This window comes from Mycobacterium sp. IS-836 (genome assembly GCF_001954275.1).
Classification (GTDB): Bacteria; Actinomycetota; Actinomycetes; order Mycobacteriales; family Mycobacteriaceae; genus Mycobacterium.
The window spans coordinates 1-57,671 of sequence record NZ_MBEU01000021.1; the positions used below are offsets into that span (position 1 = coordinate 1).

Here is a 57,671-nt window from a genome sequence, read left to right on the forward strand (position 1 = left end):
CCACGGCCAGAAGGTGCAGACCGCCGGCAGCAACATGGCCAGCACCGACAGCGCCGTTGGGTCCAGCTGGGCCTAACCCCAACTTCAGGCGCGGCAGCACACCGATTATGTGGTGTGCTGCCGCGTCCTGCGGTTATCCGAGCACGTCGACTTTCGAGGTATTGATGGACTCACAGACCACGCGCACTGACATCACCGTCAACGTCGACGGCTTCTGGATGCTGCAGGCGCTGCTGGACATTCGGCATGTCGCGCCGGAACTGCGGTGCCGGCCGTACGTCTCCACCGACTCGAACGACTGGCTCAACGAACACCCCGGCATGGCGGTGATGCGCGAGCAGGGCATCGTCGTCGGCGAACTGAACGAGGTGCAGGAGCAGGTGGCCGCCCGGATGCGGGTGCTGGCCGCACCCGACCTCGAGGTCATCGCCCTGCTGTCGCGGGGCAAGCTGCTCTACGGCGTGGTCGACGACGAGAACCAAGCGCCCGGCTCCCGCGATATCCCCGACAACGAGTTCCGCGTGGTGCTGGCCCGGCGCGGTCAGCACTGGGTATCGGCGGTTCGGGTGGGCAACGACATCACGGTCGACGACGTCGCCGTCGCGGACAGCGCCTCGATCGCGTCACTCGTCCTGGACGGCCTCGAGTCGATTCATCATGCGGAGCCCGCGGCGATCAACGCGGTCAACGTGCCGCTGGAGGAGATGCTGGAAGTAACGAAGTCATGGCAGGAGTCGGGCTTCAACGTGTTCTCCGGCGGAGATCTCCGGCGAATGGGCATCAGCGCCGCCACGGTGGCCGCGCTGGGGCAGGCGCTGTCGGACCCGGCGGCCGAGGTCGCGGTCTACGCCCGCCAATACCGGGACGACGCCAAGGGCCCGAGCGCCTCGGTGCTTTCGCTCAAAGACGGTTCGGGCGGCCGGATCGCGCTTTATCAACAGGCCCGAACCGCGGGTTCGGGGGAGGCGTGGTTGGCCATCTGCCCAGCGACCCCGCAATTGGTCCAGGTCGGTATAAAAACCGTCCTGGATACGTTGCCGTACGGCGAGTGGAAAACCCACCGCAGGGTGTGAACCCGCTTGCGAAACATAGTGTTTACCAACGGCTTTGCCCAGAACGTGCGGCCGAGAGGCAAACACGGCATACTTCTCTAGAATCATTAACGATGATTCGCCAGCAAAGCCACAACAACTAATATCGCGAGGGCGAGACAGATGAAATCCGAATTGTTCGGGCTGCACATCCTCCGGCGCCACGGCGCCGCGGTGAGCAGGTCGGCAGCAGCCCCCGCGCGGCCACATGCACGGGTTAACTCACACACCACGCTAGGGGGTGCGCAGCGATGACTGCGATAACTTCGGTAGTTGAAGCGCCACAGCCCGACATCGAGGGAATCTCGCAGCCCCGGGCCGTCGTGGTCGGCATCATGGCCGGCGAGGGCGTCCAGATCGGCGTCCTGCTCGATGCCAATGCCCCCGTCTCGGTGATGACCGACCCGCTGCTGAAGGTGGTCAACAGCCGCCTGCGCGAACTCGGCGAGACACCGTTGGAAGCCAAGGGCCGCGGCAAATGGGCGCTGTGCCTGGTCGACGGCACGCCGCTGCGGGCCACGCAATCGCTCACCGAGCAAGACATCTACGACGGCGACCGCCTCTGGATCCGGTTCATCGTCGACACCGAGAAGCGATCGCAAGTCGTCGAACACATCTCCACTGCCGTTTCGCAGAACCTCAGCAAGAGGTTCGCGGCGATCGATCCGGTCATCGCCGTCCAGGTCGGTGCCTCGATGGTGGCCACCGGCGTAATCGCCGCGACGGCCCTGCTGGGCTGGTGGCGCTTCCACCACAACTCGTGGCTGACCACCATCTACTCCGCGGTGATCGCCGTGGTCGTCCTGGGCGTGTCGATGCTGCTGCTGGCACGGGCCCAAACCGACGCGGATCGGCGCGTCGGCGACATCATGCTGTTGAGTGGCCTGGCACCCCTGGCAGTCGCCGCGGCAGCCGCACCGCCCGGCGGGGTGGGTTCCCCCCATGCGGTGTTGGGCTTCGGGGTGCTGACCATCGAGACCATGTTGGCCCTGCGTTTCACCGGCCGCCGGCTCGGCACCTACACCGCGATCATCACCGTCGGCGCGGTCGCGGCGCTTGCCGCCCTGGCGCGGATGGTCGCGAATAGCAGTGCCGTGACGCTGCTCAGCTGCGTGGTCCTGGCCTGCGTGCTGGCCTACCACGCCGCCCCGGCGATGTCCCGTCGGCTGGCCGGCATCCGGCTGCCGGTGTTCCCGTCGGCCACCAGCCGCTGGGTGTTCGAGGCTCGACCCGACCTGCCGACCACCGTTGTGCGTTCCGACGGCGGCCCGCCGGTGTTGGAAGGGCCCGCGTCGGTGCGCGACGTGCTGCTGCAGGCGGAACGGGCCCGGTCGTTCCTGACCGGGCTGCTGATCGGGCTGGGCGTGCTGATGGTGGTGTCGCTGGCCGCACTGGCCGATCCGCACACCGGCCAACGGTGGCTGCCCCTGCTGCTCGCCGGTTTCAGCGCCGGATTCCTGATGCTGCGCGGGCGTTCCTACGTCGACCGCTGGCAGGCGATCACCCTGGCCGCGACGTCGGTGCTGATCGTCGGCACGGTGGTAGTGCGCTACGCGCTGGTGCTGCACTCGCCGCTCTCGGTCGCGATCTGCACGGGGATCCTGGTTCTGCTGCCGGCGGCGGGTCTGACGGCCGCGGCGGTTGTGCCCAACACGATCTACAGTCCGCTGTTCCGCAAGTTCGTGGAATGGATCGAATACCTCTGCCTGATGCCGATCTTCCCGTTGGCATTGTGGTTGATGAATGTCTATGCGGCGATTCGGTACCGCTAGCAACAAGGTGTGGCGTGGGCGCGCGTCCCGCGCGACCGTCGCTGCCCTTCTGCTCACGTCGGGCGCGTTAGCCGGCTTGCCGCCGGCGTACGCGATCTCGCCTCCGACGGTCGACCCCGCCGCCGTTCCGCCCGACGGTCCGCCCGGACCGCCGGCGCCGATGAAGCAGAATTCGTACTGCACCGAGGTCGGCGTGCTGCCGGGCACCGATTTTCGGTTGCAGCCCAAGTACATGGACATGCTGAACTTGCAGGAGGCCTGGCAGTTCGGCCGTGGTGCGGGGGTGAAAGTCGCCGTCATCGACACGGGCGTGACCCCACACCCCCGTTTCCAGCACCTCATCCCCGGCGGCGACTACGTCATGGGCGGCGACGGATTGTCCGACTGCGACGCCCACGGAACGATCGTGGCGTCGATGATCGGCGCGGCCCCCGCCAGCGGCGCAACACCGCCGCCCGCGGGACCGCGCAAGCCCGTCACCATTCCGACCACCGAACCGCCCCCGAAAGCGCCGCCGCCGCAGACGGTTACGTTGTCGCCGCTGCCGCAGACGGTGACGATGGTTCCGCCGCCGCCGCAGTCGGAAGCTCCCCCCGCCGCGCCGGGACCCTTCCAGATACCGGGGTTCCCGGCAGCGCCGCAGCCGGCGGCACCGCCGGCACCGGCTCAGGGGGGCCCGGCCGCGGGACCGGGCCAGGCCCCGTCGGGCAATCGCGGCGGGTCCGGCACGGTGACCATCCCCAGCTACTCCGGTGGCAAGCGCATCGTCGGCGTCGACAACCCGGTCGACCCGCGCCCGCTCGACCCGCCGAAGCCGCCACCGCCGCCCCCGCCACCCGCGGGGCAGGCGCCCGACGCCTTCAGCGGGGTCGCCCCCGAAGTCGACATCATTGCGATCCGCCAGTCCAGCCAGGCGTTCGGCCTCAAGGATGCCTACACCGGTGACGAGGATCCGCAGACCCGGGCGAAGGTCGACAACGTCGAGACGATGGCACGGGCGATCGTGCATGCCGCCAACCTCGGTGCCCAGATCATCAACATCTCCGACGTGACATGCATGAGTGCGCGCAACATCATCGACCAGCGCTCGCTGGGTGCGGCGGTCCGCTACGCGGCGGTCGACAAGAACGCCGTCATCGTCGCCGCGGCCGGGGACAGCAGCAAGAAAGACTGCAAGCAAAACCCGATCTTCGATCCGTTGCAGCCCAAAGATCCCCGCAACTGGAACGCGGTCACCACCGTCGTCACGCCGTCGTGGTTCAGCGACTACGTGCTGACGGTCGGCGCGGTGGACCCGGACGGTCGTCCGCTTACCCAAGGGGGTCAGGGCCAGGGCGCATCGAGCATCGCCGGACCGTGGGTGGGCATCGCCGCACCCGGAACCGACGTCATCGGGCTCTCGCCCCGCGACGACGGCCTGATCAACGCGATCGACGGACCGGACAACACGCTGCTGGTCCCGGCCGGCACCAGCTTCTCGGCGGCGATCGTGTCCGGGGTGGCCGCGCTCGTGCGCGCCAAGTTCCCCCAGCTGTCCGCTTACCAGGTCATCAACCGGTTGACCCGCACGGCCAGGGCACCCGCGCGCGGCGTGGATAACCAGATCGGGTACGGCGTCGTCGACCCCGTGGCGGCGCTGACGTGGGATGTGCCCGAAGGCCCGGCGAAGCCGCCGCAGCAATTGTCGGCGCCGCTGACAGTGCCTAAACCGGCCCCGCGCCGCGATATGGTGCCAGTGTGGGTGGCCGCCGGCGGACTGACCGGGGCATTACTCATCGGCGGCGCAATATTCGGTGTGGCAACAATGATGAAGCGACGGAAGCAGCAATGAGGGCGGAGCGACGATAGTAATGAATCCTCAACGCAGATTCGGGTTGTCGTTGTCATGGCTGCGAGTCACCGCGGTGTTCTTGGTCGACGTCGTGATCTTGCTGGTGGCCAGCCACTGCCCAGACTCGTGGCAGGGGGAGCACCGCATCGCCTTTTGGGTCGGGGTCGGCCTGGCGGTGATCGTCACGCTGCTGTCGTTGGTCACCCACCACGGCCTCACGCTCACCTCGGGGTTGGCCACGTGGCTGTGGGATTGGTCCGCCGATCCGGGCACCGCGCTGGCCGCCGGCTGCACGCCCGCCGTCGATTACCAGCGTAAATACGGACGCGACACGGTCGGGGTACGCGAGTACGCGGGCCGTCTGGTTTCAGTGATCGCGGTCGACGGCGGTGAGGAGGACGCTCCCGGGCGCCACCGCCACCATCGCACGACGGCGTCGGCCCCCACCCTGCTGGTGCAGGCGGTCGCTGAGGGGCTGCACCAATTCGACATCCACCTCGACGGAATAGACGTTGTCTCGGTGAAGATCCGCCGCGGCGGCAACGCCGCCGAGCTGTCCAAGCTCGACGACTGGGGGCCCGAGGAGTGGGAGGTGGTCGGCGACCAGCCCGCCTCGTATGTGCGCCGCACCTGGCTGGTGCTGCGGATGAATCCCCAGCGCAACGTCGCCGCCGTCGCGGCCCGCGATTCGCTGGCGTCGACGTTGGTCGCGGCCACCGAACGCCTCGCCCAAGACCTCGATGGCCACGGCTGCGCGGCCCGGCCGCTGACGGCCGACGAACTCGCCGAGGTCGACAAGGCCGTGCTGGCCGACCTCGAACCGACCTGGAGCCGCCCCGGCTGGCGCTACCTCAAGCATTTCAACGGCTTTGCGACCAGTTTTTGGTTGACGCCGTCGGACATCACCACGGAGGCGGTCGACGACCTGTGGCAGCCCGACACCGAGGCGACCGTGGTGACCATCCGCCTCACCACGTCGGGAGGCCGGCCGCTGGTCTCCGCCTGGGTGCGCTACCACAGCGACAAGCGGACCCCCAAGGGGTTGCCGCACGGACTCAACCGGCTCACCGGCCGCCAACTAGCAGCGGTGCGCGCGAGCCTGCCCGCCCCGACCACTCGGCCCTTACTGGTGGTGCCCACCCGGGACCTGCTGGAGGGCGATGAGTTGGTGCTGCCGGTCGCTCAGGTGCGGGATAACGCTGCGGCCTTGCCAGCAGCGCAATGAGTCGTCCGCAATCAACCCCCGAGGACGCCCGTAACGCGATGGTCGCCGGCCTGTTGGCGTCCGGCATCTCGGTCAACGGGCTGCAGCCCAGCCACAACCCGCAGGTGGCATCGCAGATGTTCACCATGGCGTCGACCATCGACCCCGACATGTGCGACGCATGGCTGGCGCGGGTGCTCGCCGGTGACCAGAGCCTCGAGGTGCTCGCCGGCGCGTGGGCATCGATCAGGACGTTCGGGTGGGAGATCCGCCGTCTCGGGGTCACCGAATTGCAGTTCCGGCCCGAAGTGTCCGACGGGTTGTTCCTGCGGCTGGCGGTCACCAGTGGGGAGTCGCTCGCCTGCGCGTACGCCGCGGCGCTCGCCGAGGCGAAACACTATGAGGAAGCCGCGAAACTGCTCGACGGCGTCGAGCCCCGGCATCCATTCGACGAAGAGCTGGTCACCTACGTGCGCGGCGTGCTGTACTTCCGCACCGGGCGGTGGCCGGACGTGCTCTTGCAGTTCCCCGAGGGGAAGGTCTGGCGCAACCCCGAGCTCAAAGCCGCGGGTGCGGCGATGGCCACCACGGCCCTGGCGTCGCTCGGGGTGTTCGAGGAGGCCGTCCGGCGCGGCCAGGCGGCCATCGAGGCGGACCGGGTGCCGGGCGCGGCCAACGTCGCGCTCTATACCCAAGGCATGTGCTTGCGCCACCTTGGACGCGAGGAGGAGGCCGCCGAGCTGTTACGCCGGGTGTATTCGCGCGATCCCAAATTCACCCCGGCCCGGGAAGCGTTGGACAACAACGATTATCGGCTGATATTGACCGACCCCGAGACGATCGAGGCCCGCACGGACCCGTGGGACCCGGACAGTGCGCCGACCCGCGCGCAGACGGAGGCCGCCCGCCACGCCGAGGAAGCCGCCAAATATCTGGCCGAAGGCGACGCCGAGCTCAACGCGATGCTCGGCATGGAAAAAGCCAAACGCGAAATCAAACTCATCAAATCGACGACCAAGGTGAACCTGGCCCGAGCCAAGATGGGGCTGCCGGTGCCGGTGACGTCGCGCCACACCTTGTTGCTCGGGCCGCCGGGAACCGGGAAGACGTCGGTGGCGCGGGCTTTCACCAAGCAACTGTGCGGGCTCACCGTGCTGCGCAAGCCGCTCGTGGTGGAGACCAGCCGCACGAAGCTACTGGGCCGTTACATGGCCGACGCGGAGAAGAACACCGAGGAGATGCTCGAGGGCGCCTTGGGCGGGGCCGTCTTCTTCGACGAGATGCATACCCTGCACGAGCGCGGCTATCACCAGGGTGACCCCTACGGCAACGCGATCATCAATACGCTGCTGCTGTACATGGAGAATCATCGCGACGAGCTCGTTGTCTTCGGTGCGGGCTACGCCAAGGCGATGGACAAGATGCTCGAGGTGAATCAGGGTCTGCGACGGCGCTTTTCGACCGTGATCGAGTTCTTCAGCTATACCCCGGACGAACTTGTCGCGCTGACCCAACTGATGGGGCGGGAAAACGAGGACGTGATCACCGACGAATCGGCCCAGGCGTTACTGCCGTCGTACACGAAGTTCTACCTCGACGAAAGCTACTCCGAAGACGGGGATCTGATCCGCGGCATCGATACGCTCGGCAACGCCGGCTTCGTGCGCAATGTGGTGGAAAAGGCCCGCGACCACCGAAGCTTCCGCCTGGACGATGAGGACCTCGACGCCGTACTGTCTAGCGACACAACCGAATTCAGCGAGCGCGACCTGCTGCGGTTCAAGGAGCTCACCAGCGACGACCTGGCCGAGGGGCTGAGCGCGGCGGTGGCCGAGAAGAAGTCGACCTAGCGCGCCTTCTCGCGGCACCGCAAATCGGCCGGCAGCAAGTTGACTCGTGCCGGTCCAAATGCCACCATGGCTTTCGTATGCACCTCGCTAGGTGAGGCGTCTACACGGATATAGGCCACTGACCTCGAACGTCGAGAGACGCCCAGGGTCAGGACAGCTCTTCCCGGCTTAAGGGTTGAGCCCAAGTGGCTTCCGGTTCGATCCGGATACGCCGTGTGGTGCCAAAGCTCTGACGAGAGGGGTGCTGCGTCCGGGTCGTTTCTCGGGCGCTCCTCCCCGACGTGCGATGCAGTCGGCACCCCCGTGTGCCCTGGCCGTGAGGAGGTGAGAGCGAAATGAGTCCCGACGATATTCCGTCTTCCAGAACGACGATCATTTCGTTACGACCGACCCCGGCCTCACTTGTTCGGTCCTGATCGTGCTTGGCCCGGTAAACCCGGGCTGCCTGGTCGGCCCATAATGAAAACGATTATCGTTTCGGTGTAGTGTCTTGCTCGGCCTCGCCGCGGCGTGCGCGACGGCGCCAGCAATCCACCTGCAAGTCATGCGAGGAGGGGCTGATGTCGCTTGCAATTCGGCATCCGGAAGCGGTGACGACGGCTGGCGGTCACCTGAATGGTGTTGGATTCGCCTTGACCGCAACACAATTCACGCCAGATGGCAGCCGGTGGGGCAGCAGTGAGCGTCCAAGCGATGGCAGTGCCCGGCACGACGCGCGGGATGCGGGACTCGTGGCGTGATTAGATCTATTTAGCTTAGCCTTGCCTAAACAGGACCAGGCCTTTCCAACCACGCGGTCGCAACTAGTAAGAGAGGGGCGCGAACGGTGACGCTGGATTTTGCGATGCTTTCCCCGGAGGTCAACTCGGCTCGGATGTATACGGGCGCGGGTTCGGCCTCGATGCTGGCGGCTGCGTCGGCGTGGAAGGGCCTGGCCGCGGAATTACGATCCACGGCGCTGTCGTATGGTGCGGTGCTTTCGGCGCTGACCGACGAGGAATGGCATGGCCCGGCATCGGCGGCGATGGCGTCCGCGGCCGCACCCTACGTGGAGTGGATGAACACCACCGCGGTGCAAGCCGAGGAGACCGCCGCCCAGGCTGAGGCCGCCGCGGCTGCCTACGAGACCGCTTTCGCGGCCACGGTTCCCCCGGCAGAGATCGCGGCCAACCGCGCCCAGCTGGCGTCGCTGGTCTCGACCAACTTCCTGGGCCTCAACACCCCCGCGATCGCGGCCACCGAGGCCCAATACGGGGAGATGTGGGGCCAAGACGCCGCCGCGATGTACGGCTATGCCGGGTCGTCGGCCGCGGCGAGCAGGCTGACCGAGTTTGACCCACCCCAACCGATCGTCAACCCCGCCGCGACCCCGGCTCAGTCGGCAGCGGTGACCCAGGCCGCGGCCACCTCGGCGGGCACCGGGCAAAGCACGCTGTCAAAGCTGATGACGTCGGTCCCGGGCACTCTGCAGAGCATGGCCTCCCCAGCGGCCTCGACGGCGTCCGCCCCGGCCAGCCTGGACGATCTGCTGAATTCCTCGATCTGGAACAACTTTGGACCCAACGCCAATATCTGGAACACCATCTTCTCGTCCGGGTTCTATATGCCGGGCAACTACCTGGGCACCGCGTCCAACTTCATGACCCAAGGCGCGGGCGACGCGGCCGCCGGCGCGGCCGGCGCCGCGGCGGACGGAACGGCAGCCTTCGGCCTAGCGCAGGCGGTCGCTCCGGCGGGCGGCCTCGGCGCCGTGGGCAACACCGTGTCGGCGGGGCTGGGCGCGGCACCCCAGGTCGGAGGGCTGACGGTACCTGCGAGCTGGACGGGGGCCGCGCCCCAGCTGTCTTCCGCAATCAATGCCACACCGATGGTGGCGCCACCGCCGGCGGTGGCAGCAGGCATGCCCGGAGTGCCACTCGGTGGCAGCCGGGGCTTCGGCCGCCACATGCCCCCGCAATACGGCTTCAAACCTTCGTTCGTCACACGCCCGCCCTCTGCGGGATAACTCACGGCGGAACTTCACACAATTGCCCCTTTTGCGCGCCAGCGCCCACGGGGCCATCTGAGACCGCTTGGCAAAAAGGGGAGGAGGCTAACGAATGTTCGCGGTAGTGGATTTCGCCATGCTTCCTCCCGAAATCAACTCGGGCCGTATGTATTCGGGGGTCGGTGCCGGCCCGCTGTTGGCCGCCGCTTCGGCCTGGTCTGGACTGGCCGCGGAGCTGCGGGCCACCGCGCAAGGCTACGACTCCGTGCTTTCGGAGTTGACCAGCCAGGCGTGGTACGGCCCGGCGTCGGCGTCGATGGCGGCCGCGGCCGCGCCGTATGTGGCATGGATGAACACCACCGCGGCGCAGGCGGAGGAAACCGCCGTCCAGGCCGAGGCAGCCGTCGCGGCCTACGAGGCCGCGTTTGCCGCCACGGTGCCGCCGCCCGTGATCGCGGCCAACCGCAGCCTGCTCGCGGCACTGATCGCCACCAACTTCTTCGGCCAGAACACCCCCGCGATCGCGGCCACCGAGGCTCAGTACATCGAAATGTGGGCCCAGGACGCCGCGGCCATGTACAGCTATGCGGGCGCCTCGGCCGTCGCCAGCCAGCTGACCCCGTTCGACCCGCCCACGGAGACCACCGACTCTGCCGCGTTGCCGGCGCAGTCGGCCGCGGTAGGCCAGGCTGCGGCCACGTCCGCGGGCACCGGGCAAAGCACGGTTTCCCAGCTGATGTCCGCGGTGCCCGGCAGCTTGCAGAGTCTGGCCTCCCCGGCCACTACGACAGCGTCTGCCCCCGCAAGCCTGGACGATCTCCTGAATTCCGCGATCTGGAACAACTTTGGACCCAACGCCAATATCTGGAACACCATCTTTGCGTCCGGCTTCTACATGCCGGCCAGATACCTTGGCGTTGCCTCCGACTTCATGTCGATGAATCAAGCCGCCGGCGGCGCTGCCGACGCAGCGGAGGGCGCGGCCAGCGCAACAGCGGCCGGCGCGCTGGAGAGTCCGCCCGGCGGCGCGACGCTGGTGAACTCGGTCACGGCCTCCATGGGCAGGGGAGGTCTCGTCGGCCCACTGTCAGTGCCACAAGGCTGGGCGACGCCCGCACCCGCGCACAGTCCGCTGGCCTCGACGCTCGTCAGCGCCACGGAGGAGGGACCGGCCCCGCCCGTCTCGGCGAGCACGCCCTCAGTACCGGTGGGGGGACATACGGGCGCCAGGGGTGAGGGGCGCGCGGTGCCTCAATATGGCTTCCGTGTGGCCTTTGTGGCTCGCCCGCCGGCCGCGGGATAGTAGGCCGTCCCGCACTATCTCACAAGCGCCACATCATTCACGTGAGCGTTCGGCAACTGAATGGGCGCATTCCCGGGCACCTGGGGCGAGTTGAACTATGCCATTTAGCACCGCCGATGGCGGCTTTCGACCTCACAGGCAACCGGCAGCAGCTAATCAGCGTTGTGGCAGTGAGCCAGGTTTACTCTTGGTGAAATTCAGGGGAGGGAGGCATGACAATCAACCATCAATTCGGCGCTGCCGATGCGCGGCACCGCCGCGATCCCCACGGCGCGGCGCCGCGAGGTGGGGACTACCGTGCCAGACTGCGGCTACCAGGTGGTACATAAGCTGGCGAATCGTAGAATTTGCGCACGTCCGAGGGACATACGTTCATCATCGATGCTCATGTTTCGCTCAACACATGTGCGATCGATGTGCAATTACAATGCGCTTTGCATTCCATCGCGATAAAGGGCTTTCGCCAATATCATTCGCTGCCCATGATGCAATAGGGCGGTGTAAAATTTGCGAACAAAGAACTAATTACTAACGTTAATCGCAGTTAACGCGATCACCGGCGCGGCTGAAATGTGATCGGTGACACCAAATAGCAGACTCGCTGCGCGGGCATCGGGCCTGCTGTTTGACGTGCAAATATGCGTGCTGAGCAGGCCTTTCAGCGTTGCACTGCGTTAACTGTGAAACAGAGTTCTCACAACCGTACCCGGGAAACGTGACATTAATCTTTTACATTCTGATTACTCATCGGGAACGCATAGTGAATACGTTTCGATCAGCATGATTCCTAGCTCAGGCGGTGCACGGGCAGAGCGGCCCGATGCATCCTGTGAAATTCACAGCTAAGGGAGGGTAGGGGTCCGACTGTCTCCGGCGAGTGCAAATCAAACTCATGCACTCCGCGGCGAAATCAATGGATTCCATTAGAGCCACACGCGTTTGCTGGCTCGACGGTTAATGACGCCTACCATGGCGGCCGAATAGGGGACGGGAGGTAATAGATGTTGGATTTCGGGGCGCTGCCGCCGGAGGTCAACTCCGGCCGGATGTACGTCGGGGCAGGGGCGGGGCCGTTGCTGGCCGCCGCCGCGGCATGGGATGAGCTGGCCGCCGAGTTGCAGTCCACCGCGGCGTCCTACGGGTCGACCATTGAGGGCCTGACCGTCGGGCCGTGGACGGGTCCATCCTCGATCGCGATGGCGGCGGCCGCGGCCCCGTATGTGGCGTGGATGAATGCCACCGGGGCTCAGGCCGAGCAGGCGGCCACACAGGCCAAACTGGCCGCGGGCGCCTACGAGACCGCGTTTGCGGCCACGGTGCCACCGCCGGTGATCGCGGCCAACCGCGCGCTGCTCGCGGCGCTGATCGCCACGAACTTCTTGGGCCAGAACACCCCCGCCATCGCCGCGACCGAGGCGCACTACATGGAGATGTGGGCACAGGATGCCGCCGCCATGTATGCCTATGCGGGTGCGTCGGCGGCGGCGTCGCAGCTGACCCCGTTCGTCCAGCCGCCGAAGACCACCAATGACACGGGCGGAGCAACGCAAGCGGCCGCGGTCGCGCAGTCCAGCACCGTGTCCGGCTCGAACACGGCGTCGCAGCTGTCCCAACTGGTCACCGCGACACCGAGTGCGCTACAGAGCCTGGCAACGGGTAACGCAACGACCAACGCGACGTCGACCGCGGCCGCGACGGGAGTCGGTTTGCCGCCGGTCCCGCAGAGCCTGACGGACTGGAACACCATCTGGTCGACCCTGACCGGGCCGTACTCGCTGCAAGGGTTGACCGCCATACCCGGCGGTCCGTTCCTCTCGTTCGGGCAGGCGTACGCGTGGGGCCAAAACGGGCAGGGCGCCGCCGCCATGTTGTCGGGCCCGAAAGCCATCAACGGTGCGTTGGCGCCGCTGACCGGGGGCGCCAGCGCCGTCAAGCCCATGCTGAGCTCCGCTGCCGGCCCGGTATCGGGGTCGATGGGCAAAGCGCCTCTGGTGGGAAGCATGTCGGTGCCGCAGGGGTGGACCGAAGCCGCCCCGGCAATCCGGACGCTCGCCTCGGTGCTGCCGGCGAATCTCGCGGCCGCGCCGGAGGCCGCACTCGCCGGCGAGGGCGGAGCCTTCAGCCAGATGGCCCTCTCGAGCCTCGCGGGACGAGCCCTGGCCGCCAGCGCCACGTACTCCGGCGGTGGGGCGGCGGCCAAGGCGCTGGGCGGCGTGGTCGCCGAGGCCGACCCCGCCGCGGCCACCATCATCGTGATCCCGGCGCTCGAGGACTGAAAAGGGGTTTAGCCATGTTCTACGGAGCCTTTCCGCCGGAGTTCAACTCGGGCCGGATGTATGCCGGCCCGGGAGCCGAGTCGCTGCTGGCCGCCGCGGTGGCGTGGGATGACCTGGCCACCGAACTGCAGTCCACCGCGTCCTCCTACTCGTCGGTGGTCGCCAGCCTGACCGGCGGACCCTGGACAGGGCCGTCGTCGCTGTCCATGGCGGCCGCGGCCGCCCCCTATATCGCCTGGATGCAAAGCACCGCGGTCCAGGCCCACGAAGCTGCCTCCCAGGCGACCGCGGCCGCAAGCGCCTACGAGACGGCGTTCGCCGCACATGTGCCCCCGCCAGTGATCGCGGAAAACCGCACCCTGCTCGCGCAGCTGGTGGCGACCAACGTGTTCGGGCAGAACACCGCAGCGATCGCGGCCACCGAGACCGAGTACTCCGAAATGTGGGCCCAGGACGCGCTGGCGATGGAGACCTACTTCACCTCGTCGGCCGCCGCATCCCGGCTGACGCCCTTTACCGAGCCGCCACAGACCACCAGCGCGTCGGGCACGGCGACGCAAGCGGCTGCGGTGACCGCGGCCGCCGCCACCCCGGCGGGCAATGCGGCGTCAGCCGCCGGCTCGGCCAGCTCGTTCATTACGAACAACCCCATACTGTCGTTTCTCGCGGGGCTCGCCACCAACTACAACTCGACGATGGCGGGCCTGCTCAACACGGTGCCCAACGGCAGCGCCTGGTACACAGCCCTATACAACGCCGTCAAGGTTCCGCTCGGCTTCACCACCGGGTTCAACGACATCGGGTTGCTGATCAACTTTCCCCTGTCGCAGTGGCTGAAGTTCGCCCCACCCGCGGGCTATGGCGCGCTGCCGAAAGACGCGCTGGGCGCCGGGCTCGGGGCGTTGGGCTTCGGCCGGGGCACCCTGTACAGCGCGGTATCGGCGAGCATGGGAAATGCCGGCACGTTAGTCGGAAAGCTGTCGATTCCGCCGAGCTGGGCCACGGCCACCCCGGCGATCAGGACGGTCGCCGCCGCCCTGTCGGCCGCCGGGCCGGATGCGGTGCCCGCGGCCTCCCTGGGCGAGGGTCTGCTCAGCTCGATGTCGATGGCGGGAATGCTCGGCAGCGCGATGGGCGCCGGGGGCCCCACCGTCGTGAACGCCGGTGTCCGCGGCCGTCTCAACAAGATCAAAGACCTCAAAGACAAGCAATCGCCGGAGCAGCTCAAGCGTCTGGTCGCGCAGATATCGGAAAAGCCCGAAAGCGTGCAGCACCACAACGTCGACCAAGAAGGCCTGGACGCCCTGCTCGAGCAACTCTCGAAGAAACCAGGCATCCACGCGGTGCACCTCTCCAAGGGAGACAAGCCCAAGGTCGTGCCGTCGGAAGCCCAATTGGGCTAGCGCACAACATAATTGGAAAGTTGGTGAGTCATGAGAACGCTACTGACATTGCTCGGCGTTTCCGCGATGATCGGTTTCGCCGCGCCGGCCCATGCCGCTCCGCCTCCGGAGCCCGACGGGGACGACGCGGGCTTCATCGCCGCACTGCACCAGGCCGGCTTCAGCTTTTCGAGCCCGAGCGCGGCCGTTGGCGCCGGCCGAGCGGTGTGTTCGTGCTTGAACAACGGCGAGTCGGGCCTGGAGCTGGTCCACGACGTGAAAATGCACAACCCGGGAATGGACATGGAGATGGCATCCAATTTCGCCTTGCTCTCCGCCAAGTACTACTGCCCCCATCAGCTATCCAAGGCCTGACCACCGGCGCGGCGTCATGAGACTGCTCCTGGCACTGCTGGGCGTCACCACCGTGATCGGGCTTGCGGCGCCCGCTTCAGGTGATCCGGGCGGGGTCGACGACGTCTCCTTCCTGGCGACGGTGCGTGGCGCGGGCATCAACTACACCAGCCCGGAACAAGCGATCGCTTCCGCCAAAGCGGCATGTGCGTGGATAGGCACCGGCAAATCCGGCCCTGAGCTGGTCGGCGACCTGCAGAGAAGCAATCCCGCGTTGACCACCGCCCACGCAACGGCGTTCCTGGCCATCGCCGCGAAGTATTACTGCCCCCAACAACTCAGTCAGCGGGCCGCCACGCCGTAGTTGCAGCACACCCGTAGCCACCTGCCGTTCACCTGGATGTGGCTAGATGGGTGAGCCGCCGGCCAACGCGGCAGGGGATTGATCCGGGGTAAGGAGTGCGGCATGCAGACGCTGAGCGTCGCCGATTTCGCGCTCCGGCTTGCGGTCGGGGTGGGGTGCGGCGCCCTCATCGGCCTGGAGCGGCAATGGCGTGCACGGTTGGCCGGTCTGCGCACCAACGCGCTTGTCGCCGGCGGCGCAACTTTGTTCGTGCTGTACGCGGTCGCCACCGAGGACAGCAGCCCCACCCGTGTCGCGTCATATGTGGTGTCGGGCATCGGCTTTCTCGGCGGAGGGGTGATCCTGCGCGAGGGATTCAACGTCAGGGGCCTCAACACCGCGGCCACCCTGTGGTGCTCCGCGGCGGTGGGCGTGCTGGCCGCGTCCGGTCATCTGGCCTTCACGGCGATCGGCACCGGAACCGTCGTCGCCATCCACCTGTTTGGGCGCCCGCTGGGCCGGCTGATCGACCACGACAACGGTGTCGAGGAAGACGAAAGCCTGCAGCCCTATCTGGTGCAGGTGGTATGCCGGCCCAAATCCGAGAAGTACGCCCGCGCCCAGATCGTGCAACACGCGAGCAGCCACGACATCACGCTGCGTGGCATCCACACCGGCCACGCCGACGACGACGAAATCACCTTGAGCGCACACGTACTCATGGACGGCCATACGCCGACGAGGCTCGAGCGGCTGGTGGCCGAACTGTCGCTGCAACCCGGGGTTCGCGCGGTGCAGTGGTACGCGGGCGACAAAGCCCAGCAATCGGACTAGCGCCGCGCGACTACGGTCTCGTCTGCAATTCCGGTGCGGCCGCGGCCAGCAGGTCGGCGCGGGCTCGGGTCAGCGGCGGATAGATCCGCCGGGTATTGATCGTCCGCTTGGTGGCCTTCGCCTGCGCGCCATTCGAAACCACCACGCGATCCCATCCCTCGGTGTAGACGGCGCCGGCCGGTCCGAGATCGAGAACCGTTACGTACCAAGGGATCCGAAGGGGAAGCATGGGCTCACCGAACAGGTCGCTGATCACGTTGAAGCCGGCGTACCGTCCCATCGGCCGGCCGTGCTGACACGACATCACCGACAAGTGCTCGTCGTCCATCCGAGCCGCCGCGACATCACCCGCCGCGAACACCCCCGGCACCCCGATCACGCGCAGGTAATCGTCGACGGGCACCCGGCCCAGCCGGTCCGGGGCCACGCCCAGCTGCTCGGTCAGTGGGCTCGCTCGCATGCCCGCGCACCACACCACCGTGGCCGCCTCGAGTCGCTCGCCCGTCGACAGCGACACGCCATCCTTGTCCACCGCCGCGACCCTGACCCCGGTTCTGGTCTCGATGCCGTTGTCCGACAGGGCCTGTTCGATCACCGGCAGTGCCGAGGAGCCCATATCGGAGCCGACGGCGTTGTGGTCGACCAGGATCACCCGAGGCGTGACCGAACCCTGGCGGAACAACACGCGCAGCCGCTTCGGCAGCTCGCAGGCCGTCTCGATACCGGTCAGCCCGGCACCGACCACGACGACGGTCGCGGCTCCTGCAGTCCGCGGATGGTCGGCAAGACCGCGCAGGTGGCGCTGCAGCGCAAGCGCGTCGTCATGAGTGTCGACGTCAAAACCGAACTCCCGCAGCCCCGGTATGGCGGGTTTGACCACCTGACTGCCCGACGCCAACACCAGCCGGTCGTAGCCGTACGTCGCGCCGCCGGATGTCGTGATGACGCGGGCGGCGGCGTCGATCGCGGTTACCTCCGCGGCGACGTGCGTGACCCCCGCGGGGTCGAGCAGATCGGCGAGCGGGATGCGGCAGCCGCTCAGATCGGCCTCATAGTTGCGGACGCGGATGTCGTGAAACGGTTTGGCGCTCAACACGGTGATGTCAACGGTGCCCGGCGCAACGGCGAGTTCGTCGAGTCGCCGGGCCGCACCGAGCGCCGCCCATAGCCCCGCGAACCCCGAGCCGATGACGATCACTGCGGTCACGCGCTCACCATCTCCTCCATCCGGCCCGCGCCGATGGTCGTAATCTATCGGTGTGCACGCCTTGACCGGGTTCTGGTTCGCGCTGCCCTCGCAGATGCGGGACCCGGTGCTGTTCGCCATCCCCTTCTTTTTGCTGCTGTTGATTCTCGAATGGACGGCGGCCCGCAAGCTGGAGTCCCTCGAGGCGGCCGGCGCCGAGACACCACGACCGGCCTCCGGCGCGTACCTGACCCGCGACTCGATGGCGAGCATTTCGATGGGGCTGGTGTCGATAGCCACCACCGCCGCCTGGAAGACCCTGGCGCTGCTCGGCTACGCGGCGATCTACGCCTATGTCGCACCGTGGCACCTGTCGGTGACCAAGTGGTACACGTGGGTGATCGCGATCCTCGGCGTGGACCTGCTGTACTACGCCTATCACCGCATCGCGCACCGGGTCCGGCTGATCTGGGCCACCCATCAGGCCCATCACTCCAGCGAGTACTTCAACTTCGCCACCGCGCTGCGCCAGAAGTGGAACAACAGCGGCGAGATCCTGATGTGGATTCCGTTGCCGCTGTTGGGACTTCCCCCGTGGATGGTCTTCTTCAGCTGGTCGCTGAACCTCATCTACCAGTTCTGGGTGCACACGGAACGGATCGACAAACTGCCGCGGCCGTTCGAATTCGTCTTCAACACACCGTCGCACCACCGGGTGCATCACGGCATGGACAAGATGTATCTCGACAAGAACTACGGCGGCATCTTCATCATCTGGGACCGGTTGTTCGGCAGCTTCCAGGCGGAGATGTTCCGCCCGCACTACGGCCTGACCAAGCAGGTGGACACGTTCAACATCTGGAACCTGCAGATCCGCGAATACGTCGCAATCGCCCGCGATTGGCGATCGGCGAGCCGCCTACGCGATCGCCTTGGCTACGTGTTCGGCCCGCCGGGCTGGGTGCCGCGCGGGGCAGGTCAAAGCGACGGCGCGGTGCCGCTGGCCACGTCACGGTAACGTCAAGACCAGGTCACGCGAAAGACTCAACGTCGGCGAGATGTGCGCCGTAATCTCAACCCGTGGCCGGTGCGCACGCCGGCCCCGACGGAACGGAGTCCATGGTGCGCTGCCTGGCAATTCGCGCTCTTGTCGCCTCCGTCACCGTCGCGGCGCTGGTGCCCGGGCTGCGGGCCGCGCCGGCCGCGGCGGACCCCATCGTGGTCTTCCCCGGCATGGAGATCCACCAGGACAGCCACCTGTGCACCCTGGGTTACGTCGACCCGGGCCTGAAGATCGCGTTCACCGCCGGGCACTGCCGGGGCGGGGGGGTCGTCACCGACAAGGACCGCCACGTCATCGGGCATCTGGCGACGTTCCGGGATAACACTCCCAGCGGCTCGACCGTGGCCACCGACCAGGTGATTAACGACTACGAGGCGATCGTGCTCGACAACGTGCCGGCGAACAACATCCTGCCGGGCGGGCGCGCACTGGTCTCGACCCCGGGTCTGACCGTCCAGCCGGGGCAGGCGGTCTGCCATTTCGGTGTCGCCACCGGCGAGACGTGCGGGACGGTGGAAGCCGTCAACAACGGGTGGTTCACCATGTCCCACGGCGTCCAGAGCCACCAGGGGGATTCGGGTGGGCCCGTGTACCTCGCCCCCGACGGGGGACCGGGGCAGATCGTGGGCATCTTCAACAGCATGTGGGGCGATTTCCCGGCGGCGGTGTCCTGGCGGTCCACCTCCGAACAGGTCCGCGAGGACCTGGGGATGCGCACCAGCGCGAGTTAGCCGCCCGCGGCCAGCACGAAGACCGGGATGGATGGCGCCGCGGCGCGCAGCTCCTCATCGCTGGATTCCGGGGTCAGCCCGGCGACATATCCCTTGACCTGCCAGTACCACCGGGCCAAATAGCGTTGCAACACCTCTGCTTTGTCCCCATCGCCCAGCTCGGTGGCCAGCAGGCGTCTCCTGCGCCAGCGCGGCCCCACCTCGACGACGCCCGCCGCGCGCACGTTGCGCGCCCACTGGGTGTCGCCGCGCGGTGAGACCAGATAGTCCACTCCGTCAACGGTCAGCAGGTTGATCACCACTGCGCGCTGTTTTCCGCTCTTGCGGCCACGCACACGCAGGGCCCGTGTTCCGGCGATGCTGATACCCAACTCGGCGAGCCAGCGGATCGCCCTGTTCGCGGCCCGCGCGGCCCGGTTCGGTTCTTCGTATCGGGTGGGCATCGTGCGTCCTCTCGGGTGGTCGTATCCGGTGAGCGGAATGAGAGCGGTGCTCTCGGTAATAGACACGGTGACACAGCGCCTAGCGAAAAGCAAGAGCGGTGATCTCGTTTGTGTCAGACTGGTCACGTGGGCAAACGCCAGGAATCGCGGGAGCAGATCGAGGCACGCATCGTCGAGCTGGGCCGCGTCCACCTGGTCGACCGGGGCGCGGCCGGGTTGTCGCTGCGTGCGATCGCCCGCGACCTGGGCATGGTGTCCTCGGCGGTCTACCGCTACGTGTCCAGCCGCGACGAGCTGCTGACCCTGCTGCTGATCGACGCCTATTCCGACCTGGCCGACGCGGTGGACCGGGCCCGCGACACCGCGGACGAGGTGTGGAGCGACGACGTCATCGCGATCGCGCGGGCGGCGCGGCGCTGGGCCGTGGCGCATCCCGCTCAGTGGGCCCTGCTCTACGGCAGCCCCGTGCCCGGATATCACGCGCCCCCGGAGCGCACCGTCGGAGTCGGCACCCGCGTGGTGGGCGCCATCTTCGACGCCATCGCGGCGGGGATCGCGACCGGAGACATCAGATTGACCGATACCGTTGCGCCGCAACCGATGTCGTCGGACTTCGAGCGGATCCGTCACGAATTCGGCTTTCCCGGCGACGATTCCGTCATCGCCAAGTGCTTCTTGTTCTGGGCCGGCGTGCTGGGTGCGATCAACCTCGAGGTATTCGGGCAGTACGGCGCGGACACCCTGACCGATCCCGAGGCGATCTTCGACACCCAGCTTCGGCTGCTGGTGGACCTATTGGCCCAGCATTGAGCCGACACCGACACAGCGCATGAATTAGAACGTGTTCACCCGGCGTTTCCGGGCGGCGGCCGCCCGAGCACGGCAAAGTCTTTCCGGCCCTTTCTGCCGGCCGGCAGACTGGGCTATCCTGCCAAACGATGACCCCTCCCACTCAACCGCCGACGCAGATCGCATGGGTTACCCGAGACCTCGACGCCACTGAAAAGGCCCTCACCGGCCTTTTAGGCGTCCGCAAGTGGGTGCGGATACCCGACGTGCACTTTGCTCCCGATGCGTGCAGCTATCTTGGCAAGCCCGCCGACTTCGTCGCCGGCATCTCGCTGAGCTATCTCGGTGACATGCAGTTGGAGCTGATCTGCCCGGTCCGCGGGCAGAGTATCTATAGTGACTTTTTGCGTGACTCGGGCCCGGGTTTGCATCACATCTGCGTCGAGGCCGAGAGCCCCGAGAAATTCGACACGGCGCTGGCCGACGCCGCCGACCACGGCGCGCCCGTCGTGCAGCAGGGCGTGATGCCGGGCGGAATCCAGTTCGCCTACGTGTCGGCTCCGCAGGCGGGTGTGCCGTTCGTGGAGATCGCTTACGTGTCGCCCGAAATGCGGGCGTTTTACGACTACATCAAACAGGAGCAACGGTGAGCACCGAGATACCAGCAACCGTCGACGCGGGCACGGTCACGTCGTGGTCGGATGACGTCGACGTGGTCGTGATCGGTTTCGGTATCGGCGGTGGGTGCGCCGCGGTGAGCGCGGCGGCTGCCGGCGCGCGGGTGCTGGTGCTCGAACGGGCCGCCGTGGCGGGCGGCACCACTTCGCTTGCGGGGGGCCACTTTTACCTCGGCGGCGGAACCGCGGTCCAGCAGGCGACCGGCAATCCCGACTCGCCCGAGGAGATGTACAAATACCTCGTCGCGGTGTCCCGGCAACCCGACCACGACAAGATCCGTGCGTACTGCGAAGGCAGCGTCGAGCATTTCAATTGGCTAGAAGACCTGGGCTTCCAGTTCGAGCGCAGCTACTTTCCGGGGAAGGCGGTGATCCAGCCCAACACCGAGGGGTTGATGTTCACCGGCAACGAGAAGGTGTGGCCGTTCCTCGAGCAGGCGGTGCCGGCGCCGCGCGGCCACAAGGTGCCCGTGCCCGGCGACACCGGGGGCGCGAGCATGGTGATCGACCTGCTGCTCAAACGGGCCGCGAGCCTGGGCGTGCAAGTCCGGTACGAGACGGGCGCCACAGATCTCATCGTCGACGGCTCGGGTGCGGTGACCGGCGTGACGTGGAAGCGGTTCACCGAAACCGGTGCGATCAAGGCAAAGTCGGTCATCATCGCTGCCGGGGGCTTCGTGATGAACCCCGACATGGTAGCCAAGTACACGCCGAAACTGGCCGAGAAACCGTTCGTGCTGGGCAACACCTATGACGACGGCCTGGGCATCCGGCTGGGCGTATCGGCCGGCGGGGCCACCCAACACATGGATCAGATCTTCATCACCGCGCCGCCGTACCCGCCGTCGATCCTGCTTACCGGGATCATCGTCAACAAGCTGGGGCAGCGGTTCGTCGCCGAGGATTCCTACCATTCCAGGACTTCGGGTTTCATCATGGATCAGCCCGACAGCGCGGCGTACCTGATCGTCGACGAGGCACACCTGGAACACCCCAAGATGCCGCTGGTCCCGCTCATCGACGGGTGGGAGAGCGTCGCGGAGATGGAAGCCGCGCTCGGGATCCCCGAGGGCAACCTGGTCGCGACGCTGGACCGCTACAACACCCACGCCGCGCGCGGCGAGGATCCCGACTTTCACAAGCAGCCGGAATTCCTTGCGCCACAAGACAAAGGGCCGTGGGGCGCGTTCGACATGTCGCTGGGCAAGGCCATGTACGCCGGATTCACCGTGGGCGGGCTGGCCGTGTCCGTGGACGGGCAGGTACTGCGCGACGACGGCACCGTGGTGCCGGGCCTGTATGCGGTGGGCGCGTGTGCGTCGAACATCGCCCAGGACGGCAAGGGCTACGCGAGCGGCACGCAGCTGGGCGAAGGCTCGTTCTTCGGCCGCCGGGCGGGAGCCCACGCGGCGCAGAGCCGCTAGACAAGCGTCGAGACTGTAATTTCGCAGGAAAAGTGCGAGTGAACCCCTCCAGAATTACAGCCTCGGCGCGAGACGGCCTCGCCGGGCCGGAGCCCACGCGGCGACGCGCTAGACCGGCGCCGGCTCCTTTTCCACCGGCCCGAGTCGCCACTGCCCATCGCCGAGCAGCTGGAGCTGTTTTTCGTGGTGCTGCTCCACGGTGTGCCGGTGGCTGACGCTGACCACGACGCAGTCCGGCAGCTCGCTTCGAAGTAACTGGTAGAGCGCGAATTCCAGGCCCTCGTCCAGCGCCGAGGTGGCCTCGTCGAGAAATACCGCCCGCGGCCTGGTGAGCAAGATGCGCGCGAACGCGACGCGCTGCTGCTCGCCGGGGGAGAGCACCTTCGCCCAATCCTGCTCCTCGTCGAGCCGGTCATAGAGCGGGGCCAACGCGACCTTGTTCAGCACATCGCGCAGGACGCCGTCCGCGATGTCGTCGGGAGAATTCGGATAGCACACGACGGTGCGCAGCGAGCCCAGGGGCACATACGGCAACTGCGACAAGAACATCGTCGCGTTGTCACCCTCCGGGCGGCACAGCGTCCCGGAGGCGTACGGCCACAGCTCGGCCAGGCTGCGCAGCAGCGTGGTCTTGCCGGCGCCGGAACGGCCGGTGATCACCAGCGCCTCCCCGCTATCCAGTTGCACGTCAAGCGAATCGATCAACTGATCGCCGGCCGGTGTGCGCACTTCGACGCCGGCGAGCTCGACGGCGACCTCTTGACTCGGCTTGACTAGCACCGCCGGCAGTTCGCGCCCTTGCGCGTTGGCGTCGACGAGCCCGTGCAACCGGATGATCGCCGCCCGGAACGCCGCGAACGCGTCGTAGTTGTTGCGGAAGAACGACAGCGAGTCGTGAATCTCGCCGAATGAGGTCGCCGTCTGGCCGACGTCGCCGAAGGCGATCTGGCCGGCGAACAGTCGCGGCGCCTGAATTATCCACGGCAGCGGCACGATTGCCTGCGACATCGACCAGTTCCATCCGTTGAAAATGATGGTCCGGCGGACGAACCTGCGGTAGTTGGTGATGACCGGGGTAAAGCGCCCCATCAGTTGCGTTCGCTCCACTCGCTCGCCGCGATAGAAGCCCACCGCCTCGGCGGCATCGCGCAACCGCACCAGCGCGTACCGGAATGCCGCGTTGAGCTTCTCGTTGTTGAAGCTGAGCCAGATCAGCGGACGCCCCAGCCAGAACGCGACGACGGTCGCGATGAAGACGTAGACCACGACGACCCAGAACATCGCGCGCGGCAGCGTGAAGCCGAAAATGTTCAGGCCGCCCGAGAGGTTCCAGAGGATCGCCGCGAACGAAATCACCGAAGCCACCGCACGCACGGCGCCGAACAACAAGGTGTTCTGCGTCTCGTTGGACGGGATGTTGGGGGTCGGACCGACCCCGGCCGTGAAGATGTCGACGTCTTGTTGGATCCGCTGATCCGGGTTGTCGATGGTGTTGTCGATGAACAGATCCCGGTAGTAGGCCCTGCCGTCGAGCCAGTCGTCGGTGAGGTGGGCGGTCAGCCAGACACGCCACGCGATAATGAAGCGCTGCGTCAGATAGATGTCGACCAGGATGCGGGCGATGAAGATGGTTGCCAACACACTGAAATGCCACAGCGACATCCAAAAGCCGTGAATGCCAGAGTTTTTCACCCTGGCGTCGCCCGCCGCGATGCCTTCGAACGCGGTCTGCAGGGATGTGAACAGATCGTTGCTCTGGTAACTCAGCAGCACGGCGAGGCGCACGGACAGCAGGACCAACAGCAGCAGCACGCCCAGCATCAGCCAGACCTTGACGGCCTGCGGACCGACGAAGTAACCCCTGGTGATCCGCCAATACTGGCGGCCCCAGACGGTCACATACCTGATCACGACCAGCACGACGATCAGGCACACGGCACTGATCGCCCAGGCTTCGCCCAGCCATCGCAGGGAGTCATGGAGCGCAGCCGACCAGTTGATGGATTCCTTGAACGGCTTGGGGTCCAACTTCGACGTCTCCTTGCTACCGAGGCATCCGGCGGAGCCTCATGGTGGACACTTCCCCGCGAAATTACCCGAGGCGGTGTGGATAGGCTGCCTGGATGAGCATCGACGCTCCGTCCAGCCAGACCGTGCATGCCGGCCGGCTCATCGCACGCCGGCTCAAAGCCAGCGGAATCGATACCATTTTCACGTTGTCCGGCGGCCACCTGTTTTCCATCTACGACGGCTGCCGTGACGAGGGTATCCGGCTGATCGACACCCGGCACGAGCAGACGGCGACATTTGCCGCTGAGGGCTGGTCGAAGGTGACCAGGGTCCCCGGCGTGGCCGCGCTCACCGCCGGTCCGGGCGTCACCAACGGCATGAGCGCGATGGCAGCCGCGCAGCAGAACCAGTCACCGCTGGTGGTGCTCGGCGGCCGCGCCCCCGCCGGACGCTGGGGCATGGGTTCGCTGCAGGAGATCGACCACGTGCCGTTCGTGGCGCCGCTGGCTCGTTTCGCGGCCACCGCGCAATCCGCCGAGGCTGCGGGCCTGCTCGTCGACCAAGCGTTGCGCGCGGCCGTCGGTGCCCCCTCGGGCGTGGGATTCGTCGACTTCCCGATGGACCACGTGTTTGCCGTATCCCAGGACGCCGGCCGACCCGGCGCTCTGGCCGATGCGCCGCCGGGCCCGGCTCCCGACGGCGCGGCGCTCGAACGCGCCGCGGACCTGCTCGCCACGGCACACCGGCCGGTGATCATGGCCGGCACCAACGTGTGGTGGGGGCACGCGGAGGCGGCGCTGCTGCGTCTCGCCGAAGAGCGGCAGATCCCGGTGCTGATGAACGGGATGGCCCGCGGCGTGGTGCCGGCCGACCACCCGTTGGCGTTCTCGCGGGCCCGGGCCAAAGCGCTTGGCGAGGCGGACGTGGCGCTGGTCGTCGGCGTGCCCATGGATTTCCGGCTGGGATTCGGCAAGGTGTTCGGGCCGCAGACCCAGCTCGTCGTGGCGGATCGTGCCGAACCGGCCCGCGACCATCCGCGGCCCGTCGCGGCCGGTCTCTACGGCGACCTCACGTCGATCCTCTCGGCGCTGGCCGGACCGGGGGAGCATCGGGACTGGATCGCCGAGCTGCGCACGGCCGAAACCGCGGCGCGACGCTCCGAAACAGCCGAACGGGGCGACGACCGCACGCCGCTGCACCCGATGCGGGTGTACGCCGAGCTGGCCCCCCTGCTGGACCGCGACGCCATCGTGGTCATCGACGCCGGCGATTTCGGGTCCTATGCGGGCCGCGTGATCGACAGCTACCTGCCGGGGTGCTGGCTGGACAGCGGACCCTTCGGCTGCCTGGGTTCCGGCCCCGGCTACGCCCTGGCCGCCAAGCTGGCCCACCCCGACCGCCAGGTCGTCCTGCTGCAGGGTGACGGCGCTTTCGGGTTCAGCGGCATGGAGTGGGACACCCTGGTCCGGCACCACGTGCCCGTCGTGTCGGTGATCGGCAACAACGGGATCTGGGCCCTCGAAAAGCACCCGATGGAGGCGATTTACGGCTATTCGGTGGTGGCGGAGTTGCGTCCGGGCACGCGCTACGACGAGGTCGTCCGCGCGCTGGGCGGCCATGGTGAGCTGGTGTCCGCGCCCGCCGAGCTGCGGCCCGCGCTGGAGCGTGCCTTCGGCAGTGGCATGCCCGCCGTCGTCAACGTGCTTACCGATCCGAGCATCGCCTACCCACGCCGGTCCAACCTGGCATAGCTCGCCCACCGCGTACCGTTGACCTGTGCCAAAGACCACCCGCGCTGAACCTGGCCGGCTGAGCAGCCGATTTTGGCGGCTGCTGGGCGCCAGCACTGAAAAGGACCGAAGCCGTTCGCTGGCTCAGGTGACCGCCTCGTCGGAGTACGACGAGGAGGCCGCCGGCCTCACCGACGAGCAGCTGCGCAAGGCGGCGGGGCTGCTCAACCTCGACGACCTCGCCGACTCCGACGACATCGCGCAGTTCCTCGCGATCGCCCGGGAAGCCGCCGAACGGTCAACGACGTTGCGCCCGTTCGATGTTCAGCTGCTTGGCGCGCTGCGCATGCTTGACGGCGACGTGATCGAGATGGCCACCGGTGAGGGTAAGACGCTGGCCGGGGCCATCGCGGCGGCCGGGTACGCGATCGCGGGCCGGCACGTGCACGTGGTGACCATCAACGACTACCTGGCGCGCCGCGACGCCGAGTGGATGGGGCCGCTGCTGGAGGCGATGGGCCTGACGGTCGGCTGGATCACCGCGGAGTCGACCAGCGAGCAACGCAGGGCCGCCTACGACTGCGATGTCACCTATGCCTCGGTCAATGAGATCGGCTTCGACGTGCTGCGGGACCAGCTGGTGACCGACGTTGCCGACCTGGTGTCGCCGAATCCCGATGTGGCCCTTATCGATGAGGCCGACTCGGTTCTGGTCGACGAGGCGCTGGTGCCGCTGGTGCTGGCCGGCACGACGCACCGGGAGACCCCGCGGCTGGAGATCATCAAATTGGTCGGCGAGCTCGTCGCCGAAACCGACTACGACACCGACGCCGACAGCCGCAACGTGCACCTGACCGAGGTCGGCGCGCGCAAAGTGGAGAAGGCGCTCGGCGGCATCGACCTCTACTCCGAGGAACACGTCGGCACCACGCTCACCGAGGTCAACGTGGCGCTGCACGCCCATGTGTTGCTGCAGCGCGACGTGCACTACATCGTTCGAGACGACGCCGTGCACCTGATCAACGCCGCGCGCGGCCGCATCGCGCAGCTGCAGCGCTGGCCCGACGGCCTGCAGGCCGCCGTCGAGGCGAAGGAGGGCATCGAGACCACCGAGACCGGCGAGGTGCTCGACACCATCACGGTGCAGGCGCTGATCAACCGCTACACCACGGTGTGCGGCATGACCGGCACCGCGCTGGCCGCCGGTGAGCAGCTGCGCCAGTTCTACAAGCTCGGAGTGTCACCGATTCCGCCCAATGAGCCCAACATTCGCGAAGACGAGTCCGACCGGGTCTACATCACCGCCGCCGCCAAGAACGACGCGATCGTCGCGCACATCGCCGAGGTGCACGAAACCGGCCAGCCGATGCTGGTCGGCACCCGCGATGTCGCCGAATCCGAGGACCTGCACGAGCGGCTGCTGCGCCGCGGCGTGCCCGCGGTGGTGCTCAACGCCAAGAACGACGCCGAGGAAGCGCAGGTTATCGCCGAGGCCGGCAAATTCGAGTCGGTCACGGTCTCCACGCAGATGGCGGGGCGCGGTACCGATATCCGGCTGGGCGGATCCGACGAAGCCGACCACGACAGGGTCGCCGACCTGGGCGGGCTGCACGTCGTCGGCACCGGCCGGCATCACACCGAGCGGCTGGACAACCAGCTGCGCGGGCGTGCCGGACGGCAGGGCGACCCCGGCTCGTCGGTGTTCTTCTCCAGTTGGGAAGACGACGTCGTGGTGGCCAACCTCGACCAGAACAAGCTGCCCATGGAAACCGACGAGGACGGCCGGATCGTCAGCCCCAAGGCGGCCGGGCTGCTCGATCACGCCCAGCGCGTCGCGGAGGGCCGGATGCTCGACGTGCACGCCAACACCTGGCGCTACAACCAGCTGATCGCCCAACAGCGCGCCATCATCGTCGACCGGCGAAACACGTTGCTGCGCACCACAACCGCGCGCGACGAGCTCGCCGAGCTCGCGCCCAAACGGTATGAAGAGCTCGCCAAGGCGATGCCCGAGGACGAGGCCGACGAACGCCTCGAGACGATCTGCCGGCTGATCATGCTGTATCACCTCGACCGCGGCTGGGCCGACCATCTGGCGTACCTGGCCGACATCCGCGAGAGCATTCACCTGCGCGCGTTGGGCCGGCAAAATCCGCTGGACGAGTTTCACCGGTTGGCCGTCGACGCGTTCGCCTCGCTGGCCGCGGATGCGATCGAAGCGGCGCAGCAGACGTTCGAAACGGCAAACGTGCTCGAAGAGGAGCCCGGGCTGGATCTGTCGAAGCTGGCCCGGCCGACGTCGACGTGGACCTACATGGTCAACGACAACCCGCTCTCGGATGACACGCTCGCGACCCTGAGCCTGCCCGGGGTATTCCGCTAGGCCGACGGCCCAGGCCCCCAACGTGCGTCCAGCCGCACGCTGGTGCCCGTGTGTGCGGCCAGCCGCACGCTCGCCAGGCGTGGTCCGCGCTGCGGACCACATCGTCTCCCGGCTAAGGTCACGGCTCATGGAGCACGTGCCTCCGCCCGACCGGGTACTGACCGTGCCCAACTTGCTCAGCGCCATCCGCCTGGCGCTCATCCCGGTGTTCGTCTACGCGCTGGTGTTCGCGCATGCCGACGGTTGGGCGGTGGCCATCCTGATGTTCAGCGGCGCCTCCGACTGGGCCGACGGCAAGATCGCGCGGGCGCTGAACCAGTCGTCGCGGCTGGGTGTCCTGCTGGACCCGGCGGTCGATCGTCTCTACATGGTGACCGTGCCCGTCGTCATGGCGATCGGCGGAGTCCTGCCGTGGTGGTTCGTCGTCACGCTGCTGGTGCGCGACGGGCTGCTGGCCGCGAGCCTGCCGCTGCTGCGAAGCCGCGGGCTGTCGGCGCTGCCGGTGACGTACGTCGGCAAGGCCGCCACCTTCGCCCTCATGTCCGGTTTCCCGCTCGTCCTGCTGGGCACCTGGGACGCGTTGTGGAGCCGCGTGATCGGCGCCATCGGATGGGCCTTTTTGATCTGGGGCATCTACACCTACCTGTGGGCGTTCGTGCTGTACGTGGTGCAGCTGACGTTGGTCGTGCGCCGGATGCCCACGCTCAAAGCGGGTGCGCATGGCTGAACCCGACCGCCTGCTCGGCGGCTACGACCCCAACGCCGGCCGCAGCGCCCACGAGGCGGCCCGCCCGACGCTGATCCCGGTGCCGTCGCTGCTGCGCGCCCTGCTGTCGGAACATCTGGATCCCGGGTATGCCGCCGCGGCCGAAAAATGTAGTCGCACTGCCACACCCCGGACCGCGCGGGCGCGCGTCTTCGGTTGGCTCTGGCAGGCGCTCGCGGCGATGCTGGTCGCCACCGTGTTCGCCGCGGCGGTCGCGCAGGCCCGCTCGGTCGAACCCGGTGTGCGCTCCGCCCAACAGCTGCTGGTGCGCAGCGTCCGCTCGACCGAAGACACCGCGGCCCGGCTGTCCAAGCGGCGCACCGCGCTCTCGGCTCAGGTCGACGATGTGCAGCGACACGCGCTGGCCGACAACGCCGAGGGACAGCGGCTGCTCACCCGTCTGGACGCGCTCAGCCTGGCCGCGGCCAGCACGCCGATCATCGGCCCCGGCCTGACCATCACCGTGACCGAGCCCGGTGCCAGCCCGAATCTTTCCGACGTGTCCAAGCAGCGAGTGACCGGCAGCCGGCAGATCATCCTCGACCGCGACCTCCAGCTCGTCGTCAACTCGTTGTGGGCCAGCGGCGCCGAAGCCATTTCGGTCGGCGGGGTTCGGATCGGGCCGAACGTAACGATCCGGCAGGCCGGGGGAGCGATCCTCGTCGACAACAACCCCACCGGCAGCCCGTACACCATCCTCGCGGTCGGGCCGCCGCGCTCGATGCGCGACGTCTTCGACGGCAGTCCGGGCCGACAGCGTCTTAGGCTGCTGGAGATCTCCTACGGCGTCGGCGTCACCGTGAACGTCTCCGACGGTCTGTCGCTGCCTGCCGGGTCGGTCCGGGAAGTCAAGTTCGCCAAACAGATTGGGCCCTAGTGAGAAAAGTCCTCGCATGATCGGTATCGCGGCGCTGGCGCTCGGCATCGTGCTGGGTTTGGTCTTCCATCCCGCCGTGCCCGAGGTCGTCCAACCGTATCTGCCCATCGCGGTGGTCGCCGCGCTCGACGCGGTGTTCGGCGGGCTGCGCGCCTACCTCGAGCGGATCTTCGACCCGAAGGTTTTCGTGGTGTCGTTCGTCTTCAACGTCTTCGTGGCGGCGCTGATCGTCTACGTCGGCGATCAACTGGGTGTCGGCACGCAGTTGTCCACGGCCATCATCGTCGTGTTGGGTATCCGCATTTTCGGCAACGCGGCCGCGCTGCGGCGACGGCTGTTCGGGGCGTGACGACTGTGAGGTCAGCGTGAGCCAGGAGCCGCCAGAGGACGCCCGCGACGAAAGTCGTGACGCGCCAACCCGGCACGGCCTCTCCGAAGGTGAGCACAAGGCCGACGACGCCCAGCGCGGCCGCCACGAATTGCCGTCGGATCGCCCGCGCCCCGAGATCGGGTCGGTGCAGCGGACCGGATGGTCCGGGCTGCTGCGGGCCGGGCGCTCCCGGCTCTTGTTCGGAATACTGGCGGCCCTGCTGTGCCTTGTTCTGGGGCTCGCCATCATCACCCAGGTCCGCCAGACGAAATCGGGTGACTCGCTGGACACGGCGCGCCCCGCGGACCTGTTGGTGCTGCTGGATTCGTTGCGGCAGCGCGAGGCCACGCTGAACACCGAAGTTGCCGAACTGCAGAACACACTGAATCAACTGCAGGCGTCGGGCAACACCGACCAGGCCGCCATCCAAAGCGCTCAGGCCCGGCTGGCCGCGCTGTCCATTCTGGTCGGCTCCGTCGGCGCCACCGGGCCTGGCGTCACCGTCACGATCGACGACCCCGGCCCCGGGGTGTCACCCGAGGCCATGCTCGACGTGATCAACGAGTTGCGGGCCGCCGGCGCCGAGGCGGTCGAGACCAACGATGCCCATCAGTCGGTACGGGTGGGCGTCGACACCTGGGTGGTGGGCACGCCCGGCTCGTTGATGATCGACGGCAAGACACTGTCGCCGCCGTATTCGATTCTGGCGATTGGCGATCCGCCGACGCTGGCCGCCGCGATGAACATTCCGGGCGGCGCGGAGGACAGCATCAAGCGCGTCGGTGCGCGGATGTCGGTGCAGCAGGCCGACCGGGTCGACGTGACAACCTTGCGACAACCAAAACCGCACCAATACGCTCAGCCCGTCAAGTGAGCACCCCGACCAGAACAGGAACACCGTGAGCGATATCCCGGCCGAGCTGCACTACACCGCCGAACACGAGTGGGTTCGCCGCAGCGCGGACGACACCGCGCGGATCGGGATCACCGACTTCGCCCAGTCGGCACTCGGCGACGTCGTCTTCGTTCAGCTGCCCGACGTCGGCACCGAGCTGGTCGCCGGCGAATCGTTCGGCGAGGTGGAATCGACGAAATCGGTGTCGGACCTCTACGCGCCGGTGTCGGGGACGGTCACCGCCGTCAACTCCGATCTGGACGGCAGTCCGCAACTGGTCAACTCCGACCCGTATGGCGCCGGCTGGCTGGTGGATGTGCAGGTTTCCGACGCCGCCGGGCTCGAGTCGGCCATCGCCACACTGCTTGACGCCGAGGCCTACCGCGGGACACTAACCGAATGACGATTGCTAATGTCCCTGCAGCCTGTCGATCGCGCAGTGGTGGGGACATCGCCGACCGGTGCGCGGTACGGTCAAACGGATCACAATGAGAACGCAGTTATCGGCAGTACGAGGCAAAGCGCCTAGTGGGGAGCCGGCCGAGCGGCCCGGTCAGACAACGCCACAGCGGCCAGTGAGGAGCAGCGCGTGACGGACATGGACTCAGGGAAAGAGCAGGACCAGAACGCTGACGAAGTCACCGTGGAGACGACTTCCGTTTTCCGTGCCGACTTCCTCAACGAACTGGACGCTCCCGCGCAAGCGGGAACCGAGAGCGCGGTATCCGGCGTCGAAGGCCTGCCCGCGGGTTCGGCTCTGCTGGTCGTCAAACGGGGACCGAACGCCGGCTCACGCTTCCTGCTCGACCAGGCCATCACGTCAGCCGGCCGGCACCCTGACAGCGACATCTTCCTCGATGACGTCACCGTGAGCCGCCGCCACGCCGAATTCAGGTTGGAAGGCAACGACTTCCAGGTCGTCGATGTTGGTAGCCTCAACGGCACCTACGTCAACCGCGAGCCGGTGGATTCGGCGGTGCTGGCGAACGGTGACGAGGTGCAGATCGGAAAGTTTCGTCTGGTGTTTTTGACCGGACCCAAGCAGGGTGACGACGAGGGAGGATCTTCAGGCTAGTGAGCGCGCCCGATAGCCCGGCGCTGGCCGGGATGTCGATCGGGGCGGTCCTCGAACTGTTGAGGCCGGATTTCCCCGATGTCACGATCTCCAAGATTCGCTTCTTGGAGGCCGAGGGACTGGTGACGCCGCAACGTGCTGCCTCCGGATACCGCAGGTTCACCGCGTACGACTGCGCCCGGCTGCGCTTCATCCTTACCGCTCAGCGCGATCATTACCTGCCGCTGAAGGTGATCCGGTCACAGCTGGACGCGCAGCCCGACGGCGAGCTGCCGCCGTTCGGATCGCCTTACGGTGTACCGCGATTGGTGTCGGTCGCCGGCAGCGATGCCGCATCCGCCGGCGGCGAGGCCGGCTCCGATCCGGCCGCGGTGGCGCCCACGCGCATCCGGTTGAGTCGCGAAGAGCTGCTGGAGCGCTCCGGTGTGGACGAGGGGCTGCTGACCGCGCTGCTCAAGGCCGGGGTGATCACCACCGGTCCGGGCGGGCTGTTCGACGAACACGCTGTGGTGATCCTGCAGTGCGCACGCGCCCTGGCCGACTACGGCGTCGAGCCGCGGCATCTGCGCGCCTTCCGGTCGGCGGCCGACCGGCAGTCCGATCTGATCGCCCAAATCGCCGGGCCGGTAGTCAAAGCCGGCAAGGCCGGCGCTCTCGATCGCGCGGACGACCTGGCGCGTGAGGTCGCGGCACTCGCTATCACTTTGCATACCTCGCTGATCAAGTCTGCCGTTCGCGACGTTCTGCATCGCTGAGGACTAGACTTTCGTTCGATAGCTTGGCGTTCGGGTGCATGTGCGGAGGGCAGACACAGATGGGCGAAGTTCGTGTTGTCGGCATTCGCGTGGAGCAGCCGCAGAACCAGCCGGTGCTCTTGCTGCGCGAGGCCAACGGTGACCGCTATCTGCCGATCTGGATCGGCCAGTCCGAGGCGGCCGCCATTGCGCTCGAGCAACAAGGCGTGGAACCACCCCGGCCGCTGACGCACGATCTCATCAGGGATCTCATTGCAGCGCTTGGGCATTCGCTGAAAGAGGTGCGGATCGTCGATCTGCAGGAGGGCACTTTCTACGCTGACCTGGTCTTCGACCGCAACATCACGGTGTCGGCGCGCCCCTCGGATTCGGTGGCCATCGCGCTGCGGGTCGGCGTCCCGATCTACGTCGAGGAGGCGGTACTCGCCCAGGCCGGTCTGCTGATCCCCGACGAGAGCGACGAGGAATCCAACACCGCCGTCCGCGAAGACGAGGTGGAGAAATTCAAGGAGTTCCTCGACAGCGTGTCGCCCGACGATTTCAAGGCCACATAACCTGGCTATCCCATCGGGTTTGGGAAGCCGCAGGTAGCGGCGTCCCGCCGGTGGCCCGGGCAATCGGCGCGGGCGGCCACTAAGGTGGACAGCGACATCACGGATGCATCTCATCTGGGCCCGCGATGTCGACACGCCTGGCGGATAGCGCGCCGACTCACCCCTGCGGCGGCCATACTTTGATGACGACTAAGGCGCGGCGGCTGTCGGAAAGCGTAAGCTCTCTAGCACTCGGGCCTGAGCAAACATGGCTGCCGAGGCAGCCTGCGAACGCAGCTAGTTAACGAGCGCGATCGGCGAGAGGAACGAACCGTGAGCGAGCAGCCACGTCAAGAGCAGCTGGACCTAGCCGACCACGCGGACGCCACGACCGACCGCAGCGCCACCGCGCCGAGCGTGGCCGTGCAGCCCGGACTGTTCCCCGACGATTCCGTGCCCGACGAGCTGGTCGGCTACCGGGGGCCGAGCGCATGCCAGATCGCCGGAATCACCTACCGCCAGCTGGACTACTGGGCGCGCACCTCGCTGGTCGTTCCGTCGATCCGCAGCGCGGCGGGGTCCGGCAGCCAGCGGCTCTACTCCTTCAAGGACATCCTGGTTCTCAAGATCGTCAAGCGCTTGCTCGACACCGGGATCTCGCTGCACAACATCCGCGTCGCGGTCGACCATCTGCGCCAGCGCGGCGTCCAGGATCTGGCCAACATCACCCTGTTCTCCGACGGCACCACGGTTTACGAGTGCACCTCGGCCGAAGAGGTCGTCGACCTGCTGCAGGGCGGCCAGGGCGTGTTCGGCATCGCGGTGTCCGGCGCGATGCGCGAGCTGACCGGCGTCATCGCGGACTTCCCCGGCGAGCGTGCCGACGGCGGCGAATCGATCGACGCCCCGGAAGACGAGCTGGCGTCCCGGCGCAAGCACCGCGACCGCAAGATCGGCTAACCCCGCGCGATCGCGGACATCTGGGGGCGGCCGAGTAAGCTGGGGCACGCATCGCCCTCGCGCGGGAGAGTTCCGTGATTGCCAGTCACGGACGCCGAAGGAGCAACACCTCTCCGTCAACCTCTCAGGCACCCGGACCGCGCAAGACAACGATGCCTCTGGAAAGCGGTGTGACCGGCAGCGGTCGCACCCGCCGATGGGGAAAGGCGCCGCCGAGTTCAGCGGCGCCGAATCTCTCAGGCACCCGGCGACCGGGTGAAGACAGAGGGAGAGGGCCGCTCGTCCCTCTGCCCTGTCAGGAGTTCGCCAGTGTCCGACCAGTCAACTTTCGCCGCCCGGCACATCGGCCCCGATAGCCCGGCTGTCGCGGCCATGCTCGCCGTCATCGGCGTCGACTCGCTCGACGCGCTGGCGGCCAAGGCGGTCCCGACCGGCATTCTCGACAAGCTCGCCGACGGCGCCGCGCCGGGTCTGGACGCGTTGCCGTCGGCCGCGAGCGAGGCCGAGGCGCTGAGCGAGCTGCGGGCGCTGGCCGACGCCAACACCATCGCGGTGTCGATGATCGGGCAGGGCTACTACGACACGCTCACGCCGCCGGTGCTGTTGCGCAACATCATGGAAAACCCGGCCTGGTATACGGCCTACACGCCGTATCAGCCCGAGATCAGCCAGGGCCGGCTCGAAGCGCTGCTGAACTTCCAGACCATGGTCGCCGACCTCACCGGCCTCGAGGTTGCCAACGCGTCGATGCTCGACGAGGGCACCGCGGCCGCCGAGGCGATGACGTTGATGCACCGGGCCGCTCGTGGCGCGGCCAACCGGCTGGCCGTCGACGTCGACGTCTTCGCGCAGACCGCCGCGGTGCTGAGCACCCGAGCCAAGCCGCTGGGCATCGACATCGTGACCGCCGACCTGCGCGATGGCCTGCCCGACGGCGAATTCTTCGGTGTGATCGCCCAGCTGCCCGGTGCCAGCGGCCGGATCACGGACTGGTCGGCCTTGGTCCAGGAGGCGCACGACCGCGGCGCGCTGGTCGCCGTTGGCGCCGACCTGTTGGCCCTCACGTTGATCAAGCCGCCCGGCGAGATCGGTGCCGACGTCGCGTTCGGCACCACCCAAAGATTCGGTGTACCAATGGGATTCGGCGGCCCGCACGCCGGATACCTGGCTGTGCACGCCAAGCACGCCCGTCAGCTGCCGGGCCGGCTCGTCGGGGTGTCCGTGGACGCCGACGGATCCCCGGCCTACCGGCTCGCGCTGCAGACCCGCGAGCAGCACATCCGCCGCGACAAGGCGACCAGCAACATCTGCACCGCGCAGGTGCTGCTGGCGGTGATGGCCGCCATGTACGCCAGCTACCACGGCGCCGACGGCCTGACCGAGATCGCGCGGCGGGTGCATGGCCACGCCGAGGCGATCGCCGCCGGGTTGGGCTCGGCGGCCGACGCAGCGCTGGTGCACGACAAGTACTTCGACACCGTGCTGGCGCGCGTCCCGGGGCGCGCCGACGCGGTGATCGCCGCGGCCAAAGCCAAGGGCATCAACCTGTGGCGCGTCGACGCCGACCACGTGTCGGTGGCCTGCGACGAGGCCACGACCGCAGAGCACGTCGCGATTGTGCTGGGCGCGTTCGAAGTTCAGGCCGCCGAACCTGCCCGCGCCGACATCGCGACCCGCACATCGGAGTTCCTGACGCATCCCGCGTTCACGCAATACCGCACCGAGACCGCCATGATGCGCTATTTGCGCACTCTGGCCGACAAGGATATTGCGTTGGACCGCAGCATGATTCCGCTCGGATCCTGCACGATGAAACTCAACGCCGCCGCCGAGATGGAGCCGGTCACCTGGCCGGAATTCGCTCGCCTGCATCCGTTCGCCCCGGCATCCGACAGCGCGGGATTGCGGCGGCTCATCGCCGACCTGGAGAGTTGGCTGGTCCAGATCACCGGTTACGACGCGGTCTCGCTGCAGCCCAACGCCGGCTCGCAGGGCGAGTACGCGGGCCTGTTGGCGATTCACGACTACCACGCCGACCGCGGCGAGCCGCACCGCGACATCTGCCTGATCCCGTCCAGTGCCCACGGCACCAACGCCGCATCGGCGGCGTTGGCCGGGCTGCGGGTGGCGGTGGTGGCCTGCCGCGACAACGGCGACGTCGACCTCGACGACCTGCGCGCCAAGGTCGCCGAGCACGCGGACCGGCTGGCGGCGCTGATGATCACCTACCCGTCGACCCACGGCGTGTACGAGCACGACATCGCGGACATCTGCGCGGCCGTGCACGACGCCGGCGGCCAGGTCTACATCGACGGCGCCAACCTCAACGCGCTGGTCGGCCTGGCGCGGCCGGGCAAATTCGGCGGCGACATCAGCCACCTGAACCTGCACAAGACGTTCTGCATCCCGCACGGCGGCGGCGGACCCGGCGTCGGGCCGGTGGCGGCGCGCTCGCACCTGGCCAAATACCTGCCGGGTCACCCCTACGCGCCCGAGTTGCCCGGCGGTCGGCCGGTGTCGTCGGCGCCCTACGGGTCGGCCTCGATCCTGCCGATCACGTGGGCCTACATCCGGATGATGGGCGCCGACGGATTGCGGGCGGCATCACTGACGGCGATCGCCTCGGCCAACTACATCGCCCGGCGCCTCGACGAATACTTCCCGGTGCTCTACACCGGCGAGAACGGCATGGTCGCCCACGAATGCATCCTGGACCTGCGCGGCATCACCAAGTCGACCGGCGTCACCGTCGACGATGTCGCAAAACGGTTGGCGGACTACGGTTTCCACGCGCCGACCATGAGCTTCCCGGTGGCCGGGACGCTGATGGTGGAGCCCACCGAGAGTGAGAGCCTGACCGAAGTCGACGCCTTCTGCGAGGCCATGATCGCCATCCGCCGCGAGATCGACCGGGTCGGCAAGGGGGAGTGGCCCGTCGACGACAACCCGTTGCGGGGCGCCCCCCATACCGCCGAGTGCCTGGTGGTCTCGGACTGGGATCATCCGTATACCCGCGAACAGGCCGCCTACCCGCTCGGCAAGGCGTTCCGTCCCAAGGTGTGGCCGCCGGTGCGTCGCATCGACGGCGCCTACGGGGACCGCAACCTGGTCTGCTCCTGCCCGCCGGTGGAGGCCTTCGTCTAACCGAAGCGGTCGGCGATCGCCGCGGCGATCTGCTCGGGGGCGTCCTCCTGGATGTAATGCTTGGCCTCGGGCAGCTCGACGACGACATGGTCGGGGAACGTCGCGCGCATCCGCGGAAGGTTCGGGCCCGGCGGAAAGGCGACGTCCTTCATGCCCCACACCAGCAGCGCGGGCTTAGCGCCCAGCTTGGCCGGCACCTCCGCGGCAAGCCGTCCAAGCAGCGGGTGGGCGGCCAGGATCTGCTTGGGCATCTCGGCCACGCCTTTTCGCGCCTCGGAGCTGGGCTGCACACCGCGGTAGTGCGCCATCACCGCGGCGCTGGGCCGTCGCGCCGTTCCCGCCGGGATCAGCCGTTCGACGAAGAAGTTGTGCCGCAGGATCGCGTACTGCATCGGTGGACTGCCCATGACCCGGCTGAACGCCTTCGTCGCGAAAGTGTCCGCCGGCCAGAACCAGGTGTTGCCCAGCACGACTCCGCGCACCCGGTCGGCGCGCTCGACCGCGACGGCCATGCTGATCGGCCCGCCCCAGTCCTGGCCCATGCTCACGTAACCGTCCAGGCCGAGGTGGTCGAGGAACTCGCCGACGACCCTTGCGTGCTCGTCGATTTTGTAGCCGAATCCCTCCGGCCGATCCGAGAGCCCGAAACCGAGGTAATCCGGTGCGATGCAACGGAAGCGGTCGCGCAGCGCGACGATGATGTCGCGGTACAAAAAGCTCCAGGTCGGGTTGCCGTGGCAGAACAGGATCGGTGGCCCGGCCCCCTCGTCCACGTAGTGCATGCGGCCGCGCGAGCTGTCGAACCAGCGCGACTCGAACGGGTACAGCTGTGGGTCGGGAGTGAAATCGATGCGCATTACCCCTCCTCGGATGGCGCTCCCGATGGTATGCCCACGGTGTGACATCTCCGAGTCGGAGATTCGCCGAGCGCTAGCCCAGATATTGAGCGATCGCCGTGCCGAGGTCGGGGGAGGTCGACGTCGAAAGGTTCTGGTAGCTGCCGCCGCTGAGCTGGGCGACGGCTTCCCACGTCGCACGGTCGGGGTCCGCGCCGAAGTCGATGACGTTGACCACGATCGGTTTGGCCGGGTCGGCGCCGGTGCGGATGAAATTCTGCAACCCCGCGCCGTCCAGGGTTTGGTCGGTGTGCGGCCCCGCCGTGATCACTAGTATCGAATTAGGTTGTCCGGCAACATATTTGGCCTGCATCTCCTGGTAGAGCATGCGCAGCGTGGTGAACGACACCGCACCCCCGGCCGATGCGGATTGCTTGTCCAGCGCCGCGGTCAGCGCCGCCGAGCGGGGCTGGCCGTTGACGGGGTCGGACAGCGGACCCGCGGCAACCTCCGATCGGCCCTCGCGCCCGTCGAACGTCCACAACCCCACGACGGCGGTGGGCGGCAGCGCCTTGATCCGGTCGCTCAGCGCACCAACCACGTTGGCCAGCCGCGACTTTCCGCCCTCCTCGCTGGGCATCGACTGGTCGAGCATGATCGTCGCGGCCAACCCGCTTGACGGCGCGGACATGGCGTCGGCGAGTGTCGCGCGCATCGCGTCATCGCCGACCGACAGCGTGGAGGGCAGCGCGGGAAAACCGGTCACCGCGCTGGCCGGCGGCTTGACACCGTTGACCCGGAAGCCGGCCTTGGCCAGCTTCGCGAGCTGCTCGGGCCTGCGCATGAAGTGGGTGAACTCGCTGGCCGCCGAGCTCTGTTCGTGCGTGAGCCATGAGCCGCCGAGCAACACGGTGGGGTAGTCGGCGACGGCCGCGGGCCCGGGCGGTAGCCAGGAACCCAGCGTGTTCTTGGCGTCCGGCAGCGATTGGCCACGCTGGAACAGCTGCTGCTCGGTGGTGACGACGGCGTGCACCGGCGCGGATGCCGCGTCACCGGGCTTGAGGAGCGTGTTCATCGCCTCCGTCAGCGAATTGTCCGCCAATTTCGGTTGGGCGCTGGTCAAGCTGCGCAGGGCGGCAGTGCCCTGGGTCGCGGGCGCGCCGGCCGGCGCCGACGCGGCCGCCACCGCCTCGCCGGCAAGGTAGGCGGCGTCGCTGTTGCCGTTGGTCGGCAGTGCCAGCCGTAGCGATCCCCACGCGGGCAGGTTCAAGCCGGCCAATGCGTTCGGGTTGGTTTGCAGGCCGGGCAGCGTCGCCCAGCTCTGATTGGCCAGAGCCGGCTGGAGCTCGGGCCGCACGGCGAGCATCACCGGCGAGCTGACCAGCGACCGGCTGTCGCTGATCGTTTTCTGGCCCGCGGCCGCGGAGAGCCGCGCCGCCGACACGGAGCTGGCCGGAATCCACAACGCCGGCTGGCCGCCCAGTTCGGCGGGCCACTTGCCGATGAAACCGGCGACGACGGCGTCGGTGCCGGCCGGTTTGACACTGACCTGCATGCAGTGGTCGCCGACCGGACCCGCCGTCGAGTTGTAGCTTTCCGCGAACTGCTGCACCGGATCGGCCAGCGACGGGTCGACGACGACCGGGACCGTCTCTTTGCCTCCGACGCAGCGTGCGGCGGCCGTGTGCGAGCGGTTGGACAACACGTCGCCGAAGAAGCTCCACAGGATCACGGTGCCCACCACCACCACGACGGCGACGAGGGCGACGATGACGCCGATGCTGACCCCACGCCGTCCGCCGGCGCTGCGGTGACCGCCCCGCCAGTCGCCGAGTCCCCGATGGCCGCCGGTCGGCGGGTCCGATCGCTCCGCGCTCGCCGTGCTCGCCGTTCGGGGCGGAAATTCCGGATACTCGCCGGCGGCATCGACCGCGAAGGCGTCGTCCGCCGGGTAGGCATCCGCGTCGTCCGCCGGGTAGGCATCCGCGTCGTCCGCGAATTCCTCGTCGGCGTAGTCGTCCTCGGCGGCGCCGAAGTACTCCTCGTCGGCGTAGTGACCCGCGTCCCGGTAGCGGCGGTAGTCGCTGAAGCTGCCCGGCGTGTCGGTTTCCTGACCGGCGCTCAGATGACGGCCGCTGTCCTCGCCGGCGTATAGATCATCGGCGTACGGATCGTCGGCAACGTAATCGTCAACGGGCTCGTCGCCGGAGTCTTCGGGGTCGGGCAAACTGTGCCTACCCATGCCGGTGCGCGCCGCCTTTCCGTCGAACCATCACATGACCTTGTTGTGGGACTCAGCCGCCTGCCGCGCGGGCTTTGAATTCCCGTCGACGGCGATGCAGGATCGGCTCGGTGTAACCGTTGGGCTGCTGCCCGCCAGCCAGGATCAGCTCTTGCGCGGCCTGGAAGGCGATGTTGTCGTCGAAGTTCGGTGCCATCGGCTGATAGGCCGCGTCCCCGGCGTTCTGCTGATCCACCATCGGGGCCATGCGTTCCAGGCCGGCGCGGACATCCTCTTCGGTGATCACGCCGTGGCGCAGCCAGTTCGCCAGCAGCTGGCTGGAGATGCGCAGCGTGGCGCGATCCTCCATGAGCGCCACGTTGTGGATGTCGGGAACCTTGGACGACCCGACGCCCTGGTCGATCCAGCGCACCACGTAGCCCAGGATGGACTGGCAGTTGTTGTCGACCTCCTCGCGGATCTCCTCGGGCGCCCACGCCAGTTCCTTGGCCAGCGGAATAGTCAGCAACTGGTCGATGTCGGTGCGCTTCTTGCCGGCCAGCTCCTTCTGCACCTCGATGACGTCGACCTTGTGGTAGTGCAGCGCGTGCAGCGTGGCCGCGGTGGGCGAGGGCACCCAGGCCGTGCTGGCCCCGGCGCGCGGCTGGCCGATTTTCTGCTCGACCATGTCGGCCATCAGCTCCGTCATGGTCCACATGCCCTTGCCGATCTGGGCGTGGCCGGCGAACCCGGCCGCCAGGCCGGTGTCGACGTTGTTGTCCTCGTAGCCCAGGATCCACGGCTGGCTCTTCATGGTGCCCTTGCGCACCATGGGCCCGGCCTCCATCGAGGTGTGGATCTCGTCGCCGGTGCGGTCCAGGAAGCCAGTGTTAATAAAAACGACACGATCCGCTACCGCCTTGATGCAGGCCTTCAGGTTGAGGGTGGTGCGCCGCTCCTCGTCCATGACGCCGACCTTCAGCGTGGTCTGCGGCAAACCCAGGACGTCTTCGACGCGGCTGAACAGCTCGGCGGTGAACGCGACCTCGTCGGGGCCGTGCATCTTCGGCTTGACGATGTAGATGGACCCGGTGCGGCTGTTCGTCAGCGGGCCATTGGCGTCGCTGGCCTTGAGGCCGTGTATCGCGCTCACACCGGTGAACAGCGCGTCCATGATGCCCTCGTACACCTCGTTGCCGTCGGCCCCGTCGTTGTCGAAGACGATCGCGTCGTTGGTCATCAGGTGCCCGACGTTGCGGACGAACAGCAGTGCGCGCCCGGGCAATACGAGCTCGCCGCCGTCGGGGGTGGTGTAGTGGCGATCCTGGTTGAGGACCCGGGTGAACGCCTCGCCGTCCTTGTCGACCTGCGCGGACAGGTCGCCCTTGTTCAGGCCCAGCCAGTTGCGGTACGCGGCGACCTTGTCGTCCGCGTCGACGGCGGAGACGGCGTCCTCGAAGTCGATGATGGTCGTCACCGCCGACTCGAGGACCACATCCTTGATCCCGGCCGCGTCGGTCTTGCCGATCGGCGACTCTGGGTCGATCAGGATCTCGATGTGCAGCCCGTGGTTCACCAGCAACACCGACCAATCGGGGGAACCCAGTTCGCCGCTGTATCCCACGAATTGCTCCGGCCGGGCCAGCCCGGTCGAATCCGGCCCGCTAGTGATCTTCAGCTGGCCGTCGTCGATGCTCACGCCCGTCGCTTCCGCCCACGAACCCGACGACAGCGGGACCGCCTCGTCGAGGAACCTGCGCGCGTAGGCGATCACCTTGTCGCCGCGGATCCTGTTGTAGCTCGTGCCCTGCTCGGCGCCGTCGGTTTCGGGGATGACGTCGGTGCCGTAGAGGGCGTCGTAGAGGGAACCCCAGCGGGCGTTGGCCGCGTTGAGCGCAAACCGCGCATTGGTCACCGGCACCACCAGCTGCGGGCCCGCGGTCGTGGTGATCTCGTCGTCGACACCGGAGGTGGTGATGCTGAAATCGGCGGGTTCGGGCTGCAGATAACCGATTTCGGCGAGGAACTCGCGGTACGCCTCGACGTCGATCGGCTCGATGACGCGGTGCCGGTGCCACTTGTCGATCTGGGCCTGCAGCTCGTCGCGCCGCCGCAACAAATCCTGATTCTGCGGGGTGAGGTCGGTGACGACCTTGTCCACGCCGGCCCAGAAGCTGTCGGGGTCGATATCGGTGCCGGGAAGGGCCTCGTTGTTCACGAAGTCGTAGAGCACTCGGGCGACGCGCAAGTTCCCCACCGACACGCGATCAGTCATGTTTCTCCTCCAAAATGGCCTCATTGGACGCCAGTGGCTACTTCGTCAGCCTACCGGCCGGCAGCCCGAGCGAGCGTAACCGCCTTACCCGCAATCGCAGGTCAGGCGCGCGAACAGCTCCGCCCATGGCGCCGGGGCGGACCTTGAGAACCGCTTTCTGGCAACGCATGTACTGCCGGCCAAGACCGTGAGCCCGCCAGCACGTTAGTGCGCCGGCGGCCGTTCAATCATACGGGCCATGGGCCGCGCCCTTCGCCAGGCGGCCCGCGAACGGTGTCACTGCGCGTCGTTCATGACGCGTCGCGCATACTGCCGACCAGGTCCTCGACCAGATCCTCCATCGCCACCATGGCGACCACGTCACCGCTGCCGTTGGTCACCAGCGCCAGATGGCTGTTGCTGCGCCGCATCCGCGACAGCGCGTCGGCGAGCGGCAACGACGTGGGTACCCGCGGCAGCGGGCGCACCAACGCCAGATCGATCACGGTCTCCGGATCGTCATTGAGCGTCAACACATCCTTGATGTGGAGGTAGCCGATGAATTTTCCGTCGCGCGCCGTGACCGGAAAGCGGGAGTAGCCGGTCTGCGCCAAAGCTCGCTCGACGTCGGCGACCTTCGGCCCCGAGCCCGAAGCGGCCACCGATAGCGCCCGCACGTCGTCCAGGGGTACGGCCACGTCGCCGACCACCCGGCTGCCGATCTGCAGCGCGCGGGTCAGCCTGCTGTGCTCCTCGGGATCCAGCAGGCCCTCGGACACCGATTCGGCGATCATCTCGCTGAGCACGACGGGGGAGACCGCGATGTGCAGCTCGTCCTTGGGCTCCACGCCCAGCGCGCGCAGTATCGCGTTGGCGCATTTGTTGTAGAACACGATGAACGGCCGGGCGGCGCGCACGTAGGCCAGGTAGGGCGGGACCAGCAGCATGGCGGTGCGTTCCGGACCGGCCAGTGCGATGTTTTTGGGCACCATCTCGCCGAGCAGCACGTGCAGCGTCACCACCATCGCCAGCGCGATCGCGAACGAAAGCGTGTGCAGCAGCGTCGCGTTCATGTCGGCGAGGCCGAGCCCCCGCCGCAGCAGGTTCGCGACCGCCGACTCACCGATCCGGCCCAGCAGCAGCGACGCCACGGTGACACCCAACTGGGCGCCGGCCAGCATCGACGACAGCTGTTCACCGGCCCGGATCACGGTGACCGCGCGCGCCTTGCCCTGTTCGGCCAGCGCTTCGAGGCGGTCCCGCCGCGCCGAGATCAGCGAGAATTCCGCGCCCACAAAGAACCCGTTCGCCCCGATCAGCAGGATCGCGAGCACCACTCCGAGTGTGTCGTTCATCAGTGGCCACGCCCCATCGCCGGTTCGGCGCGGCCGCGCAGTTCGGTCAGCTCGAGCAGATCGATGCGGCGGCCGTCCATCCGCACCACGGTCGCGCGCCAGGGCATCGACGCGTCAGGCAGGCCGTCCGGGTCCAACGCGGTCAGCTCGACCGTTTCCCCGGCCACCGGGATATGGCCGATTTCGCGAAGCACCAAACCGCCGATGGTCTCGTATGGCCCCTCGGGTGCGCGATACCCGATCGCGGCGGCCACTTCGTCGATGCGCAGCAAACCCGACACCCGCCAACCGCCACCGGCGGCGTACACGTCGGGCGTGGCGTCGTCGTGTTCGTCGCGGACGTCGCCGACGATCTCCTCGATCAGGTCCTCGACGGTCACCATGCCCGCGGTGCCGCCGTATTCGTCGACGACCATCGCGGTCTGCAGGGGATTGGCGCGGATCTCGGCCATCACCGCGTCGCCGTCCAGCGTCGACGGGACCACCGGGACCGGCTGCGCGACCGTCGCCAGCGGCGTGCTCGCCCGATGGGCCCGCGGAATCTTGAAGACCTGCTTGACGTGCACGATCCCGACGGTCTCGTCGAGATCGCCGGCGACGATCGGGAAGCGGGAGAACCCCGACTCCGCGGCCGCGGCGACCAGGTCGCTGAGCGTGTCGTCGGTCTGCAGCGCCACGATCTTGGACCGCGGCGTCATCAGCTCCTCGGCGGTGAGCGCGCCGAACTGCAGCGAGCGGCGTACCAGCGCGGCGGTGGCCGGGTCCAGCGAGCCGCTGCGGGCCGAGCTGCGCACCAGCGACACCAGCTCCTGCGGCGAGCGGGCGGAGCGCAGCTCCTCGGCCGGTTCGATGCCCAGCTCGCGCACGATCCAGTTCGCCGCGCCGTTCATCAGCCGGATCGCCGGGGTGAGCAGCAGCGAGAACAGCAGCTGGACGGCGACGACGGCGCGCGCGGTCGTCAGGGGCCGCGCCACCGCGAGGTATTTGGGGACCAGCTCGCCGAACACCATCGACACCGACGTCACGACCACCAACACCAGAAACGCCATGATCGCGTCGCCCACCCGGTCGGCAATCCCCATCGCGTCGAACCACGGATGCGGCAGATCGGCCACCATGGGTTCGGTCAGGTAGCCGGTCACCAGCGTGGTGATCGAAATGCCGATCTGAGCACCCGAGAGCTGGAACGACAGCCTGTTCTGGGCGCGTTGTATCAGGCGGTCGCGGCGGCCACCGCGGCGCGCGTTGGCCTCCACGGTCGCGCGGTCCAGCGCGGTCAGCGAGAATTCGGCGGCGACAAACACGCCGTTGCCGAAGATGAGCACCGCGATGGCCAGCACGCTGACGACGGTGACGGTGAGGTTCATGGCGGGGCTCGGTTATCGGGATGACGTCGCCGGTCTGGCCCGGGCAGCGGTAGGGAGTCGCCGCCCCGCCCGGAAGGCCCCCGGCTCCAACGGGGCCTCGACGGGTGCCTGCGGCACGTCATCCCTCTCGCTCTAGTACGGTTCCGGGCCGCGCTTCGCTTTGCTGCGGCCCGCAAAGTTCCAGGATTCACATGGTAGCGAAGGCGGCGGCGTCACCAGCCCAGCGGCAGCGGGTGTCCCTCGGCGAATCCGGCGGCGGATTGCACGCCGACGACGGCCCGTTCGTGCAGCTCCGCCAGGTTCGAGGCGCCGACGTACGTGCAGGTGCTGCGCACGCCCGAGGTGATGTGGTCGATCAGGTCCTCGACACCGCCGCGGTCGGGGTCCAGGCCCATTCGCGACGTCGAGATGCCTTCCTCGAACAACGCCTTGCGGGCGCGATCGAACTCGGTGTCGGCGGCGGCGCGGGCCACCACCGCCCGCTTGGACGCCATCCCGTAGCTCTCCTTGTACGGCTGCTCGTCGCGATCGCGCATCAGGTCGCCGGGCGACTCGTAGGTTCCGGCGAACCACGAGCCGATCATGACGTTCGACGCCCCGGCGGCCAGCGCCAGCGCCACGTCCCGCGGATGCCGGATCCCGCCGTCAGCCCACACGTGCCCACCGAGTTGCCTTGCCGCAGCGGCGCATTCGAGCACCGCGGAGAACTGCGGCCGGCCGACCCCGGTCATCATCCGGGTGGTGCACATCGCCCCCGGGCCGACACCGACCTTGACGATGTTCGCTCCCGCGCTCAGCAGATCCCGGGTGCCCTCCGCCGACACGACGTTGCCCGCGGCCAGCGGAACACCCAAGTCCAGCGATGCCACCAGCTTGATCGCCTCCAGCGTCTTGACCTGATGCCCGTGCGCGGTATCGATGACCAGCACGTCGACGCCGGCCTCGACGAGGGAGCGGGCCTTGGCCCCCACATCGCCGCTGATGCCCACGGCCGCGCCGATGCGCAGCCGCCCGGCTGCGTCGGTGGCTGGGGTGTACAGGCCGGTTCGCAGCGCCCCGGTGCGGGTGAGCACCCCCGCCAGCGTGTCGTCCGGGTTGGTCACCAGCGCGACCTCGATCGGGGCATGCTCGAGCAGATCGAAGATTTTGCGCGGGTCGGTTCCGATCGGGGCGCTGACGAAGTCACGGGTGGCGACGTCGCGCACCCGGGTGAAGCGGTCGATGCCGTGGCATGACGATTCGGTCACCAGACCGATGGGCCGCCCCTCGAAGACCACCACGGCCACGCCGTGCGCGCGCTTGTGGATCAGCGCGACCGCGTCGGACACCGAATCGTCGGGCGCCAGCATCACCGGGGTGTCCAGGACGAGGTCGCGGCTCTTGACGAATTCCACCGTCTGTTGCACCGCGGTGATCGGAAGGTCTTGCGGCAGAATCACAATGCCGCCGCGCCGGGCCACCGTCTCGGCCATCCGCCGCCCGGCGACGGCGGTCATGTTGGAGACCACCACCGGGATGGTGGTGCCGGAGCCGTCGCCGGTGGACAGATCGACGTCGAACCGCGACGCCACGTCGGAACTGTTCGGCACGATGAAGACGTCGTTGTAGGTCAGGTCGTACCCGGGTCGGTGCCCGTCCAGAAATCTCATCGCTCTCGCCCCACCGTCTGCAGCCCCCGCTAGGCCATGTTAGTTGGCGCGGGCTAGGCGGGTACTTCGCTGCGGTCACCGCTCCACAGGGTGTGGAACTTCTTGCCGGGGTCCTCGTCGATGCGGCCGTAGGTGTGCGCTCCGAAGAAATCGCGCAGGCCCTGGGTCAGCGCGGCCGGCAGCCGCTCGGTGCGTAGCGCGTCGTAATACGACAGCGCCGAGGAGAACCCCGGGATCGGGATGCCCAACTGCGTGGCGGTAGCCACCACGCGGCGCCAGCCGTCGATCGCGGCCTCGATGGCGCTGCGGAAATACGGCGCCACGATCAGGGTGGGCAGTTCGGGATCGGAGTCGTACGCCTCCTTGATCCGGTTGAGGAACTTGGCCCGGATGATGCAGCCGCCGCGCCAGATGGTCGCGAGATCGCCGGGCGTGATGCCCCAGTCGTATTCGGCGCTGCCGGCCTGAATCTGGTTGAAGCCCTGGGCATAAGCGATGATCTTCGACGCGTACAACGCCTGGCGGACGTCCTCGACGAATTGCTTTGCATCGCTTGGTTTTTCGCCGAGCTGGCCCGACGCCAGCCCGGTGGTGGCCTTGCGCTGGGTCACCGAACCCGACAGCGCGCGGGCAAACACCGCCTCGGCGATCCCGGTGACCGGCACACCGAGATCCAGCGCCGACTTCACCGTCCAGCGTCCGGTGCCCTTCTGCTCGGCCTCGTCGAGGATCACGTCGACGAGCGGCTTGCCCGTCTTGGCGTCGTTTTGGCGCAGCACCTTCGCGGTGATCTCGACCAGGAAGCTGTCCAGGTCGCCGGAGTTCCACTCGTCGAACACGTCGGCGATCTCGTCGGCGGTCTTGCCGAGCCCGTCGCGCAGCAGCTGGTAGGCCTCGCCGATCAATTGCATGTCGGAGTACTCGATGCCGTTGTGCACCATCTTCACGAAGTGCCCGGCGCCGTCGGGCCCGATGTGGGTGCAGCACGGCACGCCGTCGACGTGCGCGGAGATCTCCTCGAGCAGGGGTCCCAGCGATGTGTAGGACTCAGCCGGCCCGCCCGGCATGATCGACGGCCCGTTCAGCGCGCCCTCTTCGCCGCCGGAAATGCCGGCGCCGACGAAGTGCAGCCCGCGTTCGCGCATCGCCTTCTCCCGGCGAATGGTGTCGGTGTAGAGCGCATTGCCGCCGTCGATGATGATGTCGCCCTGTTCCATGGCGTCGGCGAGCTGATCGATGACGGCGTCGGTGGGGTCGCCCGCCTTGACCATGATCAGCACGCGGCGCGGCTTCTCGAGCGCGTCAAGGAATTCCTCGATGGTCTCCGATCGCACGAACTTGCCCTCGTCGCCGTGCTCGGAGAGCAGCGCGTCGGTCTTGGCGACGGATCGGTTGTGCAGTGCCACCGTATAGCCGTGCCGGGCGAAATTGCGGGCGATGTTCGAGCCCATGACGGCCAGGCCGGTGACGCCGATCTGCGCGGTGCCGGTCTTGGAATTCGGCTGGGAATCCGACGAACTCATGTCTTGCCTTTCAGTTAGGCCGCTCCGGTTGGAGAACACTGTGGCACAGCGGAGTGGTCGTCCTCCAAGGGGTTTCGCTTCGCGGTGCGCTAGAGGTTGAACAGCCGCTGCAGCTCGGTGAGCCACGGTACGGCCAGCGCGATGGTGGGCACCACCAGAATGGCCGCCGCGGTCAGGTATGCGGCCGCCGACAGCGCGAGGCTGTTGCCGCGCCCGGCGAGCCGGCGGACCCGCACCACCGTGCTGGGACCGCTCGCGGCCAGCGCGCCCGACGGCGCTAGGCCGGACGCGCAGGCGACCAGCGCGCGGGCCAGGGGAGTGCGCCCGGTGGCGCGCACCGCGGCGTCGTCGGCCAGGAGCTCAACGAGCAGTTGCACGGCCCGAAGCGCGTTGGCGCTGCGGACCAGCCGCGGGAAGGCGGCGTGCACCGCGGTGAAGGCTTCCAGGACGAGGTCGTGCCGGGCCCGCAGATGGGCCCGTTCGTGGGTGAGGATGGCGGCGACTTCGGTGTCGGCGAGCGTGTTCAGCGTTCCTTCGCTCACCACCACGCGGCTGCGCACGCCCGGCAGGCAGTAGGCGAGCGGCTGGGGCACGTCCAAGACGCGAAGGTCACGGGCCCACGCGCACGCCTCGGCCAGCGCCGCATCGTGTCCCACGCCGACCAGGTCGACCACCATGCGGTGGTGCGCACGCCGTCGCCGGTTGGCGATGGCCACCCGTGCCATCGAGATCATCAGTCGCACACCGACCAGCACGGTCAACGCGAAGACGGCGATGTATGCAGTCCACAGCGGCCAGCCAAGCCGGCCCTCGGCACCGATGACGCTGGCCGTGGGCCGCCCGTCGGGGCCGGGCATGAGCACCCGCGTGGCGATCGCGATGCCGGCGCTGAAAGCCGAGAGCACCGCGGCCAGCGCGATGGCCTGCCACAGCACCATCGCGGCCCGGGGAGCGCGCAGCGGCCACGTCGCGCGTGCCAACAATGCCGGCGCCGGGCCGACCAGCAGCACCGCGAGGAGGGTGAAGGCCGCCGCGGACACGCTGCTAGTCTCCCTTACTCCTCAGCGGTAGCGCCAGCCGCTGGCGTTTTGCGTTGGCTTGCTTCCAATTCGGCGAGCGCCCGCCGCAGCGCGTCCGCCTCGTCGGCGCCGACGCGTTCGACGAAGTGCACCAGCGCGGCGTGTCGGTCGCCGGAGTCCTCAGCCTGGGCCAGGGCATCGACCATCAGCCCCGCGACCAGCTCGTCGCGGCCGTGCACGGGCGCGTACCGGTGCGCCCGGTCGTCGCGGATCTGCGACACCAGATTCTTTTTAGCCAGCCGTTGCAGCACGGTCATGATCGTTGTGTAAGCGAGGTCGCGTCGCGCCGACAACGCTTCGTGGACCTGCCGAACGGTCTGGGGTTCCGCCGTGGACCACAGATGGTCCATGACGGCGCGTTCCAGATCCCCGAGCCGTGTCAGTTTGGCCATAGTTCGTCATCTCCTGAGCGTCGCACCAAGCGTACTCCTTGTTTACTACCGACTGTCGTATCGAATGCTGGGCAATGTCTGTGACCACCTCCGGGCTCCGCCGGCGCGGGCGCGGACGCTACAAACCACCCTTGCAATATTAGGGCAGCCTTGCCTATGCTGAGTCCGGTCGAGAGACAACGGACCGCGGCAGAGTCCTGAGGGCTGCAGTGACCCCCGGTCCGTCCAACTCGATAGGCGAGCCCCGTGCCTTTAGCGCACGGGGCTCGCCTGTTTCGGCGGTCGCCGCCGCGGCCTCGCGCCGGCCGGGTTGGCCATGGTGTAGACACATGAGCGTGCCACCGCCGCCCGACGCGAGCGTCCCGCCCGATTTCACGGCCCCGTTCGACAGCGAAATAGGGCTGCAATTCACCGAACTCAGCCCCGACGGGGCCCGGGCGCAGCTTGAGGTCACGCCGAAGCTGCTGCAGCCGATGGGCCTCGTGCACGGCGGTGTGTACTGCTCGATGGTCGAGAGCATGGCCAGCGTCGCGGCGTACACCTGGCTCGCCACGCGCGGCGGCGGGAATGTCGTCGGGGTCAACAACAACACCGATTTCTTGCGGTCCATCGGCTCGGGGATGGTCTACGGCGCCGCGGACCCGATCCACCGCGGCCGGCGTCAGCAGCTGTGGCTGGTCACCATCACCGACGCGGACGGCCGGGTGGTCGCCCGGGGTCAGGTGCGGCTGCAAAACCTTGTGGACACGTAATACCTTGCGCTACAACGGATTCCGGGTGGTGCGAGCGGGCTAACTAGCCCTCCGCGCGGCCTCGGCCGGGCCGCGGGCCTCGGCCGCCAATTCGGCGAGCTGTTCGAGCCGCGTTCGCGCGAACGCCTGCTGGTCGGTGATCGTCAGCTGGCCGCGCCGGGTGCTCAGGAAGGTCACCGTCCACGACAGCAGCGTGGTGATCTTCGTCTTGAACCCGATCAGGTACACCAGGTGCAGCACCAACCAGATCAGCCAGGCGATGAAACCACTGAACTCCAGCGGGCCGATCTTGGCGACCGCGGAGAACCGCGACACCGTCGCCATCGAGCCCTTGTCGAAGTATTGGAACGGCTCCCGCTCCGCCGGGTCGGCGCCGGCGAGCTCGGCCTTGATCGTGTTGGCGACGTACTTGGCGCCCTGGATGGCGCCCTGGGCCACGCCTGGCACGCCCTCGACGGCGGCCATATCGCCGACGACGAACACGTTCGGGTAGCCGGGGATGGACAGGTCGGGCAGCACTTTCACCCGTCCGGCCCGGTCCAGTTCTGCCGGCGACTGCTCGGCGAGATCCCTGCCCAGGCGGCTGGCCTGCACGCCCGCGGACCAGACCTTGCAGGCCGACTCGATGCGCCGCACGGTGCCATCGGAGTCCTTGACCGTGATGCCGTTGCGGTCCACGTCGGTGACCATGGCGCCCAGCTGGATTTCGACGCCCATCTTCTCCAGTCGCGCGGCCGCACGCTCGCCCAGCTTTTCGCCCATCGGCGGCAACACCGCGGGGGCGGCGTCGAGCAGGATCACCCGCGCCCGCGTCGAATCGATGTGCCGGAACGATCCTCGCATGGTGTGTTGCGCCAATTCGGCGATCTGCCCGGCCATTTCGACGCCCGTGGGCCCGGCCCCGACGACGGTGAACGTCAGCAGCTTCCTGCGGCGCTCGGGATCGCTCGACCGTTCCGCCTGTTCGAACGCGCTGAGGATGCGGCCGCGCAGCTCCAGCGCGTCGTCGATCGACTTCATGCCGGGCGCGAACTCGGCGAAGTGGTCGTTGCCGAAGTAGGACTGACCGGCCCCGGCTGCCACGATCAGGCTGTCGTAGGGGGTTTCGTAGGTGTGGCCCAGCAACTCCGACACGACGCACTGGTTGGCCAGGTCGATGTGGGTGACGTTGCCGAGCAGGACCTGGACGTTGCGCTGGTTGCGCAACACCACCCGAGTCGGCGGGGCGATTTCCCCCTCGGAAATGATCCCGGTGGCGACTTGGTACAGCAACGGCTGGAACAGGTGGTGGGTGGTGCGGGCGATCAGTTTGATGTCGACGTCGGCCCGCTTGAGCTTCTTTGCCGCATTGAGTCCGCCGAAACCTGATCCGATGATGACGACGCGATGCCGACGCTTCGGTTCAGCTGTACCTTCTGGCTGCGGGCTCATGTATCCGTTGCTCCTGCCGGGGCTCCTTGATGCGCGAATTCAGTTAGCTACCACGCTAGTCAAGCCGCCACCCGGAAACCCAGATCGTAAGCCTGTGTAATGAACCACACCGGCGGTATTACCGCTGGTCGCCGAACGTGATCCGCGTCATGCCCCGCCGCTCGCGGCGGTCCCGGCTACAGGCCGACCAATGGCCGCAGCGCCTCGCCGGCCGCGGCGATGATGCCGGGTGTGTAGAAGGGCATGTTGATGATCACCCCGTCGACACCGGCGTCCAAGATCTTGGTCTTGATTTGGTCGGCGACCGAGTCGGCGCTGCCGACGACCATGCGCTGGGTCATCTCCGCGGGGATCTGGTCGGCCTTGAAATTCTCGTCGACGACCGCCGTGGTGAGGGTGCTGGTTTCCAGCGTGGCCGGATCGCGGCCGATCTCCTCGCAGCGCTCCCGAACCACCCGCACCTTGGCCGGCAGCTCGTCGAACCCGGCGATGATGTTGAGGTGGTCGAAGTGCCGAGCCGCGAGCGGGATCGTCTTCTTCTCGCCGCTGCCGCCGATCATCAGCGGAATGTGTTCGCGGAAGCGAGGATTGGCCATCGCCTGGTCGGTGTGATACCACTTGCCGGAAAAGGTCGGCCGTTCGCCCTTGATCATCGGCAGGATGATCTGCAGCGCCTCGTCGAGCCGGTTGAACCGGTCGGTGAAGTTGCCGAATTCGAAACCCAGCTGATTGTGCTCGAGCTCGAACCAACCGGTCCCGATGCCCAGGATCGCCCGGCCCTGGCTCACCACGTCGAGCGTGGTGATGATTTTGGCCAGCAGCGTCGGATTGCGATACGTGTTGCCGGTTACCAAGGTGCCCAGTTGCACCCGTTCGGTCGCGGTGGCGAGGGCACCCAGCGCGGTGTACGCCTCCAGCATCGGCTGGTCGGGATCGCCCAGCATGGGCAGTTGGTAGAAGTGGTCCATCACGAAAACCGAGTCGAAACCAGCCGATTCGGCCTCGCGGGCCTGAGCCAGAACAGTGGGGAAGAGTTTGTCTACCCCGGTGCCGTAAGAGAAATTGGGAATCTGCAGACCGAGTCGAATAGCCACGCGCTCTACCGTAGTGCGGCGCCGCGTGACGGGATACGGCTCTTATTCAGCCTCAGGCGAAACTGGCCAGCGCCCCGTGGCTGACGTGCAGCGTCTGGCCGGTGATGTGGCGAGCCGCCGAGGTGGTGAGGAACAGCGCCAAGCGGGCGACCTCCGTCGCGACCGACGGCGGGGTGCGCGAAAGGCCGTCGTAGCCGGCCTGGACACTGCGTCCGCTGGCCACCACGTTGATGGTGATCCCGCGAGTGCCGAAGATCTCGGCCTGGCCGGCAGCCCAATTCGAAAGGGCCGCTTTGATTCCGGAGTCGACGCTGCCCGCGGGCGGGTTTTCCGCCACCACGCCGATGATGGAGCCACCGGAGCGCAGGTGATCGCCCACGGCTTGCACGGTCAGCACCGCCGAAAGCACCGTCGCGTCAAGCGCGCTGCGCCACGCCCGGGCCGTGTCGGACATCGAATAGGTGCGCGGGTCGCCGCCGTCCCAGCCGGGAGCCGGCACGTGGACGATGGTGTCGAGATGATGGGGGAACAGGCCACGCGCCTCTTCGAGACTGGCCGGGTCGGTGGTGTCGCAGACGATCGCGTCCACGTCGAGCTCTTTGGCGGCGATTTCGAGGTCGCTGCGCCGCGCGCCCACGAGGGTCACCTTGTGACCGTCATCGCGGAAGCCCTCGGCCACTGTGCGCCCCAGCTCCGTGTCCCCGCCGGTGACCAGCACTTCCACAGCCATGACCTCCTCATGTTCAACGTTGAACCCCGACGTTGCGGCGTCGATTTCCATCGATGTTACTGGACAGTAGCTATACGGCGAAATTCCAGGCGGCGCGCCGCGCGAATCATTTGAATAACTATTCGGTCGCCACGTTTTTGCGACGATTTAGGCCCCAATCAGGCCGCATCCACGGCGGGTTAGGGTTCATCCATGCGCCGGGTCCTGGCCGTTGGGCTATCCGCGATGCTGCTGACCGCCCTCGTGTCCTGCGGCTCCAAGCCACCCTCGTCGTCACCGTCCGGGCCGCCGCAGACCTCCGGATCGATCGTGGTCTTCGCGGCGGCCTCGCTGAAATCCGCGTTCACCCAACTCGGAGAGCGGTTCAAGACCGAGAATCCGGGCGGCGGCGTCGAGTTCGAATTCGGCGGCTCCTCGGAGCTCGCGACCCAGCTGACTCAGGGCGCGACCGGCGACGTCTTCGCGTCCGCCGACACCGCGCAGATGGACGTCGTCTCCAGGGCCGGGCTGTTGGCCACCAGCGCGACGAACTTCGCCTCCAACACACTGGTGATCGTCACCGCGCCGGGCAACCCGAAAAACATCGTCGCCTTCGCCGACCTTGCCAAACCCGGCCTCAGCGTGGTGATCTGCCAACAGCCGGTGCCCTGCGGATCGGCGACCCAGCGCGTCGAGGACACCACCCGGGTGCGCCTGAACCCGGTCAGCGAGGAGCTCAGCGTGACCGACGTCCTCAACAAGGTCACCAGCGGGCAGGCCGACGCGGGGCTGGTCTACGTCACCGACGCGCACAGCGCCGGAAACAAGGTGACGACCGTCAACTTTCCCGAGGCCGCGGGCGCCGTCAACGTCTATCCGATCGGGGTGCTGAAGAAGGCGCCAAAGCCGGTCCTGGCGCAGAAGTTCGTGACTTTGGTGACCTCCGGCGCGGGTCAGCAGATCCTGGCCCAGTCGGGCTTCGCCAAGCCCTGACAGCCGCTCATGCACCGTCCGACGGATCTGCCCCGCTGGGTGTACATCCCCGCCGCCGCGGGGATCGTCTTCGTAGCATTGCCGCTGGTGTCGATCGCGATCGAGGTCGACTGGCCGAATTTCTGGTCGCTGATCACCAGCCCGTCGTCGCGGACCGCGCTACTGCTGAGCCTGGAGACCGCCTCCGCCAGCACCGCGCTGTGCGTGCTGCTCGGAGTGCCCATGGCGCTGGTGCTGGCGCGCGGCACCGGGCGGCTCGTGCGGCTGCTGCGGCCGCTGATCCTGGTCCCGCTGGTGTTGCCGCCGGTGGTTGGTGGCATCGCATTGCTGTATGCGTTCGGCAGGCTCGGGTTGGTCGGGCGGTACTTGGAGGCGGCCGGCGTCAGCATCGCGTTCAGCACCACCGCCGTGGTGCTGGCGCAGACCTTCGTCTCGCTGCCGTTTCTGGTGATCTCGCTCGAGGGCGCCGCGCGCACCGCGGGAGCCGACTACGAGGTGGTCGCGGCGACGCTGGGGGCGCGGCCCAGCACCGTCTGGTGGCGGGTCACCTTGCCGCTGCTGCTGCCGGGCATGGTGTCGGGCGCGGTGCTGGCGTTCGCCCGCTCGCTGGGGGAGTTCGGCGCGACGCTGACTTTCGCCGGGTCGCGGCAGGGGGTGACTCGCACACTGCCGCTTGAGATTTACCTGCAGCGGGTCAGCGACGCCAACGCGGCGGTGGCGTTGTCGATCCTGCTCGTGGTGGTGGCCTCGCTGGTGGTGCTCGGCCTGGGGGCGCGCAGGCTGACCGGGAACCCGATTGGGATTGGGGCGAGGTAGCCGGCGATGAGCGAGTTGCAGCTTCGCGCGGTTGTGGCCAATCGGCTGCTGGGCGTGGAGTTTTCGGTGTCCGCGGGCGAGGTGCTCGCGGTGCTGGGGCCGAACGGCGCCGGGAAGTCGACGGCTCTGCACGTCATCGCCGGGCTGGTGCGACCCGACGAGGGCGTGGTGCGCCTGGGGGATCGGGTATTGACCGACACGTCGTCCGGTGTCAACGTGGCGACCCACGATCGCCGGGTTGGGCTGTTGCTGCAGGACCCGTTGCTGTTCCCGCACATGAGCGTCGCCGCCAACGTCGCCTTCGGACCGCACAGCCGTCGCAGCATTCGTGGCATGTCGCGTTCCGTTCGCGCCGGACGGCGCGAGACCGCGCTGCGCTGGCTGCGCGAGGTGGACGCCGAGGGGCTCGCCGACCGGAAACCGCGGCAACTGTCCGGCGGCCAGGCCCAGCGGGTCGCGATCGCCCGGGCGTTGGCAGCCGAGCCGGACGTGCTGCTGTTGGACGAGCCGCTCACCGGGCTGGACGTCGGCGCGGCCGCGGCCATCCGCGCGGTGCTGCGCAACGTCGTCACCCGCGGCGCCTGCGCCGTGGTCCTGATAACGCATGACCTGCTCGACGTGCTGACCCTGGCCGATCGGGTGCTGGTGCTGGAGTCCGGGAAGATCGCCGAGATCGGCCCGGTGGCCGAGGTGCTGGCCGCGCCGCGCAGCAATTTCGGCGCCCGCATCGCGGGGATCAATCTGGTCAACGGGACGATCGAAGAAGACGGCGCGCTGCGTGCTCGCTCCGGCGACCACTGGCACGGGATTCCCGCCCACGCCCTCGGCGTCGGGCGGGACGCCATCGCGGTGTTCCCGCCGACGGCGGTGGCCGTCTATCGCGACCGGCCGCACGGCAGCCCGCGCAACTGCATCGAGCTGACCGTCGCGGAGCTGGGAGTCCGCGGTTCCGCGGTCTTGGTGCGCGCCGGTGAGCAGGCCGACGGCGCGCCGGGCCTGGCCGCGGAGATCACCGTCGACGCCGCGTCGGAGCTGCGGCTGGCGCCGGGCCAGCGGGTGTGGTTTTCGGTCAAGGCGCATGAAGTGGCGCTGTATCCGGCGGCGCAACGCCACGCTGATTCGTGACAGGCGGGCGAACTCCACGGATGCGAAACCGGTTGCA

48 protein-coding genes, 1 pseudogene and 2 riboswitches are annotated in these 57,671 nt (G+C 67.8%); of the genes and pseudogenes, 34 read left to right on the forward strand and 15 right to left on the reverse strand.

Annotated features, from left to right (window positions below):
• From A5747_RS08040 to A5747_RS08100, 13 genes and pseudogenes are all read left to right on the forward strand, one after another.
• Positions 1 to 76: pseudogene (locus A5747_RS08040) on the forward strand (type VII secretion protein EsxI); the annotation flags it as partial.
• Between the two features lie 88 nt (positions 77 to 164).
• Positions 165 to 1,073, forward strand: coding sequence for an ESX secretion-associated protein EspG (locus tag A5747_RS08045; RefSeq protein WP_076123124.1), 909 nt, complete (start codon positions 165 to 167; stop codon positions 1,071 to 1,073).
• A gap of 278 nt (positions 1,074 to 1,351) precedes the next feature.
• Positions 1,352 to 2,863, forward strand: a complete 1,512-nt coding sequence (eccD, locus tag A5747_RS08050) for a type VII secretion integral membrane protein EccD (RefSeq protein ID WP_076123429.1) — start codon at positions 1,352 to 1,354, stop codon at positions 2,861 to 2,863.
• Positions 2,841 to 4,694 (forward strand): type VII secretion-associated serine protease mycosin, encoded by a 1,854-nt coding sequence (locus A5747_RS08055; RefSeq protein ID WP_076123125.1) that lies wholly within the window; start codon positions 2,841 to 2,843, stop codon positions 4,692 to 4,694. Before eccD ends, A5747_RS08055 begins: the two co-directional genes overlap by 23 nt.
• A 19-nt stretch (positions 4,695 to 4,713) precedes the next feature.
• Positions 4,714 to 5,919, forward strand: coding sequence for a type VII secretion protein EccE (gene eccE, locus A5747_RS08060; RefSeq protein ID WP_076123126.1), 1,206 nt, complete (start codon positions 4,714 to 4,716; stop codon positions 5,917 to 5,919).
• Positions 5,916 to 7,748, forward strand: coding sequence for a type VII secretion AAA-ATPase EccA (gene eccA, locus A5747_RS08065; RefSeq protein ID WP_076123128.1), 1,833 nt, complete (start codon positions 5,916 to 5,918; stop codon positions 7,746 to 7,748). Before eccE ends, eccA begins: the two co-directional genes overlap by 4 nt.
• A gap of 76 nt (positions 7,749 to 7,824) precedes the next feature.
• A riboswitch (M-box (ykoK) riboswitch) is annotated at positions 7,825 to 7,996 on the forward strand.
• Positions 7,997 to 8,592: 596 nt separating this feature from the next.
• On the forward strand, positions 8,593 to 9,753 hold the full coding sequence (locus A5747_RS08070; protein WP_076123431.1) for a PPE family protein: 1,161 nt from the start codon (positions 8,593 to 8,595) through the stop codon (positions 9,751 to 9,753).
• Positions 9,754 to 9,847: 94 nt separating this feature from the next.
• Complete coding sequence (locus A5747_RS08075; RefSeq protein WP_076123130.1) at positions 9,848 to 11,038, forward strand: PPE family protein; 1,191 nt, start codon at positions 9,848 to 9,850, stop codon at positions 11,036 to 11,038.
• A gap of 1,001 nt (positions 11,039 to 12,039) precedes the next feature.
• Complete coding sequence (locus A5747_RS08080) at positions 12,040 to 13,314, forward strand: PPE family protein (RefSeq protein ID WP_076123133.1); 1,275 nt, start codon at positions 12,040 to 12,042, stop codon at positions 13,312 to 13,314.
• Between the two features lie 14 nt (positions 13,315 to 13,328).
• Positions 13,329 to 14,717: a PPE family protein gene (locus A5747_RS08085; protein ID WP_076123135.1), complete on the forward strand. Its 1,389-nt coding sequence runs from the start codon at positions 13,329 to 13,331 to the stop codon at positions 14,715 to 14,717.
• 30 nt (positions 14,718 to 14,747) lie between these two features.
• On the forward strand, positions 14,748 to 15,071 hold the full coding sequence (locus tag A5747_RS08090; RefSeq protein WP_076058126.1) for a DUF732 domain-containing protein: 324 nt from the start codon (positions 14,748 to 14,750) through the stop codon (positions 15,069 to 15,071).
• 16 nt (positions 15,072 to 15,087) lie between these two features.
• A complete protein-coding gene (locus A5747_RS08095) occupies positions 15,088 to 15,414 on the forward strand; it encodes a DUF732 domain-containing protein (protein ID WP_076123138.1) in 327 nt (108 codons plus the stop codon).
• Positions 15,415 to 15,516: 102 nt separating this feature from the next.
• Positions 15,517 to 16,227, forward strand: a complete 711-nt coding sequence (locus A5747_RS08100) for an MgtC/SapB family protein (protein ID WP_076123140.1) — start codon at positions 15,517 to 15,519, stop codon at positions 16,225 to 16,227.
• A gap of 10 nt (positions 16,228 to 16,237) precedes the next feature.
• Here the strand turns inward: A5747_RS08100 and A5747_RS08105 are convergent, their stop codons facing one another.
• The gene (locus A5747_RS08105; RefSeq protein ID WP_076123433.1) at positions 16,238 to 17,434 is read right to left on the reverse strand and encodes an NAD(P)/FAD-dependent oxidoreductase; all 1,197 of its coding nucleotides are present in this window, start codon (positions 17,432 to 17,434) and stop codon (positions 16,238 to 16,240) included.
• A 52-nt stretch (positions 17,435 to 17,486) separates the two neighbouring features.
• On the opposite strand from A5747_RS08105, the gene A5747_RS08110 reads away from it, so the two are divergent.
• Positions 17,487 to 18,431, forward strand: a complete 945-nt coding sequence (locus tag A5747_RS08110) for a sterol desaturase family protein (RefSeq protein WP_076123143.1) — start codon at positions 17,487 to 17,489, stop codon at positions 18,429 to 18,431.
• 101 nt (positions 18,432 to 18,532) lie between these two features.
• Complete coding sequence (locus A5747_RS08115; protein ID WP_076123435.1) at positions 18,533 to 19,207, forward strand: hypothetical protein; 675 nt, start codon at positions 18,533 to 18,535, stop codon at positions 19,205 to 19,207.
• On the opposite strand, the gene A5747_RS08120 is transcribed toward A5747_RS08115, so the two are convergent.
• The gene (locus A5747_RS08120) at positions 19,204 to 19,650 is read right to left on the reverse strand and encodes a nitroreductase/quinone reductase family protein (protein ID WP_076123145.1); all 447 of its coding nucleotides are present in this window, start codon (positions 19,648 to 19,650) and stop codon (positions 19,204 to 19,206) included. The two genes, A5747_RS08115 and A5747_RS08120, sit on opposite strands and share 4 nt — an antisense overlap.
• 126 nt (positions 19,651 to 19,776) lie before the next feature.
• On the opposite strand from A5747_RS08120, the gene A5747_RS08125 reads away from it, so the two are divergent.
• From A5747_RS08125 to A5747_RS08135, 3 genes are all read left to right on the forward strand, one after another.
• Positions 19,777 to 20,460, forward strand: a complete 684-nt coding sequence (locus A5747_RS08125; RefSeq protein WP_198938152.1) for a TetR/AcrR family transcriptional regulator — start codon at positions 19,777 to 19,779, stop codon at positions 20,458 to 20,460.
• Between the two features lie 128 nt (positions 20,461 to 20,588).
• Positions 20,589 to 21,089, forward strand: a complete 501-nt coding sequence (locus tag A5747_RS08130; protein ID WP_076123149.1) for a VOC family protein — start codon at positions 20,589 to 20,591, stop codon at positions 21,087 to 21,089.
• Positions 21,086 to 22,540, forward strand: coding sequence for an FAD-binding protein (locus A5747_RS08135; RefSeq protein ID WP_076123151.1), 1,455 nt, complete (start codon positions 21,086 to 21,088; stop codon positions 22,538 to 22,540). The genes A5747_RS08130 and A5747_RS08135 overlap by 4 nt, the downstream gene beginning before the upstream one ends.
• 108 nt (positions 22,541 to 22,648) lie before the next feature.
• Here the strand turns inward: A5747_RS08135 and A5747_RS08140 are convergent, their stop codons facing one another.
• On the reverse strand, positions 22,649 to 24,568 hold the full coding sequence (locus A5747_RS08140) for an ABC transporter ATP-binding protein/permease (RefSeq protein WP_076123153.1): 1,920 nt from the start codon (positions 24,566 to 24,568) through the stop codon (positions 22,649 to 22,651).
• 95 nt (positions 24,569 to 24,663) lie between these two features.
• Between A5747_RS08140 and A5747_RS08145 the strand changes: the two genes are divergently transcribed.
• The 12 genes from A5747_RS08145 (at position 24,664) to gcvP (ending at position 38,038) form a co-directional block, all read left to right on the forward strand.
• Entirely contained in the window at positions 24,664 to 26,301 is a 1,638-nt protein-coding gene (locus tag A5747_RS08145) for an acetolactate synthase (protein WP_076123156.1), read from the forward strand.
• 25 nt (positions 26,302 to 26,326) lie between these two features.
• On the forward strand, positions 26,327 to 28,663 hold the full coding sequence (gene secA2 / locus A5747_RS08150; RefSeq protein WP_076123158.1) for an accessory Sec system translocase SecA2: 2,337 nt from the start codon (positions 26,327 to 26,329) through the stop codon (positions 28,661 to 28,663).
• Positions 28,664 to 28,790: 127 nt separating this feature from the next.
• Entirely contained in the window at positions 28,791 to 29,390 is a 600-nt protein-coding gene (locus A5747_RS08155) for a CDP-alcohol phosphatidyltransferase family protein (RefSeq protein ID WP_076123161.1), read from the forward strand.
• On the forward strand, positions 29,383 to 30,306 hold the full coding sequence (locus tag A5747_RS08160; protein ID WP_076123437.1) for a DUF881 domain-containing protein: 924 nt from the start codon (positions 29,383 to 29,385) through the stop codon (positions 30,304 to 30,306). The genes A5747_RS08155 and A5747_RS08160 overlap by 8 nt, the downstream gene beginning before the upstream one ends.
• A gap of 16 nt (positions 30,307 to 30,322) precedes the next feature.
• Positions 30,323 to 30,655 carry a small basic family protein gene (locus tag A5747_RS08165; protein ID WP_076058102.1) on the forward strand — a complete coding sequence of 111 codons (333 nt, stop codon included), beginning with the start codon at positions 30,323 to 30,325 and terminating at the stop codon, positions 30,653 to 30,655.
• Between the two features lie 16 nt (positions 30,656 to 30,671).
• Positions 30,672 to 31,550 (forward strand): DUF881 domain-containing protein, encoded by an 879-nt coding sequence (locus A5747_RS08170; RefSeq protein WP_076123163.1) that lies wholly within the window; start codon positions 30,672 to 30,674, stop codon positions 31,548 to 31,550.
• Between the two features lie 25 nt (positions 31,551 to 31,575).
• On the forward strand, positions 31,576 to 31,974 hold the full coding sequence (gene gcvH, locus A5747_RS08175) for a glycine cleavage system protein GcvH (protein WP_076123165.1): 399 nt from the start codon (positions 31,576 to 31,578) through the stop codon (positions 31,972 to 31,974).
• 195 nt (positions 31,975 to 32,169) lie between these two features.
• On the forward strand, positions 32,170 to 32,646 hold the full coding sequence (garA, locus tag A5747_RS08180; RefSeq protein WP_369805035.1) for a glycogen accumulation regulator GarA: 477 nt from the start codon (positions 32,170 to 32,172) through the stop codon (positions 32,644 to 32,646).
• Complete coding sequence (locus A5747_RS08185; protein ID WP_076123167.1) at positions 32,646 to 33,401, forward strand: MerR family transcriptional regulator; 756 nt, start codon at positions 32,646 to 32,648, stop codon at positions 33,399 to 33,401. Before garA ends, A5747_RS08185 begins: the two co-directional genes overlap by 1 nt.
• A 59-nt stretch (positions 33,402 to 33,460) precedes the next feature.
• Positions 33,461 to 33,955 (forward strand): bifunctional nuclease family protein, encoded by a 495-nt coding sequence (locus A5747_RS08190; protein WP_036469133.1) that lies wholly within the window; start codon positions 33,461 to 33,463, stop codon positions 33,953 to 33,955.
• Between the two features lie 312 nt (positions 33,956 to 34,267).
• A complete protein-coding gene (locus A5747_RS08195) occupies positions 34,268 to 34,894 on the forward strand; it encodes a MerR family transcriptional regulator (RefSeq protein ID WP_076123169.1) in 627 nt (208 codons plus the stop codon).
• Positions 34,895 to 34,946: 52 nt separating this feature from the next.
• A riboswitch (glycine riboswitch) is annotated at positions 34,947 to 35,044 on the forward strand.
• A 159-nt stretch (positions 35,045 to 35,203) separates the two neighbouring features.
• Positions 35,204 to 38,038: an aminomethyl-transferring glycine dehydrogenase gene (gene gcvP / locus A5747_RS08200; protein ID WP_076123171.1), complete on the forward strand. Its 2,835-nt coding sequence runs from the start codon at positions 35,204 to 35,206 to the stop codon at positions 38,036 to 38,038.
• On the opposite strand, the gene A5747_RS08205 is transcribed toward gcvP, so the two are convergent.
• From A5747_RS08205 to A5747_RS08245, 9 genes are all read right to left on the reverse strand, one after another.
• The gene (locus tag A5747_RS08205) at positions 38,035 to 38,895 is read right to left on the reverse strand and encodes a haloalkane dehalogenase (protein WP_076123174.1); all 861 of its coding nucleotides are present in this window, start codon (positions 38,893 to 38,895) and stop codon (positions 38,035 to 38,037) included. The genes gcvP and A5747_RS08205 overlap by 4 nt on opposite strands.
• Before the next feature lie 73 nt (positions 38,896 to 38,968).
• Positions 38,969 to 41,116 carry a substrate-binding domain-containing protein gene (locus A5747_RS08210; protein WP_076123176.1) on the reverse strand — a complete coding sequence of 716 codons (2,148 nt, stop codon included), beginning with the start codon at positions 41,114 to 41,116 and terminating at the stop codon, positions 38,969 to 38,971.
• Between the two features lie 52 nt (positions 41,117 to 41,168).
• Entirely contained in the window at positions 41,169 to 43,370 is a 2,202-nt protein-coding gene (locus A5747_RS08215; protein ID WP_076123178.1) for a malate synthase G, read from the reverse strand.
• A gap of 290 nt (positions 43,371 to 43,660) precedes the next feature.
• Positions 43,661 to 44,704, reverse strand: a complete 1,044-nt coding sequence (locus tag A5747_RS08220) for a hemolysin family protein (RefSeq protein WP_076123181.1) — start codon at positions 44,702 to 44,704, stop codon at positions 43,661 to 43,663.
• Positions 44,704 to 46,071: a hemolysin family protein gene (locus tag A5747_RS08225; RefSeq protein ID WP_076123183.1), complete on the reverse strand. Its 1,368-nt coding sequence runs from the start codon at positions 46,069 to 46,071 to the stop codon at positions 44,704 to 44,706. Before A5747_RS08225 ends, A5747_RS08220 begins: the two co-directional genes overlap by 1 nt.
• 212 nt (positions 46,072 to 46,283) lie before the next feature.
• Positions 46,284 to 47,720, reverse strand: coding sequence for a GuaB1 family IMP dehydrogenase-related protein (locus A5747_RS08230; protein ID WP_076123185.1), 1,437 nt, complete (start codon positions 47,718 to 47,720; stop codon positions 46,284 to 46,286).
• 53 nt (positions 47,721 to 47,773) lie between these two features.
• On the reverse strand, positions 47,774 to 49,243 hold the full coding sequence (gene gndA, locus A5747_RS08235) for an NADP-dependent phosphogluconate dehydrogenase (protein WP_076123187.1): 1,470 nt from the start codon (positions 49,241 to 49,243) through the stop codon (positions 47,774 to 47,776).
• Between the two features lie 89 nt (positions 49,244 to 49,332).
• Positions 49,333 to 50,283 carry a M56 family metallopeptidase gene (locus A5747_RS08240; protein WP_076123189.1) on the reverse strand — a complete coding sequence of 317 codons (951 nt, stop codon included), beginning with the start codon at positions 50,281 to 50,283 and terminating at the stop codon, positions 49,333 to 49,335.
• Between the two features lie 14 nt (positions 50,284 to 50,297).
• A complete protein-coding gene (locus A5747_RS08245) occupies positions 50,298 to 50,714 on the reverse strand; it encodes a BlaI/MecI/CopY family transcriptional regulator (protein ID WP_076123192.1) in 417 nt (138 codons plus the stop codon).
• Positions 50,715 to 51,043: 329 nt separating this feature from the next.
• Between A5747_RS08245 and A5747_RS08250 the strand changes: the two genes are divergently transcribed.
• Positions 51,044 to 51,466, forward strand: coding sequence for a PaaI family thioesterase (locus A5747_RS08250; protein WP_369805031.1), 423 nt, complete (start codon positions 51,044 to 51,046; stop codon positions 51,464 to 51,466).
• A gap of 39 nt (positions 51,467 to 51,505) precedes the next feature.
• Here the strand turns inward: A5747_RS08250 and A5747_RS08255 are convergent, their stop codons facing one another.
• The 3 genes from A5747_RS08255 to A5747_RS08265 all read right to left on the reverse strand — a co-directional run bounded on the left by A5747_RS08255 (position 51,506) and on the right by A5747_RS08265 (position 54,721).
• A complete protein-coding gene (locus A5747_RS08255) occupies positions 51,506 to 52,897 on the reverse strand; it encodes an NAD(P)/FAD-dependent oxidoreductase (RefSeq protein WP_076123194.1) in 1,392 nt (463 codons plus the stop codon).
• Positions 52,898 to 53,073: 176 nt separating this feature from the next.
• Positions 53,074 to 53,991: an LLM class F420-dependent oxidoreductase gene (locus A5747_RS08260; RefSeq protein WP_076123196.1), complete on the reverse strand. Its 918-nt coding sequence runs from the start codon at positions 53,989 to 53,991 to the stop codon at positions 53,074 to 53,076.
• A gap of 52 nt (positions 53,992 to 54,043) precedes the next feature.
• Positions 54,044 to 54,721: an SDR family oxidoreductase gene (locus A5747_RS08265; RefSeq protein WP_076123441.1), complete on the reverse strand. Its 678-nt coding sequence runs from the start codon at positions 54,719 to 54,721 to the stop codon at positions 54,044 to 54,046.
• 192 nt (positions 54,722 to 54,913) lie between these two features.
• Between A5747_RS08265 and modA the strand changes: the two genes are divergently transcribed.
• The 3 genes from modA to A5747_RS08280 are packed head-to-tail and all read left to right on the forward strand — an operon-like array spanning position 54,914 to position 57,634.
• Positions 54,914 to 55,693: a molybdate ABC transporter substrate-binding protein gene (gene modA, locus A5747_RS08270; protein WP_076123198.1), complete on the forward strand. Its 780-nt coding sequence runs from the start codon at positions 54,914 to 54,916 to the stop codon at positions 55,691 to 55,693.
• Between the two features lie 9 nt (positions 55,694 to 55,702).
• On the forward strand, positions 55,703 to 56,509 hold the full coding sequence (locus tag A5747_RS08275; protein ID WP_076123200.1) for an ABC transporter permease: 807 nt from the start codon (positions 55,703 to 55,705) through the stop codon (positions 56,507 to 56,509).
• Positions 56,510 to 56,515: 6 nt separating this feature from the next.
• Positions 56,516 to 57,634 (forward strand): sulfate/molybdate ABC transporter ATP-binding protein, encoded by a 1,119-nt coding sequence (locus A5747_RS08280; RefSeq protein WP_076123202.1) that lies wholly within the window; start codon positions 56,516 to 56,518, stop codon positions 57,632 to 57,634.
• Positions 57,635 to 57,671 lie beyond the last annotated feature (37 nt).

Coding starts and splice junctions, on each gene's coding strand:
- A5747_RS08155 (WP_076123161.1), top strand. CDS start 28,791: ATGGAGCACGTGCCTCCGCCCGACCGGGTACTGACCGTGCCCAACTTG.
- A5747_RS08165 (WP_076058102.1), top strand. CDS start 30,323: ATGATCGGTATCGCGGCGCTGGCGCTCGGCATCGTGCTGGGTTTGGTC.
- A5747_RS08085 (WP_076123135.1), top strand. CDS start 13,329: ATGTTCTACGGAGCCTTTCCGCCGGAGTTCAACTCGGGCCGGATGTAT.
- A5747_RS08080 (WP_076123133.1), top strand. CDS start 12,040: ATGTTGGATTTCGGGGCGCTGCCGCCGGAGGTCAACTCCGGCCGGATG.
- A5747_RS08230 (WP_076123185.1), bottom strand. CDS start 47,720: ATGAGATTTCTGGACGGGCACCGACCCGGGTACGACCTGACCTACAAC.
- A5747_RS08250 (WP_369805031.1), top strand. CDS start 51,044: ATGAGCGTGCCACCGCCGCCCGACGCGAGCGTCCCGCCCGATTTCACG.
- A5747_RS08205 (WP_076123174.1), bottom strand. CDS start 38,895: ATGCGCATCGATTTCACTCCCGACCCACAGCTGTACCCGTTCGAGTCG.
- A5747_RS08055 (WP_076123125.1), top strand. CDS start 2,841: ATGCGGCGATTCGGTACCGCTAGCAACAAGGTGTGGCGTGGGCGCGCG.
- A5747_RS08210 (WP_076123176.1), bottom strand. CDS start 41,116: ATGGGTAGGCACAGTTTGCCCGACCCCGAAGACTCCGGCGACGAGCCC.
- A5747_RS08275 (WP_076123200.1), top strand. CDS start 55,703: ATGCACCGTCCGACGGATCTGCCCCGCTGGGTGTACATCCCCGCCGCC.
- A5747_RS08190 (WP_036469133.1), top strand. CDS start 33,461: ATGGGCGAAGTTCGTGTTGTCGGCATTCGCGTGGAGCAGCCGCAGAAC.
- A5747_RS08215 (WP_076123178.1), bottom strand. CDS start 43,370: ATGACTGATCGCGTGTCGGTGGGGAACTTGCGCGTCGCCCGAGTGCTC.
- gndA (WP_076123187.1), bottom strand. CDS start 49,243: ATGAGTTCGTCGGATTCCCAGCCGAATTCCAAGACCGGCACCGCGCAG.
- A5747_RS08070 (WP_076123431.1), top strand. CDS start 8,593: ATGCTTTCCCCGGAGGTCAACTCGGCTCGGATGTATACGGGCGCGGGT.
- A5747_RS08100 (WP_076123140.1), top strand. CDS start 15,517: ATGCAGACGCTGAGCGTCGCCGATTTCGCGCTCCGGCTTGCGGTCGGG.
- A5747_RS08280 (WP_076123202.1), top strand. CDS start 56,516: ATGAGCGAGTTGCAGCTTCGCGCGGTTGTGGCCAATCGGCTGCTGGGC.
- A5747_RS08245 (WP_076123192.1), bottom strand. CDS start 50,714: ATGGCCAAACTGACACGGCTCGGGGATCTGGAACGCGCCGTCATGGAC.
- A5747_RS08225 (WP_076123183.1), bottom strand. CDS start 46,071: ATGAACCTCACCGTCACCGTCGTCAGCGTGCTGGCCATCGCGGTGCTC.
- A5747_RS08265 (WP_076123441.1), bottom strand. CDS start 54,721: ATGGCTGTGGAAGTGCTGGTCACCGGCGGGGACACGGAGCTGGGGCGC.
- A5747_RS08255 (WP_076123194.1), bottom strand. CDS start 52,897: ATGAGCCCGCAGCCAGAAGGTACAGCTGAACCGAAGCGTCGGCATCGC.
- A5747_RS08120 (WP_076123145.1), bottom strand. CDS start 19,650: ATGCCCACCCGATACGAAGAACCGAACCGGGCCGCGCGGGCCGCGAAC.
- eccA (WP_076123128.1), top strand. CDS start 5,916: ATGAGTCGTCCGCAATCAACCCCCGAGGACGCCCGTAACGCGATGGTC.
- garA (WP_369805035.1), top strand. CDS start 32,170: ATGGACTCAGGGAAAGAGCAGGACCAGAACGCTGACGAAGTCACCGTG.
- A5747_RS08115 (WP_076123435.1), top strand. CDS start 18,533: ATGGTGCGCTGCCTGGCAATTCGCGCTCTTGTCGCCTCCGTCACCGTC.
- A5747_RS08160 (WP_076123437.1), top strand. CDS start 29,383: ATGGCTGAACCCGACCGCCTGCTCGGCGGCTACGACCCCAACGCCGGC.
- A5747_RS08045 (WP_076123124.1), top strand. CDS start 165: ATGGACTCACAGACCACGCGCACTGACATCACCGTCAACGTCGACGGC.
- A5747_RS08145 (WP_076123156.1), top strand. CDS start 24,664: ATGAGCATCGACGCTCCGTCCAGCCAGACCGTGCATGCCGGCCGGCTC.
- modA (WP_076123198.1), top strand. CDS start 54,914: ATGCGCCGGGTCCTGGCCGTTGGGCTATCCGCGATGCTGCTGACCGCC.
- eccE (WP_076123126.1), top strand. CDS start 4,714: ATGAATCCTCAACGCAGATTCGGGTTGTCGTTGTCATGGCTGCGAGTC.
- A5747_RS08075 (WP_076123130.1), top strand. CDS start 9,848: ATGTTCGCGGTAGTGGATTTCGCCATGCTTCCTCCCGAAATCAACTCG.
- A5747_RS08220 (WP_076123181.1), bottom strand. CDS start 44,704: ATGAACGACACACTCGGAGTGGTGCTCGCGATCCTGCTGATCGGGGCG.
- A5747_RS08130 (WP_076123149.1), top strand. CDS start 20,589: ATGACCCCTCCCACTCAACCGCCGACGCAGATCGCATGGGTTACCCGA.
- A5747_RS08090 (WP_076058126.1), top strand. CDS start 14,748: ATGAGAACGCTACTGACATTGCTCGGCGTTTCCGCGATGATCGGTTTC.
- A5747_RS08095 (WP_076123138.1), top strand. CDS start 15,088: ATGAGACTGCTCCTGGCACTGCTGGGCGTCACCACCGTGATCGGGCTT.